At 54.1% G+C, this 57,574-nt stretch carries 52 protein-coding genes, 2 pseudogenes and 1 riboswitch; of the genes and pseudogenes, 21 read left to right on the forward strand and 33 right to left on the reverse strand.

From position 1 onward, the window contains the following. Positions 1–479 precede the first annotated feature (479 nt). The gene (locus RUE5091_RS20480; RefSeq protein ID WP_058283804.1) at positions 480–1,580 is read right to left on the reverse strand and encodes a class I SAM-dependent methyltransferase; all 1,101 of its coding nucleotides are present in this window, start codon (positions 1,578–1,580) and stop codon (positions 480–482) included. A 198-nt stretch (positions 1,581–1,778) separates the two neighbouring features. On the opposite strand from RUE5091_RS20480, the gene RUE5091_RS20485 reads away from it, so the two are divergent. After that, entirely contained in the window at positions 1,779–2,501 is a 723-nt protein-coding gene (locus RUE5091_RS20485) for a response regulator (protein WP_058283805.1), read from the forward strand. On the opposite strand, the gene RUE5091_RS20490 is transcribed toward RUE5091_RS20485, so the two are convergent. Continuing rightward, positions 2,498–3,856 carry a sensor histidine kinase gene (locus tag RUE5091_RS20490; protein WP_058283806.1) on the reverse strand — a complete coding sequence of 453 codons (1,359 nt, stop codon included), beginning with the start codon at positions 3,854–3,856 and terminating at the stop codon, positions 2,498–2,500. The two genes, RUE5091_RS20485 and RUE5091_RS20490, sit on opposite strands and share 4 nt — an antisense overlap. Before the next feature lie 299 nt (positions 3,857–4,155). Between RUE5091_RS20490 and RUE5091_RS20495 the strand changes: the two genes are divergently transcribed. From RUE5091_RS20495 to RUE5091_RS20520, 6 genes are all read left to right on the forward strand, one after another. Next, positions 4,156–5,940, forward strand: a complete 1,785-nt coding sequence (locus RUE5091_RS20495) for a type I secretion system permease/ATPase (RefSeq protein ID WP_058283807.1) — start codon at positions 4,156–4,158, stop codon at positions 5,938–5,940. Between the two features lie 38 nt (positions 5,941–5,978). Continuing rightward, a complete protein-coding gene (locus tag RUE5091_RS20500; protein WP_165590813.1) occupies positions 5,979–7,310 on the forward strand; it encodes an HlyD family type I secretion periplasmic adaptor subunit in 1,332 nt (443 codons plus the stop codon). A gap of 381 nt (positions 7,311–7,691) precedes the next feature. After that, entirely contained in the window at positions 7,692–8,345 is a 654-nt protein-coding gene (locus RUE5091_RS20505; protein WP_058283809.1) for a hypothetical protein, read from the forward strand. Between the two features lie 305 nt (positions 8,346–8,650). After that, complete coding sequence (locus tag RUE5091_RS23770) at positions 8,651–11,410, forward strand: calcium-binding protein (RefSeq protein ID WP_279385385.1); 2,760 nt, start codon at positions 8,651–8,653, stop codon at positions 11,408–11,410. Between the two features lie 353 nt (positions 11,411–11,763). Beyond that, positions 11,764–14,334, forward strand: coding sequence for a hypothetical protein (locus RUE5091_RS20515; RefSeq protein WP_131726349.1), 2,571 nt, complete (start codon positions 11,764–11,766; stop codon positions 14,332–14,334). Between the two features lie 431 nt (positions 14,335–14,765). Continuing rightward, positions 14,766–15,578, forward strand: a complete 813-nt coding sequence (locus RUE5091_RS20520) for a class I SAM-dependent methyltransferase (RefSeq protein ID WP_058283846.1) — start codon at positions 14,766–14,768, stop codon at positions 15,576–15,578. 195 nt (positions 15,579–15,773) lie between these two features. On the opposite strand, the gene RUE5091_RS20525 is transcribed toward RUE5091_RS20520, so the two are convergent. Next, positions 15,774–16,205, reverse strand: a complete 432-nt coding sequence (locus RUE5091_RS20525) for a RidA family protein (protein ID WP_058283847.1) — start codon at positions 16,203–16,205, stop codon at positions 15,774–15,776. Between the two features lie 85 nt (positions 16,206–16,290). Here RUE5091_RS20525 and RUE5091_RS20530 point away from each other — a divergent pair, with 85 nt between their 5' ends. After that, positions 16,291–17,010 (forward strand): helix-turn-helix transcriptional regulator, encoded by a 720-nt coding sequence (locus RUE5091_RS20530; RefSeq protein WP_058283812.1) that lies wholly within the window; start codon positions 16,291–16,293, stop codon positions 17,008–17,010. 87 nt (positions 17,011–17,097) lie between these two features. Here the strand turns inward: RUE5091_RS20530 and RUE5091_RS20535 are convergent, their stop codons facing one another. Beyond that, on the reverse strand, positions 17,098–17,538 hold the full coding sequence (locus RUE5091_RS20535; protein ID WP_058283813.1) for a MerR family DNA-binding protein: 441 nt from the start codon (positions 17,536–17,538) through the stop codon (positions 17,098–17,100). Between the two features lie 81 nt (positions 17,539–17,619). On the opposite strand from RUE5091_RS20535, the gene RUE5091_RS20540 reads away from it, so the two are divergent. From RUE5091_RS20540 to RUE5091_RS20545, 3 genes are all read left to right on the forward strand, one after another. Continuing rightward, positions 17,620–18,111 carry a DUF2938 domain-containing protein gene (locus RUE5091_RS20540; protein ID WP_058283848.1) on the forward strand — a complete coding sequence of 164 codons (492 nt, stop codon included), beginning with the start codon at positions 17,620–17,622 and terminating at the stop codon, positions 18,109–18,111. 385 nt (positions 18,112–18,496) lie between these two features. Beyond that, complete coding sequence (locus RUE5091_RS23340) at positions 18,497–18,643, forward strand: hypothetical protein (protein WP_165590811.1); 147 nt, start codon at positions 18,497–18,499, stop codon at positions 18,641–18,643. A gap of 6 nt (positions 18,644–18,649) precedes the next feature. Next, entirely contained in the window at positions 18,650–19,336 is a 687-nt protein-coding gene (locus tag RUE5091_RS20545; protein ID WP_082643756.1) for an SDR family NAD(P)-dependent oxidoreductase, read from the forward strand. A gap of 25 nt (positions 19,337–19,361) precedes the next feature. Here RUE5091_RS20545 and RUE5091_RS23885 read toward each other — a convergent pair. The 3 genes and pseudogenes from RUE5091_RS23885 to RUE5091_RS20560 all read right to left on the reverse strand — a co-directional run. Beyond that, positions 19,362–19,553: pseudogene (locus tag RUE5091_RS23885) on the reverse strand (DDE-type integrase/transposase/recombinase); the annotation flags it as partial. 718 nt (positions 19,554–20,271) lie between these two features. Beyond that, positions 20,272–21,705, reverse strand: coding sequence for an NCS1 family nucleobase:cation symporter-1 (locus RUE5091_RS20555; protein WP_058283816.1), 1,434 nt, complete (start codon positions 21,703–21,705; stop codon positions 20,272–20,274). Positions 21,706–21,921: 216 nt separating this feature from the next. Continuing rightward, positions 21,922–23,379 (reverse strand): NCS1 family nucleobase:cation symporter-1, encoded by a 1,458-nt coding sequence (locus RUE5091_RS20560; protein ID WP_082643757.1) that lies wholly within the window; start codon positions 23,377–23,379, stop codon positions 21,922–21,924. A gap of 111 nt (positions 23,380–23,490) precedes the next feature. Here RUE5091_RS20560 and RUE5091_RS20565 point away from each other — a divergent pair, with 111 nt between their 5' ends. Both RUE5091_RS20565 and RUE5091_RS20570 read left to right on the forward strand, forming a co-directional pair. Then, the gene (locus tag RUE5091_RS20565; protein ID WP_058283817.1) at positions 23,491–24,057 is read left to right on the forward strand and encodes a recombinase family protein; all 567 of its coding nucleotides are present in this window, start codon (positions 23,491–23,493) and stop codon (positions 24,055–24,057) included. A 567-nt stretch (positions 24,058–24,624) separates the two neighbouring features. Further along, the gene (locus RUE5091_RS20570; protein ID WP_082643761.1) at positions 24,625–25,233 is read left to right on the forward strand and encodes a transglutaminase-like cysteine peptidase; all 609 of its coding nucleotides are present in this window, start codon (positions 24,625–24,627) and stop codon (positions 25,231–25,233) included. 102 nt (positions 25,234–25,335) lie between these two features. On the opposite strand, the gene RUE5091_RS20575 is transcribed toward RUE5091_RS20570, so the two are convergent. Then, complete coding sequence (locus RUE5091_RS20575) at positions 25,336–26,019, reverse strand: energy-coupling factor ABC transporter permease (RefSeq protein WP_058283819.1); 684 nt, start codon at positions 26,017–26,019, stop codon at positions 25,336–25,338. 76 nt (positions 26,020–26,095) lie between these two features. Then, positions 26,096–26,308: riboswitch (cobalamin riboswitch) on the reverse strand. Between the two features lie 215 nt (positions 26,309–26,523). Here RUE5091_RS20575 and RUE5091_RS20580 point away from each other — a divergent pair. Then, positions 26,524–27,186, forward strand: a complete 663-nt coding sequence (locus RUE5091_RS20580; protein ID WP_058283820.1) for a L,D-transpeptidase — start codon at positions 26,524–26,526, stop codon at positions 27,184–27,186. A 41-nt stretch (positions 27,187–27,227) separates the two neighbouring features. Here the strand turns inward: RUE5091_RS20580 and RUE5091_RS20585 are convergent, their stop codons facing one another. Next, positions 27,228–27,500, reverse strand: coding sequence for a hypothetical protein (locus RUE5091_RS20585; RefSeq protein WP_058283821.1), 273 nt, complete (start codon positions 27,498–27,500; stop codon positions 27,228–27,230). A 189-nt stretch (positions 27,501–27,689) separates the two neighbouring features. Here RUE5091_RS20585 and RUE5091_RS20590 point away from each other — a divergent pair, with 189 nt between their 5' ends. Further along, complete coding sequence (locus tag RUE5091_RS20590) at positions 27,690–30,023, forward strand: heavy metal translocating P-type ATPase (RefSeq protein ID WP_082643758.1); 2,334 nt, start codon at positions 27,690–27,692, stop codon at positions 30,021–30,023. 52 nt (positions 30,024–30,075) lie between these two features. On the opposite strand, the gene RUE5091_RS23345 is transcribed toward RUE5091_RS20590, so the two are convergent. The 8 genes from RUE5091_RS23345 to RUE5091_RS20625 form a co-directional block, all read right to left on the reverse strand. Then, positions 30,076–30,237, reverse strand: coding sequence for a hypothetical protein (locus RUE5091_RS23345; protein ID WP_165590812.1), 162 nt, complete (start codon positions 30,235–30,237; stop codon positions 30,076–30,078). Positions 30,238–30,339: 102 nt separating this feature from the next. Continuing rightward, complete coding sequence (locus tag RUE5091_RS20600) at positions 30,340–31,707, reverse strand: M23 family metallopeptidase (RefSeq protein WP_058283823.1); 1,368 nt, start codon at positions 31,705–31,707, stop codon at positions 30,340–30,342. After that, on the reverse strand, positions 31,704–32,330 hold the full coding sequence (locus RUE5091_RS20605; protein ID WP_058283824.1) for an SCO family protein: 627 nt from the start codon (positions 32,328–32,330) through the stop codon (positions 31,704–31,706). Before RUE5091_RS20605 ends, RUE5091_RS20600 begins: the two co-directional genes overlap by 4 nt. Further along, a complete protein-coding gene (locus tag RUE5091_RS20610) occupies positions 32,330–32,647 on the reverse strand; it encodes a copper chaperone PCu(A)C (protein ID WP_243470836.1) in 318 nt (105 codons plus the stop codon). The genes RUE5091_RS20605 and RUE5091_RS20610 overlap by 1 nt, the downstream gene beginning before the upstream one ends. Then, on the reverse strand, positions 32,648–32,809 hold the full coding sequence (locus tag RUE5091_RS23890) for a hypothetical protein (protein WP_243470837.1): 162 nt from the start codon (positions 32,807–32,809) through the stop codon (positions 32,648–32,650). A gap of 18 nt (positions 32,810–32,827) precedes the next feature. Further along, positions 32,828–33,487, reverse strand: a complete 660-nt coding sequence (locus RUE5091_RS20615; RefSeq protein WP_058283825.1) for a DsbA family protein — start codon at positions 33,485–33,487, stop codon at positions 32,828–32,830. Next, the gene (locus RUE5091_RS20620) at positions 33,484–33,906 is read right to left on the reverse strand and encodes a disulfide bond formation protein B (RefSeq protein WP_058283826.1); all 423 of its coding nucleotides are present in this window, start codon (positions 33,904–33,906) and stop codon (positions 33,484–33,486) included. The genes RUE5091_RS20615 and RUE5091_RS20620 overlap by 4 nt, the downstream gene beginning before the upstream one ends. A gap of 5 nt (positions 33,907–33,911) precedes the next feature. Beyond that, entirely contained in the window at positions 33,912–34,475 is a 564-nt protein-coding gene (locus RUE5091_RS20625; RefSeq protein ID WP_058283850.1) for an SCO family protein, read from the reverse strand. A 213-nt stretch (positions 34,476–34,688) separates the two neighbouring features. On the opposite strand from RUE5091_RS20625, the gene RUE5091_RS20630 reads away from it, so the two are divergent. Further along, entirely contained in the window at positions 34,689–35,117 is a 429-nt protein-coding gene (locus RUE5091_RS20630) for a MerR family transcriptional regulator (RefSeq protein ID WP_058283827.1), read from the forward strand. Between the two features lie 68 nt (positions 35,118–35,185). Here the strand turns inward: RUE5091_RS20630 and RUE5091_RS20635 are convergent, their stop codons facing one another. The 9 genes from RUE5091_RS20635 to RUE5091_RS20675 form a co-directional block, all read right to left on the reverse strand. Then, complete coding sequence (locus RUE5091_RS20635; protein WP_243470838.1) at positions 35,186–35,596, reverse strand: PhnE/PtxC family ABC transporter permease; 411 nt, start codon at positions 35,594–35,596, stop codon at positions 35,186–35,188. 234 nt (positions 35,597–35,830) lie between these two features. Further along, positions 35,831–37,336 carry a M81 family metallopeptidase gene (locus RUE5091_RS20640; RefSeq protein ID WP_058283828.1) on the reverse strand — a complete coding sequence of 502 codons (1,506 nt, stop codon included), beginning with the start codon at positions 37,334–37,336 and terminating at the stop codon, positions 35,831–35,833. Next, complete coding sequence (locus tag RUE5091_RS20645) at positions 37,336–38,982, reverse strand: amidohydrolase (protein ID WP_058283829.1); 1,647 nt, start codon at positions 38,980–38,982, stop codon at positions 37,336–37,338. Before RUE5091_RS20645 ends, RUE5091_RS20640 begins: the two co-directional genes overlap by 1 nt. A gap of 11 nt (positions 38,983–38,993) precedes the next feature. After that, positions 38,994–39,917: an oligopeptide/dipeptide ABC transporter ATP-binding protein gene (locus RUE5091_RS20650; protein ID WP_058283830.1), complete on the reverse strand. Its 924-nt coding sequence runs from the start codon at positions 39,915–39,917 to the stop codon at positions 38,994–38,996. Then, positions 39,914–40,894 (reverse strand): ABC transporter ATP-binding protein, encoded by a 981-nt coding sequence (locus RUE5091_RS20655; RefSeq protein WP_058283831.1) that lies wholly within the window; start codon positions 40,892–40,894, stop codon positions 39,914–39,916. The genes RUE5091_RS20650 and RUE5091_RS20655 overlap by 4 nt, the downstream gene beginning before the upstream one ends. Continuing rightward, complete coding sequence (locus RUE5091_RS20660) at positions 40,891–41,748, reverse strand: ABC transporter permease (RefSeq protein ID WP_058283832.1); 858 nt, start codon at positions 41,746–41,748, stop codon at positions 40,891–40,893. The genes RUE5091_RS20655 and RUE5091_RS20660 overlap by 4 nt, the downstream gene beginning before the upstream one ends. Positions 41,749–41,760: 12 nt before the next feature. Then, positions 41,761–42,699, reverse strand: a complete 939-nt coding sequence (locus RUE5091_RS20665; protein WP_058283833.1) for an ABC transporter permease — start codon at positions 42,697–42,699, stop codon at positions 41,761–41,763. An 86-nt stretch (positions 42,700–42,785) separates the two neighbouring features. After that, entirely contained in the window at positions 42,786–44,351 is a 1,566-nt protein-coding gene (locus RUE5091_RS20670; RefSeq protein WP_058283834.1) for an ABC transporter substrate-binding protein, read from the reverse strand. Positions 44,352–44,372: 21 nt separating this feature from the next. Beyond that, positions 44,373–46,349, reverse strand: coding sequence for a CocE/NonD family hydrolase (locus RUE5091_RS20675; protein WP_058283835.1), 1,977 nt, complete (start codon positions 46,347–46,349; stop codon positions 44,373–44,375). A gap of 129 nt (positions 46,350–46,478) precedes the next feature. On the opposite strand from RUE5091_RS20675, the gene RUE5091_RS20680 reads away from it, so the two are divergent. Then, entirely contained in the window at positions 46,479–47,240 is a 762-nt protein-coding gene (locus RUE5091_RS20680) for a helix-turn-helix transcriptional regulator (RefSeq protein ID WP_058283836.1), read from the forward strand. A gap of 372 nt (positions 47,241–47,612) precedes the next feature. Here the strand turns inward: RUE5091_RS20680 and RUE5091_RS22770 are convergent, their stop codons facing one another. Further along, positions 47,613–47,753 carry a cupredoxin domain-containing protein gene (locus RUE5091_RS22770; protein ID WP_243470839.1) on the reverse strand — a complete coding sequence of 47 codons (141 nt, stop codon included), beginning with the start codon at positions 47,751–47,753 and terminating at the stop codon, positions 47,613–47,615. A gap of 64 nt (positions 47,754–47,817) precedes the next feature. Between RUE5091_RS22770 and RUE5091_RS20685 the strand changes: the two genes are divergently transcribed. Further along, the gene (locus RUE5091_RS20685; protein WP_058283837.1) at positions 47,818–48,105 is read left to right on the forward strand and encodes an Lrp/AsnC ligand binding domain-containing protein; all 288 of its coding nucleotides are present in this window, start codon (positions 47,818–47,820) and stop codon (positions 48,103–48,105) included. A 70-nt stretch (positions 48,106–48,175) separates the two neighbouring features. On the opposite strand, the gene RUE5091_RS20690 is transcribed toward RUE5091_RS20685, so the two are convergent. The 3 genes from RUE5091_RS20690 to RUE5091_RS20700 form a co-directional block, all read right to left on the reverse strand. Beyond that, positions 48,176–49,009 carry a 3-oxoadipate:acetyl-CoA acetyltransferase gene (locus RUE5091_RS20690; RefSeq protein ID WP_058283838.1) on the reverse strand — a complete coding sequence of 278 codons (834 nt, stop codon included), beginning with the start codon at positions 49,007–49,009 and terminating at the stop codon, positions 48,176–48,178. 492 nt (positions 49,010–49,501) lie between these two features. After that, on the reverse strand, positions 49,502–50,701 hold the full coding sequence (locus RUE5091_RS20695) for an MFS transporter (RefSeq protein WP_082643760.1): 1,200 nt from the start codon (positions 50,699–50,701) through the stop codon (positions 49,502–49,504). 253 nt (positions 50,702–50,954) lie between these two features. After that, positions 50,955–51,572 (reverse strand): TetR/AcrR family transcriptional regulator, encoded by a 618-nt coding sequence (locus tag RUE5091_RS20700; protein ID WP_058283840.1) that lies wholly within the window; start codon positions 51,570–51,572, stop codon positions 50,955–50,957. 383 nt (positions 51,573–51,955) lie between these two features. On the opposite strand from RUE5091_RS20700, the gene RUE5091_RS20705 reads away from it, so the two are divergent. The 3 genes from RUE5091_RS20705 to RUE5091_RS20715 all read left to right on the forward strand — a co-directional run bounded on the left by RUE5091_RS20705 (position 51,956) and on the right by RUE5091_RS20715 (position 55,134). Next, entirely contained in the window at positions 51,956–53,239 is a 1,284-nt protein-coding gene (locus RUE5091_RS20705; protein WP_058283841.1) for an NAD(P)/FAD-dependent oxidoreductase, read from the forward strand. Positions 53,240–53,259: 20 nt separating this feature from the next. Continuing rightward, positions 53,260–54,642, forward strand: coding sequence for an aldehyde dehydrogenase family protein (locus tag RUE5091_RS20710; RefSeq protein WP_058283842.1), 1,383 nt, complete (start codon positions 53,260–53,262; stop codon positions 54,640–54,642). Positions 54,643–54,777: 135 nt separating this feature from the next. Further along, entirely contained in the window at positions 54,778–55,134 is a 357-nt protein-coding gene (locus tag RUE5091_RS20715; RefSeq protein WP_058283843.1) for a cupin domain-containing protein, read from the forward strand. Positions 55,135–55,266: 132 nt separating this feature from the next. Here RUE5091_RS20715 and RUE5091_RS20720 read toward each other — a convergent pair whose 3' ends face one another. The 3 genes and pseudogenes from RUE5091_RS20720 to RUE5091_RS23685 all read right to left on the reverse strand — a co-directional run. Beyond that, positions 55,267–55,998: a type 1 glutamine amidotransferase gene (locus tag RUE5091_RS20720; protein WP_058283844.1), complete on the reverse strand. Its 732-nt coding sequence runs from the start codon at positions 55,996–55,998 to the stop codon at positions 55,267–55,269. Between the two features lie 135 nt (positions 55,999–56,133). Continuing rightward, positions 56,134–57,474, reverse strand: a complete 1,341-nt coding sequence (locus tag RUE5091_RS20725) for a glutamine synthetase family protein (RefSeq protein ID WP_058283845.1) — start codon at positions 57,472–57,474, stop codon at positions 56,134–56,136. Continuing rightward, positions 57,471–57,574, reverse strand: a pseudogene (locus RUE5091_RS23685) (putrescine ABC transporter permease PotI); the annotation flags it as partial. The pseudogene RUE5091_RS23685 and the gene RUE5091_RS20725, both read right to left, overlap by 4 nt.

Raw genomic sequence — 57,574 nt, forward strand, 5'->3', positions numbered from 1 at the left:
ACTCCGAAGCGATCACTGAAATAGCTCGTCGCCCTCTAAACTCTGCAACAGAACCCTGGCAGCGGTATCGCGACAACAGACATCGCCTCAGCATACCAAGCGCTGCCCCTAAGGCGAACTCACATTGTCGGAACAGTGGAAATCCCTGACTAAAACGGCTGCGCTTTTTTATCTGTACAGTTTCGAATGGTCTCGAACTTTGTCGGTCTTAAGTGGCTTTCGCGGCTTGGTTTCAATCCTTCCGGGATTACTTGCTGTGATGCAACGAACGGCCGCTTCATTCCGCGGAGTGTGAATTCGTTCTGCCGTCGATCATGCGGCCGCAGCGAATGCCAGCTTCGACGGGCTGCATCGCAGCATTCTAAGACCGTACTCAAGGTCTGCTGTGGGCCGTCTCCCGCCAAAATGCTGAGCGCCGCTGGAGAGTGTCTAAACTGAAAAACTTCACTGATGCTGGTAGTGCGAATGCCAGTCTCTTGTTATTTTCTGCGGAGAACGACAACGAGGTGCCAAACTTCGCATGCGTATTTGCTTGTCTCAGCCTCATAGAACCGCGCGAGGCGGCTGTAAAACTCGGCCATTAACTGGTCGAGCATTTCGGCGCTGTCGCAGTTGGGGCTGAACAGTTGCGTTCTCAAAGTGGAGTCAGCAAAGGCCTGGGTGTATCCAACATATTTCTCGGCATAGGTGTCGGGATCATCGATATGCTCCTTGAAGATGTCGTCAGCTTTGATCGGCGCAGGTTTCACATTGATCTGGCATATTTCGAACGCGTCTCTCAGGTCGTCGTTTTGCTCGAGAGCATATTTCGCTTCAGCTTCCGTCATAAACCAAAGTGAGAACAAAAATGAACCGAGACTTTCGTGGCTAATGAGGCCGTCGTCTATCATCGCCTTTGCCACAGCCTGAATCGCGCGATAGATACCGCGCCCTGATGCGGCGATGCCGTTTTTCTCGGATGGGTCGGGAACAGAGCCAAGTGTTCCGACGACAAGATACCCTCCTGAACGCAACTCTTGAGCCCGCTGAAGCAGGAAGAGAGTCCAGTCGTTCTGCGCGATCCCGTCGACAATTTGCCGGGCATCGCCTTGAAGATCTGCGAACCAGATGGTCCCGGGCGAGTTCAGTTGAATGCCCTGGCTCAGCCAATGGCTTGCGAAAATACATGTCCCGATGGACACCGACGCTGCGGATGTTACCGGATTATAAAATGATCCGATTGCTGCTGTGGTGCGGATATTCTTGGAAATATGTGTATATCCTGTCGGACCTTCGACCAATTCAAACAACGTGTTCCAATCGTTGCCAACCTGATCGGAATGGCAAACGACGATTGGTGAGTTGCTGAACTTTTCCAAACACGCCTCTATTGCTGGCTTGACCACCTCAATGGAGTTGACACCTGGTCCACACCCGTAGTCCACGATCTTGAACTCGGTCTCGGGCTCGTCCATTGAAGAAACCAAATCGCGAACAAGTGGACTCAGCAGACGAACCAATTGCAGTTGTGCAGAGGAGTTCTCGTTGTAATCCACCATGCCTTCAGTCGATTTTCCCGATTGAACTTGCTGATCACTCATGTGCTGGCCCTCAATGCGATACCGGCTATCAAGTGGCAAAATACTACGGGTCCGGAAGCCGCTTGTCAGGCCAAACCGACACCGAACCTCCAGTTAAAGCGTGTTTGGGACTTGCAACGCTCGTTGGCTGCATCGTTGACACTGTGCGATGCCCAATGCTGTTATCTCAGCAGAAACTTCTCCTGAGGAGCGTACAGAATGAACGAGGCCGCGGACGGGTCCACCGTTATCGATGAACGGATTCTAATCTGTGACGACGATATAGAATTTGCCGAGAACGTCTGTGTTTTCCTGCGACACAAAGGCTACCAGATTGATCACGTGCCAAATGTTCCAGCGGCCCGGGAAAAGATAGAAAGCGAGGATTATGATCTTTTTCTGTTGGACCTCGTTATGCCGGGCACAAGCGGGAAAGTGCTTTGTCGAGAGATAGCCGCGCGCCTCGATGCCGGAATCATCATGATCAGTTCAATTGACGACGATGCCGAACGCATTTCGTTGCTGGAATTGGGCGCGGATGACTACATAATCAAACCCTTCAACGACCTAGAACTTTTGGCGCGTATCCGGGCGCTCATGAGACGCCGGGATACGGGTCAGAAAAGTCAAAAACGCCTAACACGGTTTGGTCCTTGGGAACTGGTGGAGAACGAGCGGCACCTCAAACACGAGGATGGGCGCGTGATCACCCTGACTTCAAGTGAAGCCCGGGTCATGCGGTTTTTCGTCGAGAACTCGGATGTACTTTGCACGCGGGAAGACCTTTTGGCCGTCGCGCGCACTCGGCAGCACGGTGGGGCAGGGGACCGCAGCGTCGACGCCTTGATCAAGCGGCTAAGGTCCAAGATCGAGAGCGATCCTGCCAACCCAGAGCATATCCGTACGGTCTGGGGGCAGGGTTACATTTTCAGACCCGGCTAATTGTGCTTATCAATCGGTAGAAAGACGCTCGCCCTCAGTCCCCCGCCTGCGCGGTTTTCCAACGACACAGTACCACCCTGATCGACGACAATGGTCCGTACAATGGCCAAACCAAGCCCACTGCCGGGTCCCTCAGCGCCAAGCCTTTGGAATGGCTCGAATGCGGTCTCTAACTGCTCGGCCGGGATGCCCGGTCCCTCATCGTCGATATGAATTGCGGCCATGTTGTCTACTCTGGTCAGAGTAACATTTGTACGACCGCCATATTTGACCGCGTTCTCCAGAAGATTTCGCAGAACACGGGTGAGCGCATTGTGACGCCCCTTCACTATGGCAGATTGCTCGATGGTGTAGGTCACGTCGCGGCCCGCATCCACCTGCTCTTCGACCAAAGCTTCGATCAATGAGCGCAGATCCAATCGCGCAAGATCTCCATCGTGGTGTGTTTTGCGATTGAGGTCGGTGACAGAGTTGACAATCTCGCTCAGCGTATCCAACCGGTTGAGAAGCTGTTCTTTGGAGGCCGTTGGCTCCAGTTTCTCGATCGCGTCATGCATCCGGGCAATCGGCCCTTTCAGGTCATGCCCAAGGCTACGCAGCAAGGTGGTCTTGTATTCAAGCGCCAGAACAATCCGGGCTTCCATACGGTTGAACGCGATGATCGTATGGCGGATGTCGATGGCACCTGTCTCGATCAGCGGGCCGACCTCTTCACCTCGGCCGATCAACTCGGCATTGACGGCCATGGCGCTGAGCGGACGCATGACTTTCTGGATGAGAAACGCGAGAGTACAAAGCAGGACAAGCGCGACCAGACTGTCGATGGATCCAACAACGACCAAAGGCGCGATGCTCTTGTTTTGCATCAGCAAATAGCAGTTCAGCCACTCCTCGTCATCTTTAAGCCGGACCGAGAAAACGCTTACCAGAAACGCGTCAATGCTTTCTGCGTCTAGGGGTTCACCCGCGTGGCTCTTGAACAGGTGCAACAACGCGCTTTGGTCGTGTCTGGCGTCAATAACCGTCTCCGCCACGGACAGTTCCGCGACAGCGATCCCTCGGTGTTCTAGCCGCGCCGCCAGCCAATCCGCCATGTTCGGGCGTTGGCGGCCATTTACCAGCGCGGTTGCTGCATCCTGCGTGCCTACTCTGACGCTCCATTCTGCGGGAAAGAAGCCAAGCGCTGCTTCGGCGCGGCTTTCAGGCGGTATGTGGGCCAAGGTTGAAACGACTTGAGCAAGAAATGCGTCGCCCCGATTTTGGATCTCTTCAGCGCGAGAATTGCGGATCTGAACCAGGTCGGTGACAACCGAAAACACGCCGACAATCGCCCAGCTGATGAGCACTATGCTCATAACCTGTGTTCGAAGTGTCAGATCATTCCAGCGCATCGCGCGTAGGCTCCCTGTTCCATCCCCTTAGATTGGACGCTAGTTCAATTTCGGCTGCTTTCCCAAGCGGAAATTGCATCTTTAGTTCAGCGGCGGATGTGAGGGGTTCTGGCCTTGGCCAAAAACCCGACTGAGCGTGCGGTTCATCTATTTCGCCCCACTAAGAGCAGAAAAGCCAATTGAATCAAAGTGTGACAAAACCTTGGGGCTTTTACTGCGGGCTCCCACGTACCCCCCACAGACATATTTATTGGAGGCCCGTTATGAATTCGCATTCGTCCGTTCACCCGCAACTCGTCGGCGCGCGTCGCGCACTCCGCGGCAATCTGATCGCCACCGGCGTGTTCAGCGGTGCCGTGAACCTGCTGATGCTGACTGGCCCGATTTTCATGCTCCAGATCTATGACCGGGTCATGTCAAGCCAGAGCGTAAACACGCTCGTAGCCCTCAGTACACTTGTCGCGGGCCTTTATCTTTTCATGGCCCTGATCGACGGTGCACGCACCCGTGTTCTTGTCGCCATGGGGCATCGTTTTGAACAGAGGCTCTCAAAAACTGCGTTCGACTGTTCGCTCGCAGAGCCCTCGCTTCATCGCACATCCGGCAACCCGGCGGCGGCCATTCAGGACGTCGAAAAAATCCGAGGCTTCCTGTCCGGTCAAGGTGCTGGGGCGCTGTTTGATCTGCCCTGGATACCTGTTTATCTGGGTCTGGTTTTTGCCATGCATATCTGGCTCGGCCTGGTTGGCGTCATTGGCGCAATCGCACTGCTGGTGATCGCTTTCGTGACCGATATCAAGGTGCGCGCTGCGGCCTGCGTCCAGGCGCAACATTCTGGCAAACGCAGCCGCTTGGCTGAAGCAAGTCGCCGCAATTCCGAGATGGTTCGTGCGATGGGTATGCAGGCCAATCTTGGCAAGTCCTGGCAGGACATCAATGACCTGCATCTGGGTGCAAGCGCCAAGGCCGCCAATACTGTTGGTGTCTCAGGCAGCTTTACTAAGGTGTTCCGTCTGGCCCTTCAGTCCGGTGTGCTTGCGGTTGCGGCCTATCTGGCGATTCATCAGCAAATCTCAGCTGGTTCGATTGTAGCTGCATCGGTCATCATGTCCCGTGGCCTCCAGCCGATTGAAACGCTTGTCGGCAGTTGGCGCAGCCTGGTGGCCGCGCGTCAGGCCTGGGCACAGTTGAAGGACACTCTGTCCTGCGACCAAGACGACGCCAGAATCTCTATGCCCAAGGCCGAGAAGTCTCTGACCGTGAATGGCCTGATCGCCGCGCCGCCTATGGTGACATCGGCTGTTCTGAAAGGCGTAGGTTTTGACATGAAGGCCGGAGAAGCCCTCGCCGTGATCGGTTCGACCGGCAGTGGTAAATCGACCCTGGCCCGCACGTTGGTTGGCGCGTGGTCTGCGGCCAAAGGGAGCATCAGCCTCGACGGGGTACCGATTGATCAGTACTTGCCCGAAGAACTCGGCCCGCAGATTGGCTTTCTGCCGCAAGATGTTGAGCTGTTTGACGGCACAATTGCCCAGAACATCGCGCGTTTCGATCCTGAAGCAAAAGATGAGATGGTCGTTGCTGCTGCAAAAGCCGCCGGTGTGCACGAGCTGATTGCAAGCTTCAAAGACGGCTATGCAACAGCGGTAGGTGAGCGTGGGGCCGCTCTGTCAGGTGGTCAGCGTCAGCGCATTGCACTGGCCCGAGCACTTTATGGCAATCCGTTCCTGGTGGTTCTGGATGAACCCAATTCAAACCTGGACGCTCAGGGCGAAGCTGCCCTGAACCACGCGATCCAGGCTGCCAAAACGCGCGGTGCGATTGTGATCGTCATCGCCCACCGGGCCAGCGTGCTCGGATCCGTCGACAAAGCCCTGATTATGGACGACGGCCGTGCCAGTGATTTCGGCCCCAGTGCTGAAGTGATGGAGCGCCTGCGTCAACGCAATCAGGCGGCCGCTGCACAGCAACCGGCTCAGCTGGCAAAGAGCCAGCCTCAGCCGACGCAAGAGAACACTGACGAAACCCCTGTCGCTGCTGCGGGCTGATCCAGCCCGGCGCCGCAGCCAGTCAAATGGAGGAAGTTATGAATACCAATGCAAAACCCAACACCCAGACCGAAGCTTTCGTTGACCGGTCCTGGAAGTTCATCGGCTTTGGCCTTGCCGCAATTGCAGTACTGGCAATCGGCTTTGGCGGCTGGGCCGCAACCGCCCGCATGTCCGGTGCCGTTGTAACTGGCGGAAACGTTGTGGTCTCATCCGATCTTAGGGCCGTTCAACACCCCGATGGTGGCATTGTCGGAGAAATCCATATCAGCAACGGGGATCGGGTCGCCGCCGGGGACGTTGTTCTGACACTCGACGACAAGCTTTTGTCCGGCAGCCAGTTGCTGGTTGATGACCGCCTGATCGCAGTGGAAGCCCAGCTGTCGCGTCTGATTTCTGAACGTGACGGTTTGGACGAGATCGAATTGTCTGAGGAGCTTGCCGCGCGGAAGGATGATCCCAAAGTGCAACGCACCCTGACAACGCAGCGTGCCGTCATGCAGGCGCGGCGCCTGTCTCAGGAGGGTGAAGTCGCTGCATTCGAAGAACGGATCACGCAGACGGAACAGGAAATATCCGGTCTTGAGGCACAGTATGCGGCCTCTATCGAAGAAATCGAGCTGATTGACAGCGAGTTGGAGGGTTTGACCCAACTCTTTGAGAAAGGTCTGACACCTGCAACCCGAATTACCACGCTGAAACGCCAGCGCAGCGGTTTGCTAGGCAACAGCGGCGGGTTGACCTCAAGGATTGCGGTAGCGCGTGGGCGTATCAGCGAGACCAGGATCAACATCCTGCAGCTTGAGAAGACTTTCCGCGAGCAGGTGATGAACGAGATTTCTGCGCTGGAGGTCGAGCTTGATGGCTTGAAGGAACGCCGGGCCGCTGCGGAATTGCAGCTGGCGCGCGTTGAAATTCGGGCACCGGCAGATGGCATCATCCACGAACTGGGTGTGCACACCGAAGGTGGCGTTGTTTCGCCAGGCGAGATTTTGATGCAAATCGTGCCGGAAAACGACGGGCTCGTCGTAACGGCCAGCGTCATGCCGCAGGATATCAACAATGTCTCGGTTGGTCAGGCCGCCACGGTTGTGATTTCAGCATTCGACCAACACATCGCCCCGAGGCTTGAGGGCAATGTCCAGTTTGTCTCGGCCGACCTTAAAACTGATCCAATGACTGGAATGCCATTTTATGAAACACGTGTCGCATTGGATGAGAGCGCGGTTGAAACTCTGGCCGACCGTCAGCTGAAATTGCTGCCCGGCATGCCCGCAGAAGTGTACATAGAGACCGGAGAGCGGACTCTGTTTCAGTACCTTGTCGACCCGCTCAGTAAGCAGATCAGGACAACCTTCCGGGAGGTTTGATCGGCGGTTCGAAACGACAGAATGCTTGTACGTTTCAAGACGTGACATGACAACGAAACCAGCGTCAAATTTGGCGCTGGTCTTTCATTTTGCGTATCTCTGAAGACCCTCAATAGCACCGAACTAGGCGGTGAGAACCAACCTGAAATTACGCGGAAACATCCACCGAAATTGGTCAGCAAATTTGGTGCGTAACACAGAAGCTTATGAGCAGGAAAATCACCGCTTCTGAAGAGATTTTTGTCATACTTTGTAACAATTTACGGCGTGATTTCACGTTGTAAAAAACAGTTGGGACAACCACCTTGTTTGTATACCCGAGGAGGACGTTTCCAACAGATTTTTCGGTGCCAAGTACCAACTTTAATGAGGAGAATACCAATGACTATCAACACACATACAAACTTCGAAATTGTGGCCGATGACGTCATCGCTGTGACGCCGATCATGCCCGATCCCCGTTGCGGCACCGAGGTGCCCCAGGATGGTCAGGACCTGACCGCGGTAACCCCGCTGCCAGCCGATCCGATTGTACCGGATCAGGGCGACGACCTGGTCGCAGTGGCCCCTCTGCCGTATGGCGCAGTGCCTGCCGGTGAAGGTGAAGACCTGACCGCTGTTTCCCCGATCATGCCCGACCCACGTTGTGGCACTGAAGTGCCTCAGGACGGTGAGGACCTGGTTGCAGTGAACCCGCTGCCTTTTGGTGCGGTTCCTGCCGGTGAAGGCGACGAGAACACCGCTGTTTCCCCCATCATGCCTGATCCCCGTTGTGGTACTGAGGTACCTCAAGATGGTGAGGACCTGGTTGCAGTGAACCCGCTGCCCTTCGATCCGATCGTCCTGGATCAGGGCGACGACATCATCGCTGTGCCCCCGATCATGCCGCTGCCCAAATGCGGCACCGAGGTACCGGAGGACGAGATGGAAATGCCGACTCCGCCGTTGTGCGAAATCGTTCCAACCGAAAGCAGCGAAGAGATCTGCGGAACCCCCGTTCCGACTGACAGCTTCTTTGTCGATCTGGTCGCCTAAGTGGGGCGAAATTCTGCGATCATCTATCGCGGCTCAACCAAAATCCGAGCGTCTTTGTTCCTTTCGAAACAGGCGCCCGGGCAACCAAAGGAAAAATAACTCACCGGCTGGGGCTTGACACGGCGCCAGCCGGGTTCTCTGTTTTCCAATGCATTGATTTCCATTTTTGTCATACTTTGTAACAACTTAGACTGTATTCCCCTGTTGAGATCAATGGCCTGAAAAACCACATCTTTCCTATGATCTGCGATGCGTGTGGGCCCGAGCCTCGGGCACCGACAATCCAGGAAACAGGAGGAAAGAAAATGAAACATGTAAACAAATCCAACCACCAAGCTTTTTCGATGGGTTCGGTCAAAACAGAAGATATGACCGAAGAACAGAACGAAGAACTTCTCTCTGTGAGGACGAGCGGTGAATCGCTAGAGTCTTCCGGGCAGGCTTCGCTTGCTGGCCCCGAGGCATCAATCTTGCCAGAAATCATCGCGGACACGTCCTATGAGGTTCAGCTATCAGGCGCGGCCAATGAAATTGACACCGAGATTGGGATGACGCCCGACCAGATGCACTTCGACAGCTATGATCATCAGTATTGGTCCAGGAATTGGCAGGAATATACGACTTACAATAGCAGGACCGATGTAACCGAAAAGGTCATAGCCGGCTTTGTCAAAGTCATGGGTGAGAATGAGACCAATTTCACCAATAACATTTTCCATCACTTTGACCACAAGAAAGGCGCCAAAAAAGACATCGTTTATAGGGTCGAAGCAGGCGTGATCGGGAATGACAACGCTAATGTGATCTACGGCGCGGACACGCATCGCAACGGTTCATACAAGCACGACGACAAGATCTTTGGCATGGGTGGAGATGACACGATCTTTGGCCGCGCTGGCAACGACATACTCAGCGGTGGGTCAGGCAATGACTTTATCGATGGCGGTGCTGATGACGACACAATCTATGGTGGCACCGGCAACGATATTCTGTTGGGCGGAACCGGCGTAGATACGCTTTATGGCGGCGCCGATAATGACTGGCTTTATTCCGGTAACAAACAAGGTCAGGTCGGTCATGACCAGTTGTGGGGCGGCTCTGGCTTTGACACATTCGTGCTTGGCGATGCAAATGCGCCCACAAACGATGGCAAAGGCTTTATGGATTACATGGCCGATGGAATGTGGACAGGCATGGGTGCGGCCGCCAAGGCCATCTTGCCCGGGCCGCTGGGCGGCTTGATGAAGCTGTTCTTCGGAATGGGAGAAGTGCTCTCAAATATGGGTGGCCAAGTCGGCGGTGAGTTCCAAGATGGCAATGCCACGCATGTGCGTGATTTCGATCCGACACAGGATACGATCATCGTTCCGTTGACCGCGAACAACTTCGACGACATCACCTTCCAGCATGAAGGTTTGCCAGCGGCGCAGGCGTTCCGGATCTATGATGAATCGACAGACACGCCCAAACTGATCGCTGTCATCTTCTGGGACGACCTGAAAAGCTCTTTCCCCTCAAGTTTGAATTGGGATGATCTAAGTATCCGTCAAGCTTGGGCAAAGCAGGTCGTCGAAAGCGCGCTTTTCATCGACAAAGACGGTGTCGACATGCAATCGGGCCAGTCCTTTGATTTGCCGAACGGGTCGCTTGACGGGTTGGGCGGAAGCAAGTTCCTGATGCTGGGCGCTTATGGCGGAACCGAGATCTATGGGAAAGCCAATGCTGACTACCTCTTTGGTACGGACTACGGCGACATCCTTATGGGATATAACCGGTTCGGCCAAGACGGTGAGGAAAGTAAGGCCGGTGATGACAGCTTTTGGGGCTTTGGCGGCGACGATCTTTTCATCGCGGGGTCTGGTTTTAACCACATCTACGGCGGCGACGGCAACGATACCATCGCGTATCTCGATGCCAGCAGTGGTGTCACCGTGGACATGCGCAAAGAAGACGGTAAAAGCTACTTTGAGGTGAACGACGTTGAATATGACGGTCACAAGAACGCGCAATGGCGTGACTATGTCTACGAGATGGAAAATGTCATTGGCAGCCAATTCGATGACCGTCTGACCGGCGATAGCGGCGACAACATCCTAAACGGGATGGATGGAGACGACATCTTGGATGGTGGAGCAGGCAACGACACATTGGTTTCGGGTGAAGGTAACGACACTTTGACCGGTGGCACCGGAGCTGACACTTTCGTACTGGACGGAGGCGAGAACACAATCACCGATTTCAACGCCTATGATGGCGACCGGATCGAGATCGACCTCGACGCTTACGGGATGACCGGCTGGTTCGACCTGGACCACCGCATCGAGAATGGTCAGATCGTGCTGTTCAGCAAAATGACCGGTGAAGACATCGTGCGCTATGACGATGACGGAAACGGTTTTGACCCGTCTTACATTGATCTGCGCAGCCTTCAGGGCAATGAAATTGTCTACGAACCTGCCTTTGGCGCAAACACGCTGGAGTGGTTCGAGAAATACGGCAACCAGATCAATGTTGAAACTGGTGAAACTGGCCACGGTACCGACAGTTGGGACTATATGGTCGGCGGTGAAGGCAACGATCTGACCACCCTCTATGGAGGTGCCGGAGACGACTATCTCATTGGGGGAGGCGATTCAATCACCACACTTGATGGCGGTGATGGCAACGACATCCTCCTGATCCGCAAAGGGGCGTTGGTGACCAATGCGTATGGCGGTGATGGAGACGACGTGATCATCCTCGATGCGGACCAGTCGACCGAAGCAGGTTTTGCTGGTCTGTTCGGCGGTGAAGGTAGCGATACCTTTGTCATCACCGGTCCGGGCAGCCAGTATGGCGGTCAGGTGATCCGTGATTTCGAGGCTGATGACTCGATCGTCGTCGATCTGGAAGGGTTTGGAATCTCGTCTCTGGATCAACTTCAGATAACCTGGTTTGGAAGCACACACTGGATCAAGGCCAACGGCCAAAAGGTGATCAGTGTTCAGGGTGTTGATGAGCACTATGACGTCATGCAGCACATCAGTGAACTGACTGTTCAGCAGTCGCAGGACTGGGGTCTCTGATCATCCGCTGATTATCGAAAACGCCTCAGCCGGTCTGGATCGGCTGAGGCTTTCTTAACAATTCGATCTGGCAATGATGCAAAGTTATTTATTGTGTCATTCCAAATTTGGCGAAGACTCGCGCAATCGCACCGATCTCTTGCTCAAGTCCGGCTATAACCCACTGACCTATGGCGTTTTTTTGCGCAGCATGGGTGACGATCTGGGCCCGAATCCGCGCAGATTAATTCGTTAATGAACTCTTAACCTATCTTGAGCTTCTGGCTTGTTACCCAAGTTGGGTCCGACGTGATCGGGCTAAGAAAGCCGCAATTTGCCGGCTTGCACAAAGACAAGATGGGAGTTTGTTTCAGATGAATAATGGAACATATGAAGAATTTCGCGACGCCTTACGTGCTTTTGAATCTGGCTGGGATCGAGATCGCTATGACGCGGGGGTCATTCAGGACTGGCAATTGAACCAATGGGCCGGTGGCGAAGTTACCGATTTTTACCCCGGATACTCGAGCTGGTCTGATCTGAGTAGCGACGAATGGGATGCCATGTCCTATCGCTCAGTGAACTCACTGGGTTTCGTCGGCTATCAATTCGGTGAGCCTCTATTGATCGATCTCGGTTATTACACCGACGATGTCTACTACGGAAACGGTGCGGCTTCGAATACGTGGGACGGAAGCTGGACCGGTAAAAACGGCGTCAACTCATTGGAAGAATTTACCACCGAGGCCGCGCAGGAGCGAGCGATACAGGAAGCCTTTGGCTATAACCTTCAGGTAATCGAGACCGGTTTGGGCTATCAGGGCGAAAGCCTGAGCGACTATCTCGGCACAACCCGAACTTATATTGATAACGGGCAAGAAGTGACCGTAACCCTCACCATGACCGGGATCATGGCGGCGGCGCATTTGCGCGGCGCTTGGGGAACCCTGTCCCTTTTGCAGGGCGGCAATGTATCAACTGATGAATATGGCACATCCATTCTGCGCTATATCGATCAATTCGGCGGCTACGACGCGCCATCGGTAGAATACGCCATCAAGGTCTATACCGATGGTGTTTTGCCAACGGATACAGGCGGTGGAAGCGGTTCAGGAAATGTCTCTCTGCCCCCCGAGCCGCCGTTGCCGACCGGTCCGACAGGCAATGGAACCGCCAACGCCACAGAGGACACGGCGGATGTTGTTATAACCTGGGCTTGGGGCGCGGATGAAACAGTCCCGGATTTTGATCCAGCGACCGATACTATTTTAATCTCATGGGTGGGCGCAGATGCGCTGGACGTTCGTGAGGTTGATGGATCCGTTGTGATTGCGATCCCATCCAACAACCAATCCACCACGTTGAGCGGTGTGACTCTGGCGGATCTGAGCCCCGCCAACTTCACAATCCTAGACAGCACTGCAGCGACTGAGGTTCTTAGCATGGTGGGGTCGTATGGGACGAACCCCGGCGGTGGCGGCAATGGTCATAACCATCAGCACATGCATGTCACACTAAGCCTCGCATCAGACGCGCAATTGATAGACGGTTTCATGCCTGCGATGGGCGACGTCATTGAAATTGGTCCGGATATCTCTGCCGATGGTTTCGCGATCTTTGGAGAAAGCGGTGACGCTCTTGGTCAGACCGTCCGCATTGAGTTGACCGAAGGCAACGTGACGAAACAAATCATATTCACCGGCTTTGGACTGGCTGATCTGGATTTAGGCAATTTCTCGATCACGGATCAGGCAGTGCTCAACGAGATATCCTCTGCCTTGGGTCAAATCGTTGTCACTCCGGGTGTCGGCGAAGGTTATGAACTGAGCTACGATGCCGATGGGTCAAACCCACCCGCCGCAACTGGCACAACGGATTCAGGCGGCGTTAAATTCCGGGCAGATAGCAACGCCGACGACATAACCGGGTTCCGCCCCGGAGTGGATCAACTGGATTTCGGTGGCACATCTGTGCACGGCATGATCGTGACCAAGTCATCGACAGGAGAGATCGTGATAGACAGCCCCTGGTCGGATGCAGCCCAGATTGTACAGGGCATCACCTACCAGGATGTTACGATTAACGACTTCGGCTTGGTTGGTAACGAGCACTTCAGGCAGGATATGGGAGCTGTTGTCAGCTGGGAACAAGGCGTTGGTCCGCGCAACGCCGATACGATCTATGTGCGCAGCCATGAATATGGTGTGCATGAGGTGATTGACGGTTTCGACCCAGCCACCATGAAGGTCAGTTTCCTATATTTCGGAACACGTGAGCGTCTGAGCGTCGAGGATAGCAACGAGGGGTTGGTTATTTCATCGCTACCGACCGGGCAAAGCATAACATTGACAGGCGTCTCCAAGGCTGACCTCATCCCCGGATTGGTTGAGTTTCACCATGATCAGGTGATGGAAGACAATCTTGAGGCCCCGTTTGGGTTTGACCAAACCGATGTGACGCTGGTCGACCGCACAATTTTGCTGACACCAGAGGCACCAGTTGGAGCCACGACTGACGGCCATCAGACCAGAACCGGTGATCTCACCGGAAGCTCTTCTGGCACTGACAATGGTGGTGTCACAGATGGCGGGTCCACGGACATAGACGTTGACCAGACGGCAGGCGCTGTTTCATTCGGTATAGGAGCCGATGTTGCAGAGCTGAACTGGGACTGGGGTGTGAAGACAGAGATCACCGGTTTCAATGCAACCGAGGACGTGCTGGATTTCAACTCGCTCAGCGAGGGAGACGTTTCAGTCAGCGAGATCGGTGCTGATCTGGTGTTTGAAGTCGTCGGAAACGGCGGTCATACGGTGACGCTCCAGGATATTCAGGCGGAGGACCTGAACCTCGGTAACCTCACTGCAGATGACTGGAACTCTATCGACGAGGCGAATAGCGCGCTGGTGAGCCAGCTGGAAGCCTTGGGAATGTCCATAGCTTGAAGCACAATCGACACTCCACCCGGCCATTTCACAGGCCGGGTGCCGTTTAGCAGTTTTAGCGGAGTATTTCTTTGATTGCCAACGCGGCCCTGGTTTTTCCAGATTGAGCATTGAAAAGTTGGTCGACTAGTTCATCCGTTTTAAGAAACGCAGATTCCTACCACCTAATCCTCCGTCAAATTTGTAGGGTCGTTCTTGCATCCAGTGAGCTTGCTCAGGCAACGAATGGCGGCTTTGCCGAGCTGCACCGCAGCGAACGAATATGGCGGCCAAGGTCCTGAATGGACCGCGAGTGATGGCAATCCCGATGACCCGGCAAAAAAAATGCGGCACTGTCTTCGAGGTCAGTCGTGAGCTCAAAGTGACCAAACTATGAAACTGTGCTATGAATTTATCTTTTGGGTTCAAGATCTGGTCAAGGAGTGTTCGTATTGTCATCCAAAGACAAAAATTTTACCGGGTCGATCCCTGATGTTTATGACGAATATCTTGTTCCGCTGATTTTTGAACCATATGCCGTCGACATCGCGAAGAGGGTTGCAAAAACGAACCCCAAGGATGTTCTTGAAACTGCCGCCGGTAGCGGTGTGGTCACCCGAGCTTTGGCTCCGTTGCTGAATGAATCCACTCGCTATGTTGTCACTGATCTCAACCAACCGATGCTGGACCGGGCGGCGAGCCAGCAGCCTCCTTCAGATCAAATTGAGTGGCGTCAAGCTGATGCACTGCAACTACCTTTTGAGGCGAGATCATTCGACGTCGTTTGTTGCCAATTTGGTGTGATGTTTTTCCCTGATAAGATAGCAGGCTATCGGGAATCTCTACGCGTCTTGAAGGAAGATGGTCGCTTTATTTTCAACGTCTGGGATCGGATAGAGCAGAATGAATTTGCTCAAAGCGTAACGGCCACCGCGTCACGGTTTTTTCCTGATGATCCGCCTGAATTTTTGGCAAGAACACCTCACGGGCACGGGAACATTACCACCATTGTCAGCGACCTTGGCGAAGCTGGATTTAGTCATGTGGAAACATTCACTATTTCTGAACGAAGCCGTGCAAGTAACTCGATGGTTCCTGCGTTGGCCTATTGCCAAGGAACTCCGCTCAGGAACGAGCTGGAAGAACGTGCGGCAGAGTTGCTAAATGAAATCACTGAAGCGGCGGCGGCTGATATTGAGAAATCCTTTGGCGTTGGCTCGATATCTGGCCGTATTCAAGGACACGTTTTCGTCGCCAAGGCATAACAATATCAATGTAGCTTTGTCCGCGTTGTCACCATTTGTTTTGAGCAACGGCCGTGTTTCTGCCTGCCGCTTTGCCGCAGTTCCGTTTTGAGCCCTTAGTAACCGATGCTGCGCAGTTTGCGACCGTCAGCTTCCACTTCGCAAATCTGGTAGCGTTTGTAATTGCGTCGGCAAGTCGCCGCCGCAATCAGTCGCTCAATCCAAAAGCACGACGGCTTCGACCTCGAAAAGCATCGGGTCGATGGCAAGCTTTGGTACGGGGATCAGGGTTTGCGCGGGCAATGTATCGCCAAACATCCGCTTCACGTTTTCGGTCAGCACGCGCAGCTTCGACATATCGTGGTCGACCACGAACACGGTGAGCTTCACGACGTGACAGGGGAGAGCGCCGAGCGCGTCGAGGACGGCAGCCAGATTGGCGTAGGCCTGCTCAACCTGGTTGCCGAACTCCGGCGATAGGTTGCCGGTTTGATCCTGTCCGCCCTGACCTGAGACAAAAGCAAGCCGTCCCGCAGCAGGAGAGGCGACTGCTGTGCTATAGCCGTTTGGCGTGGGATCATGCAGATGCGGTGGATTGACGATGATCGGCAATGCGCCGTTGGATGTATTCGGGTCTCGGGATGTCATGTTCATTCTCCTTGCTGAGTAGTCCGGGATCGACTTAAATCCATACGGTGACAAAATTTGTCACCGATTGTGCTAAGGTGAGTAAATGAACATCCGTCTCCGACATGATGCCATCGTGCGCACCCTTCGCCGTAGCGGAACAGCAACGGTCGAAGAGCTGGCCAGTCAGGTCGGCGCATCCAGACGAACGGTATTGCGCGATATCGGGGCGTTGCGCGACCAGGGTTTTGTCATCCATTCCGAATGTGGGCGCGGTGGCGGCGTGCAGCTTGATCCGCAATCTGTGCAGACCACCGCCCGTCTCTCGGTCACAGAGGTGTTTGCGCTTCTTGTCAGTGTGGCGGCCATGCGTGCGGCGCGAAGCCTTCCCTTTTCCGGTCTCGCCGACGAGGGGCTTGCCAAGATCGAGAAGGCCTTGCCGTCTGACAAGGTGCGGGATCTGCGTAGGTTTCTTGACTGTCTGCACGTCGGACAGCTTTCGCCCAAACAGGATATCTCGGACATGGGCACGATTGACCCCGCGCTTTTGCCTGCCTTCGAGACCGCGTTTCTGCAGTTGCAGTTTCTGCGCTTCGGCTACCGGGACGCCAAGGGCGCGGAAACAAGCCGCGAAGTCGAACCGCAAGCCATGCTCATCCTGCCCCCGCTCTGGTATCTCGTAGCCTGGGATTCCAGCCGTGAGGAATTCCGGCATTTTCGCATGGATCGGATCAGCCGCCCCGAGATCGTCGAGGGAACCTCGTTCCGGAGACGGCATGTTCCGTTCGAGGACGATGTCTGTCCATTCAGCGAATTACCGCGCTGAACACCAGGAACGCGTGAAGTCCGGGCGGAAGTGATCCCATTATCTTGACCCGTCAACAGCCCAAAATTGGTGGATCAGGGTCCACGCTCAATTCCTTCGCCCTTTGTCGGGATTCTTTTTGGAACGTTTCCCGTCGACCTGCTTCTTCGTCAACGCAACACGGATGATGCGCTGAAAACGTGGGCAATCCAGATGGTTTTCGGCGGTGCAATTCATGACATGGCGAAGGCCGTCCCGTAAGGCCGTCAGTTCCTTGATTTTCGCGTCGATTGCATCGGCCTTTGCCGCCAGAACCGTGCCATCCAGATCGGGCCTGCCTTCTGAACCTATCGTTTCTTTGATCTCGCCGAGTGAAAACCCGGCGGTTTGCGCCAGAGAAATGAGGGAAATTCGCGTCTTCACCTCATCTTCATAGAGACGTTTCAATCCCCGTCGACCCACCGACCGGATCAGGCCAACCTCTTCATAATAGCGGAGTTTTGACGGTGAAAATCCGCTTTCGCGAGAGAGTTCGGAAATGTCGAGCATGGTCTTGACCTCAAGTGGGCTTGAAGTTGCATGTTGCCCCTCCACTGCAAAACATCAACAGAAATTGAGGCCGATACCACCATGACAACAGAAATATTCTTTAGCGCGGTTCTGATCGGCATCGGCGCGACAGCCTTCATGGATGTGGTCGCCCTTTTCCAGAAGCTGATCTTCTCTCAGCAATCGCTCAACTACGCGATGGTGGGCCGTTGGCTCGGCCATGTGGTACAGGGGCAGATTGTTCATAGGCACATCATGGCCAGCGACCCTGTTCCGGCGGAACGTTTACTGGGCTGGAGCGCACATTATCTGACGGGCGTCGTGTTCGCGCTGGGTTTCCTTGCCGTAGTTGGTCGGGGCTGGCTTGAAGCGCCGAGCCTGCTGCCTGCAATTGCGTTTGGAATACTAACAGTACTCGCGCCTTTTCTGATCCTGCAGCCGGGCATGGGAGTGGGGCTGGCGGCACGGTTGACGCCCGACCCACAAGCTGCGCGGCTCAAGAGCGTCTTTGCACATTTCAGCTTTGGAACTGGGCTTTGGGTCGCGGCAAACTGCGTATCCATTTCGTTCTAACATTTCGCGAAGAGCATACCGAAAGCAGACTGTGAGTTCGGAAGCCACCAAGTTTTACCACTGCAGCGAAAGTCTCCTCTTACGAGCCGCACGGCAGCGACCGCACTCATCGTCCAACGGCAGTTTAGGGTCGTCTCCGGTGCCGAGATCAGCAAGGTTTAAGTCAATCCTACAGCGCGCCTGAAGTCCGGTGTGAACTCGTATTGGACTTGGCAACCGTGACGCAAAATGGATGGCCGCGAACCAGGCGCTTGCTCACTGCAAACCCTCTTCGGGCATTTTGGCATATCGGTTTGGTTGCAAGTATAGGGTGTAGCTCCTTGGAATTCCGGCTCTGAAACCGAGGAAGTCTCCTGAACATCACCAAATCAGGCTATGATGTTCAATGAAGCAATATCTGCTCGGCGTCCACGCGGCACAAAAAATGACCTTAGCGAACAGCAATCTGAATACGAAGACAGTACTGATAACCGGTGCCAGTTCGGGTATCGGCCTCGAAGCAGCCGCGCAGTTGGCCATTGAGGGCTACTGACGTGTCATCGTCACCGCTCGTACCTCGGAAAAAGCCACCGACAGTCTCGCCAGCCTCGAACGCCGAACTGGCGCGAAGGTTTTTGTGCCAGAAGTTGCTGATCTGTCGGCACCGATTACTATCGAAGCTCTTGCCGACCGGCTGCGCGATGCTGCGAGTCCTATCGACCTGCTTATACTTAATGCCGGGATGGTGTCGGGCGCAAAGCCCAGACGCGACGCCCAGGGTATCGAGTTGACCTTCTCGTCGACCATTGTTGCTCACCACCGGCTCACTGTGCGCCTGTTGAACGATCAGAGTTTGGCGCCAAATGCGCGCATCATCATCGTGGGCTCGGAAGTCGCCAGGGGTGACGTGCCGATGACATCGGTGATCGATGTTGAGGCTTTCGCAACCAAGGCGACAGGTGGAAACCTCGTCGAAGCGATCAAGCGCATTGCCAAGGCCGAGGGGCCCGGAAAGTTTCGTGCAAACGACGCCTACGCTACCGCTAAGGCCTGCGTCGCGTGGTGGACGGCCGCCCTGGCGCAACGGCTTCCAGCGGGGATGACCGTCAACGCCATATCCCCCGGCCTCACCCCGAGCACCAACAACGGGCGCAATATGCCGTGGATCGCTCGGGTGATCATACCCCGGATGATGAAGTTACTAGGCATGTCTGGGGAGTTCTGTCGCAAACTTATTAGATGGTAGAGCATCAGTGGAATTGGTAAGCAGTTTATCCTGCCAGTTGGGCAAACTGCTGAAACGGACGGAATCGGGGCGTGAATTGACACCTGCGGATCATGTTGACCAGTTCGATACTAGCCAGAGCAGATGCAGCTGAATCGAAAGATTTGAGCCCCAGCATGGGCCTGATCCGACGTTTGATGAACCGGTGATTCTGTTCAACGATGTTATTAATATATTTCCGCCTGACCATCTCGATTGGGATTGGGCAACCTTAGCCCTTCAGCATCTTGTTGATCGCTCTAAGACTGGCTGTGTTCGCGCCGCTTTTGTCGATAAAGATTTTGCGTGGCAACCCGTTAACTTCGAGCGTACGGGCAAAAACTTCGTTGCTCCAGCTTTGTTCTGACGCCGGGACTGCCCCAATTATGATCTTTTTCGGAGTTGTCATGTAAAGCTAAAAACTCTGGACGGACCGATGTAAATGAGTTTCTGATTGGGCATGCACAACCTGATCTTCCGTTGAAAAGTGACGAATGCGAGTCGTTTGCGCTGTTCAAAATTGGTGAATGCGTATCTGCGGTATTCATGCAGCCATTCTTGATGCGAACCGTCTTTGCAAAGAAATCTAATGCCGTGGCTGAAACACAGGTTTCAACATTGTTGCCGTCGGCGTATTGCGATTTCTAGTCTCGGGTTCCAGAGAAAAAACTTCATACTGAAACGGTGCCGGAGCTCCAATCGCCTAGCAAGTTCGCACTCAATTCGAACCAGTTTCAAGGGTCAAATTCAATCTTCATTTATCCAAAGGTTTATGGCAGACCAATTCAGATTTCGGGGCTCAGGAATGGTCGCCATGTTTATTGGTTCCAAGTGTGATGAAAAAAGACATTTGCAGGCCACTCAGTTTACGTAATGCGACAGCGGGCGGGGTGCCGCCCGCTATCTTTTCCCATTTGTCAGGTTTTTTTCTTAGCCATCGCGTTATAGATAACGCCGCCAAGAATTGCGCCGATGATCCACGCATAGCCAGACAGGATGCCAAGGGCCGGGACCCAGACCGTGGAGACCGAGAATACCGAGGCGACGCCGAAGGCAATCAGAGCCGAGTCGTTCCAGCCGTTACCATAATGGTACTCGCCCCCTTGCATGTCGTAGAGGTCATCCCGGTTCAACTCTTCTTTGCGGATCAAATAATAGTCGACGATCATGATCCCGAAGATCGGAGCCAGTGTCGCACCCAGTGTATTGACGAATCCGGCGATACCGATGTTCGAGATTATCGCGGTCCACAGGCCACCGATGACCAGCGCAAAGACTGATGTGGCCAGACCCGCCTGACGGAAACTGATTTTTCCAGGTGCAAGGTTGGCGATGCCGTTTACCGCAGGAATGAAGTTCGCAACAAGGTTGATGCCAACTGTAGCGGCAAAGAACGTAATGGCGGCGATAATGCCCAGCAGAACGCTGTCGGTCTTTTCAACGATCTCGGTCGGGTTGATGATTTCCTCACCAAAGACGACCGCTGCACCGCCGGTTGTCAGCAACGCCAAGGCCGAGAACAGGATCATGTTCAACGGCAGGCCAGCCAGGTTCCCCGCCTTCATGGACGCCTTGTCCCGGGAATAGCGCGAGAAGTCCGAGAAGTTGATCATCACAGCCGAGAAATAGGCAACCATGGTGCCAAAGATGGCGATAAAGCCTTTGACCTCGGATCCAAACGTGCCTTCGGGGTTGGCGAAGATCGTTGCCGTTGCGCTCAAAAGCTGCCCGTCCGAGCGCTGCCAGAGAACTATCACAAGGCCGATCATCACCGCATAGACAAAAGGTCCGGCAAAGTTGAGGAACGTTTCGACCCAGCCCATACCGCGCCAGAAGATGACGATGTGGAACACCCAGACAATGAAGAATGCGAACCAGTCGATGCCCGTCAGGCCCAGCATCTCGGCCCCGCCTTCTGCGCCAGTGATCGAACGGATCAGAAGTGATAGTGCGGTTGATGCGAAATAGACCTGCACGCCGTACCAGAACACGGCGACCGTGGCCCGCAATACCGCCGGTAGTTTGGACCCCGCGGTCCCCATACTGGCACGCGCCAGTACCGGATAGGGAATTCCGTATTTCTCACCCGGTGCGCCGGACAGGTTTACCATCCACATGACGAACAACCCGGCCACTATAAGTGCCAGAAAGGCTGTCCAGCCGCCAACGCCGTATGAGATGAAGAGCGACGCGACAAGCGAGTAACCAAACAGTGACTGGACGTCGTTGGCCCAGATATTGAAGATCGCAAAAGATCCCCAAGTTTTTTCGTCGGGTGTCACCGGATTGAGCGTATCGCCTTCCGGATCTGTTGTACCTGCGACTTCGGCAGATGTCGTTTCGGATACCATTATAGTCCTCCCGTTTTAGACAGGGGGAAGCCCCCCGAAAATGCGGCAATAACCGCCTTTCGCTTCGAGCGCGCAGCCCGAACCGTTGCCGTCGCAGGGTTGCGACGTTCATTCACATTTCAGCTTTCGCTCGAGACAAACCTTCCTTGCCGATCACGCGATGCGGTAATCGGTTTCTCCGCCCCCTGGCATCGAATTGGCTAAGGCCTCAGCCGGTCAGCGCTTTGCAATTGCCCAGTAGAACACACCTCCAAATCCTGCTCCGATCACCCATGCAAAGCCCGAAAGCGTGCTCAGCATGGGGACCCAGACTGTGAGAACGGAAAATATGGCCGGTAGGATGAACGACACAATTGCCGCCATGTTCCAGCCGTTGCTGTAAAAGTAAGGGCCATCGCGTGCCGCTGAAAACAGCTGATCAACATCCAGTTTTCCTGATTTCACCAGATAGTAGTCAGCGATGATAATGCCGTAGACAGGTGCCAGAACGGCCCCCAACGTGTTCACAAAACCCAGAATGCCAATTTGGCTGATAGTTGAGACCCACAGCCCGCCAATCACCAGCGCATAGGCCGATGTAATGATGCCTGCGACCCGGAAATTGATCCGGCTGGGCATCAGGTTTGCCAGATCATAAGCGGGCGGGATGAAATTGGCCACGAGGTTGATCCCAACTGTGGCGGCAAAGAAGGTCACTGCGGCAAGGATCGTCAATGGCAATGAATCGACCCGCGCGATGATTGCTGTAGGATTGGTCAGCGCTTCGCCCCAGATCGCGACCGTGCCAGCGGTGACGATCAGGGCGATCAACGAAAAAAAAGCGATATTGATCGGGAGGCCCAACAGGTTGCCTTTGCGCATTTCATGTTCCGAGCGCACAAAGCGTGAAAAGTCTCCGAAGTTAATTACAACAGCTGCGAAATAGGCAATCATCGTGCCCACCACGGCAACGAACGCAGCCAAAGGATTGCCCTGATAGCTGCCTGTCCCGCGAAAAATCGTGCCAAGCTCTCGCCAGAGATCGTTGCCGACCTCGATCCAGACCATGATGGCGAGCATCACCATCACCACATACACAAACGGGCCCGCAAAATTGAGAAACCCAACGATAGGTTCTATCCCGTTCCAGAACAGCGCGATCTGAAAGGCCCAGACCCCCAGAAAGGCGATCCATTCGATAGCGCTCAGGCCTAGAAAGATCGGCGGACCATTCGATCCGATCAGTGCGACCATTGCCAGTGCGAGCGCGGTCGATGCAAAATAGGTCTGCACTCCGAACCAGAAGATGGCTACGACTGCACGGATCAAGGCCGGGAAGTTCGCGCCGCGAACGCCCATGCTGGCCCGCGCCATGACCGCGAACGGAATCCCATATTTGACGCTGGGTTTGCCGACCAGATTGACCAGCCCCATGACAATGAAACCCGCCAGCACAATGCCCGCAAACACTGCCCACCCGTTCAGCCCGTAGGTGAGAAAGAGAGATGCTGCCAATGTGTAACCAAAAAGCGATTGCACATCATTGGCCCAGACATTGAATAGCTCGAACCAGCCCCAATCGCGCTCGTTGACAGGAACCGGGGCCAGATCCTCGTTGTAAAGGCTGGCATCCCTGGGAGCTTCTGTAAAAGAATGCTGCATTTCGTCCGGGTAACCTGTCAAAGCGATTGTCATTGCGCAGGATCAGCGTTATGATCGTGCAGAATTGCGTGCAAATAAACGTGCATAATATCGTGCAAAAAGTCAAGAACTATGGCAAACCTAATTCTACGAGACTGATTTGGAATGGTAAAAATCGGATATGCACGGGTATCGTCGAAATGGTACCGAAGTGAGGTTCAGCTAAGCGAGCTCAAACGCCAGGGGTGCGATCGCATCTGGAGCGATACAGCTCAGGATACCACCAACCGGGCTAGAACGTTGGAGGAGTTTCTGGCGGATGTTTCTGCCGGGGATGTGATCGTGGTGTCGCGTTTGTCCGCGATAGCCGACTCCATCGCTGAACTATTCAATCTGTTAGAGCGGCTTCACGAAAAGGGGGCGGCTTTTCGGTCGATGTCGGAACCCTGGATCAATACCGAAGGCGGACGCGCCGGTATGGTTCTGGAAGTATTGGGTGGTGTCATTGACTACGAACTTGGGCTTGCTGACCTGGAAAGCCGCACTGTGGAAGATCGCCCCAAATCATTTGGCCTGAGCAAAGGCCGCCCCAAAAAGCTGAGCGCCAAGGAACGCGAAGAGGCGATCTCCCTGCTGTCCATGGGCAAGACTGCAGCCGAAATCGGACGTATGCTGGGCGTCAGCCGATCAACGATCTCACGTATAAAAACACTGCAAGCAAAGCCGGGATAAAGTTCGGGTCCAGACATCCTTGTTTCCGCAAAAATAGGCGGTGCCATCAATCCGGCGCCGCCTTGGCTTGAATTCAGGAGAATACTGCTTCCGTTTCGACATCTCTGATCACCTTCTCCTCGAAAATCAGCAGACAACAATTCGTAGCTTACCTCAGTGTCCAATTTTTGAGGGTAGCTCAAAGTACCGCGATCGACCCAAGGTTAAGTCGCAGACATTAAATCATTAATCTTCCCTTAGGTGGAGTTGATTTGTCATTTGTGATTTAGGAGTCTTCTATCCCATCAACGCATCTCGAAAGATGTTGCCGTCCCCTGGTACAACAAAAGATGGCCTTTAGAATGCAAAGTGGAAATCTCTGCTCTTTTTTCGCGATTTACGTTTGGAAAACCAGCGGCTCCGGCAGGTCTGTGCAGCCAGTAGGACGCGTTCGCGAATTAATGCCGCTCTGCACCTGAAAACTGATAAGTTGTTGCAAAGCATCGGCGAACATGAAGGCTTACAATAAAGTACTCTTGGCCCAGCAGCTGCAGATGTCCTCGAGAAACGATCATGGGGAAGGCAGACATGACAGAACCCACGTCCGCTCAGGAAAGATCTTCGGAAAAGTTGCCAGTTTATCTATCGATGGCCTGTATCATATGCAGTTACTTTGTCTCTGCGGCTACATTGCAAGCCTCTGAGCTTCCCTTGATCAAACTAGATAGAGAGATTCAAGCGCCGTCGGGTGCCAAATCACTATGCAAAGATTATTCGTGGGCCTGCGCGATCACTAGTAATTCTGGTCTACCCGAAGCGCGCGAGAAACAGATCGTTGAAACGATCAACACGCGTGTAAATCGGAAGATCCGCGCCGTTTCGGATCAAAGCCAATATGGGACAAATGAATACTGGACCCTGCCGACGCAGGGGTCAGGGGATTGCGAAGACTTCGCTTTGCAAAAGAAGTTTGAGCTTATGCAGAACGGCTTGGATCCCACGAAGCTGCTAATTGCAACTGTCTTGGACACCAATCGCAGTGGCCATGCTGTTCTAGTTTATCGCTCGAGTGAAGGCGATTTGGTTCTGGACAATGTTACCAACAGGATCAAATCGTGGAAGGAAACAAAGTATCTATTCCTTCGAATACAGGACCCGATACACCCTGACCGTTGGGTACAGGTTTCTAAAGGCTAAAAGCAAACGTGGCGCGCCCTCGAGACGCGCCAAGTAAACTTTGCTCCTGCGACTTCTGTTTGTTTCGCGGCAACCAATCTAGGTCACCGCTTCAATCTTTGGTCAAGCTTTCGCAGCGTTGTACAAGCGCGGAGTCACCAGACCTGTACTATTCAATCCGCGCATCGCCTTGGCTGCGGCAAGCACTGCCAGATCAGCAATCGGCTCGATGCCTATTACCAGCATATAGGCACCGCCAAAGGACAGAACCGACACCATAGTTTCAGCACCAAAACCTTGGCCGTAGAAAGCCCAGAATGCGACCCATGCGACTACTCCTCCCTGATACGTCGCACTCAGGGCAAGAGCATGGCCATATTTGAGGTCAACATATGCTGTGCCGGGTTCAATGATGCGGCTGGCCAGTGCTTGTAGCGCAAATAGCGGCACCAGAAGAGTGGTCAGGTTGATAAAGTACTGCGGAAGATCGAACGGTGCAAAGAACACTCCCTGAATCAGGAGCCCGGCTGCAAGTCCAAAAGCTGCGGGCGCAGCGCCAAGAAGCAGGAACAGCGTCGAGCCCAAGATGAAGTGGACTTCAGAGACACCGACCGGGAAGTGCGGTAGAACTTCGAAGAAAAGGAAAACGCCAACAGTGGCGAGCACCGAGCGCATGACAAAAGATGCAGGTCCGTTCGCTCGCAATGTGGAAAACGTTTCTTTCGCTGCGTAAGTAGCCGCACCTGCGGCGGTAACATAGGAAAGCGCGATTTTGGCACCATTCACGATGCCCGGTTCGATGTGCATTTTATTTCTCCCTACCGCCTCACCCGGCGGCTTGTCAGGTTGAGCTGGCCTTAAGACCAGCAGGTTCAGTCTGGGCACAGCCCGGCGCTTTACGGCAGGTCTCCTGACTCGCGGGTGTTCGCTCTGCCAACCTTCCCGGTTCCGTTACGAACCAGTGGTATCTTGGCTTCGCTCTCCGTTCACAGTTGCGGGGGCAGTTACGGAATTGGTGCCATTGAGCACACCGCACCGTATTCCCTTTTAATCCCATTGGCTTCCGCCAACAGGAACCGAAAACAAATCACCGCTACAATGGAGGCTTCGTTTCTGTCAATTGTCTTTGTGACCTAGCCCGAAGTAAACTCGACCGAAGCAGGATTCACGCAACCGGCAACCTGATCGACTGGATAAACCAAGCGTTACCTGAAACCTCTTGAAGCTCTAGCTGCTAGAGGCTTTAAGACTCGAATTTGATCGCAAAAATGCGATGCAAACACATTTTACTTGTGAACCAGGACGGGACCTATGCTGACAAGGCGCCATTTCATTCAATCAACCACAGCGCTGTTCTCGGCGTCTGCGGCCAGCCCATTGTTGGCCAAAACATGGCCAACCTCGTCGCAAAAGACCTATTGGGATAGCCAAGTCACGCCAGTTGGATACGATCCAGCGACCTCAAATCCGTGGGGCGTTCATGACCGTTTTTTACCACGACGTGTCGTAGCAAATGATGGTTTGGTGCCCGGTGACATCCATGTCGATGCCGTCGCGCGCTATCTTTACCATATCGAGGAAGGCGGGACCGCTATGCGCTATGGCGTTGCCATCGCGCGTGGGAATCTTTACGAGCCCGGCACCTATGTTATCCGGCGCAAAGTCGAGTGGCCGCATTGGACGCCAACCGCTTCAATGATCGAGCGCAACCCCGAATACGCGGAATTCAGGGATGGCATGGAACCCGGGCCCCGGAATGCTCTCGGATCTCGAGCTCTTTATCTATACGTTGGGGATCGGGATACATATCTCAGAATTCACGGCACACCTCAGCCCAAAAGCATCGGTGGTCGCGCAAGTTCTGGATGTGTTCGAATGATCATGGCACATATCAATGACCTCTACCCAAACGTAAAAATCGGCTCGACCGCTTTTCTATACTCGGCCGAAGATAGCGTCACAGCCCGCTCCTAAATTTTGGGCAGCGTAGGTGGACGTCGCTGCCCTCTTTTTTATCAGGCATCGCGCGCAGCGCAGATCGGAGCCCCATTCGTCGCACGTAATGGTACCAATGTCGTCTCGACAGGTCCGCTGTGCTCATACCAAAAGCAATTGTCTTCTGGCAAAAGGCGCGCCGTGGCCAGATCCTGCCCCGGCCCTGCCAGCGCAACAACAGTATCTGGCACGTTCCCTGGTTCGAATGCTTTGCTTTTGCCCCCTGTGAACTGGGCTGTGCAACCAGCAATAGTCGAGACTAACGTGATGGTAATTACGATCCGTATCTGCATTGACCTGTTCCAATGTTTTCTGCGTTCTCTACAACTAAATTGCACCCACACGGCCAGCCCGCAAGACGGAATGAAGCATCGACATGGCGGGCAAAGAAGTCAGACGTAATAAAATTGAAAAAGGTATTGAAGCTCTAGTTGCTATAGGGATTATCTGCAGAAGACCACAGTGATTCTTGAGGTCTAATCATGTCATCCGATACCTATAGCCACGGCCATGACGACGAAATTAAACATGGTCACAACGCATTCAGCAGTGGCGGGTGTGGCGACATCGTCCCCGCCGGGCCTATTCCCAACGGCGGCAGAAGCTTTCAGGTCTCTGGCCTCGATTGCGCCGAAGAGGTTGCGATCCTGAACCGGGTCGTCGGCCCGAAAGTTGGTGGTGAAGAGCATCTCGCATTTGATGTCATCAACGGCCGAATGACGCTTCTTGAAAATGCTGCCAAGCTTTCTGACGAAGATGTCATGCTGCTGGTTGCCAGCACCGGTATGACCGCCAAACCTTGGGATGACGGAAATGCCGCCCAGGATCAGGCGGCGCATACTGCACGTCAGCGGCGGTTCACCACACTCAGCGGAGGGTTTTGGGCAGCAGGTTTTGGCTGGCACATTTTCGAAACAGGCATGGGCGGTGCTCTCGGGCTGTTTTCGGGACATGGTGAGGTTCCGATGCCTTTGCCCGAGGCCGCTTTGTTTGTGGTCGCGATCCTGTTTGGTGTCTGGTTGGTGGCACCCAAGGCCTGGTCTTCGGCGCGTCGCCTTTCGCCGGATATGAACCTTTTGATGGTTGTTGCCGTCAGTGGCGCCATCGGTCTGGGTGAGTTTTTCGAAGCGGCAACCGTGGCATTCTTCTTTTCGCTCTCTCTTTATCTGGAAAGCTGGAGTGTCGGACGCGCTCGGAACGCGGTATCTGCGCTGCTTGATCTGGCCCCCCCGACGGTTCGGCTGGTTCGTGCTGACGGCTCAGAGGCAACGGTCCCGGCGGCTGATGTCTTTGTCGGTGACAGCTTCATCGTTCGGGGTGGGGATCGCATTCCACTTGACGGGGAAGTCATCGAAGGGGCCGGTGCCGTTGACCAGGCTCCAATCACAGGTGAAAGCGCGTTGGTTCCCAAAGAGCTGGGTGATGAGGTCTATGCTGGCACAATCAATGGTGAAGGCACCCTCAAAATACGAGCGACGAAAACAGCGTCCGATACCGTGCTTGCCAAGATCATCCGGATGGTCGGTGATGCTCATGCTCGCCGTGCGCCGGTTGAGCAGTGGGTTACAAAATTTGCGCGTATCTATACGCCCATCGTTATGATCGTCGCAGTGGTTATCGCCCTGATCCCGCCGCTTGCATTTGGCGCATCGTGGGGCTTCTGGTTTTACAATGCACTTGTTCTTCTGGTCATCGCCTGCCCCTGTGCACTCGTCATTTCCACACCGGTTTCCATCGTTGCCGCTTTGACCGCTTCGGCCCGGGCCGGGGTTCTGATTAAGGGCGGTACATATATCGAAGCCCCCGGGCGTACCACCGCACTGGCCCTGGACAAGACCGGCACGATCACCATGGGAGAGCCTGAAGTCGCCAATGTCTATCCGCTGGGCGACGCGTCCGAGCGGGAGTTGTTGGCGAGTGCAGCCAGCCTCGAGGTTCGATCTTCACACCCGCTGGCCCGCGCCATTTTGACCAAGATGGAACAGACGGACATTTCGATTTCGACGGCTGAAGATATCCGGACCGTTCCCGGTCGGGGTCTGGAGGGCCGCACCGAGCGCGGCGGCATCTGGCTTGGCTCTGACCGCTTCGCAGAAGAGAAGGGCTTTGGCGCGTCTATCCCTTCAGAGTTGCGCAACCAAATCGAGAGCGCGGGAAGCACACTTGTGGTTGTCGGGGATGAGAACGGAGTCACCGGTTTGCTTGAGCTGCGGGACCGCATTCGCCCCGAAGCCCGAAGCATCGTTGCCCGGCTTCACGCGCAGGGCGTGAAGTCGATCATCATGCTGACAGGTGACAACGAACAAACCGCGAGAGCGGTGGCAGCCGAAGTCGGTATCGACGAAGTCCGGGCTCAGCTTCTGCCGGAAGACAAGGTCGCTGCGATTGAGGAACTGTCAGAACAGCACGAGATGGTCGCGATGATCGGCGATGGCGTCAACGACGCGCCTGCGATGGCTCGGGCACATTATGCGGTTGCGATGGGCGCAGTTGGGTCAGATGCTGCAATCGAGACCGCAGACATTGCTCTGATGACTGATGACATCGCTAAAGTACCCTGGCTGATCGACCATTCACGTCGAACCATGTCGATCATCCATCAGAACATCGGCTTCTCACTTGCGACCAAAGCATTGTTTGTCACGCTGACGGGATTTGGTTTGGCATCCATGTGGGGTGCGATCGCCGCGGATGTCGGAGTGTCCTTGCTGGTCGTGGCAAATGCCCTACGGCTTCTGAAAGCTCCGGAAGATCACACCGCCCAGACTGCGGCAAATACCCTTGGCTCGCAGGGAATAGGCGCTGCGACCACATAAGAGTGGAAGCCGGACTTCAAGGTGTCCGGCTTCCACCTCTCTTACTGGCGCGTTACATCAGGCGCACAACTGCGATCGAAAGAAAAAACGCCATCAGGCCAAAAGCGATGGCATATCCTGCGGCGTACTGAAGAATATCAAGGCTGTTGCCATTCCGGCACCTTGCCAGGACCCCACCCCAAACGGCGCCAACCAAGGCGCCCGCGATTGCCATCATCTTACATCCTCTGATTTGGTTCTTCTGCAGTGCAGTTCGCTTCAGGCGCGCATACCGGCAAACTGATAGCCGCGCACCTGAAGCCGTTTTAAGAAACTCTCACGAATTAGATTCGCTTTTTTTGGCGACGGGACTGCCCAGCTGCTTCTCAAGCTGAGCCCGAGCATTTCTTAAGCGTTTTCGCGTTGCTTCGTTTTCAACCTCGTTATTTGCAGCGGCAGCAAGCCGGTCGTCAGAAAACGGGTCCGTTGGGCGCCCGTCGACCAATACTTCATAATGAAGATTGGGGCCGGTCGCGGTGCCGGTCGAACCGACACGCACAACCAGTTCACCGGCCTCCACACGCTGACCGTTGGATAGACCATCGGCGGTAGCGTTAAGATGCGTATATCGCGTGACCGTGTCCGATCCATGAGTGATTTCAACCACGCGCCCATACCCCCCGCGCCAACCTACATAAGACACGCGGCCCGGAGCTGTCGCATGTACCGGAGTGCCGCGTGCGGCAGCAAAATCAACACCTGTATGCATCCGCACATTTCCGTAGATCGGGTGTTTTCGCCGACCAAAGACTGAACTCAGGCGCGCGCCCTCAACTGGCTGTGAAAAGACGCGAAGAAGCTCACCATCGAGATAGATTGTGGCGCTACCATTTTCCGCGTCCGGCCATGCTATTTCGTAGAGTTGGTCATCAACTTCCAGCGCCGCAAAAATGAGTTGCGGCTGGCCTACCTTTTCGCCGTCGATACTTTCTTCGCGCCAGAGAAGACGGAGTGTTTCACCTCCTGTCAGATCCTTCCGAAAATCCACTGTGCCGCTCAACATCTGAGCGAGATCCATCGCAAAGCGAACCGGGATCTTAGCGCTACTCAGTGCATATGAGATCGAAGTTTCGATCTCCGTTTTGAGGGCCAGAATGACTGTGTCGGGTTCTGGTGAGACCACGCGTGTGGAAAACGTCTCGCTTAGTATCACTTCAATTCTTACGCCATCTTCCACGGCGAGTTCCACACTCCACGGTTGATCCATTGCCGTTTCAACGACTGTTATGGAGTGGCCCGGGCGTAATCGTCGCAAATCGTACTCAGCGCCTAGAGCAAGTGCGATTTCGGCGCGATCGGTTGCGTTGATCCCGGCTTCAGACAGCACGATGTCGAGTGTGTCACCCACCGCAAGCTTGCGCGTCCATGTTCGTGAAGGCGGTTCAACAGGTGGTAAAGATTCCTCTGCCTGAATGGGTTTCGGCTGAGCAGGTCGAAACGAAACGGGGCTTGGAGCGAGTTCTGCCGATGGTACATTCAACAACGAAACCGATGTGACCTGTGGTTCCGCAGGGAGTTTGGGCACCTGAAAGACCGTGGGTGCAGGCGCCTTCATTTCAGAACTGTTCGATGCAATGAACACGATCGAAGCAATCGAAACGCTGCTGATCGCGATTGCAGTGGTCGCTAAAATCTTTGCTCTCATGAGGTTTCGTCCGTTCTACTTTTCAAAGCGCGACGGATCTTGGGCACAGCGAATTCTCTCTGCTCATGATAGTCGATGGTGCTGACAAACTCGCCTGTGGGGCTAAACAGGAAAACACTTGCGGTGTGGTTCATGGTGTAGTCGCCATCGTCCATCGGAACTTTTTCATAAGTGGCGCGAAAATCGTCTGCGGCTTGAGCGATTTGGTCCGATATGCCGACCCATCCGCGAATAGCCGGATGAAAGTAGCTGACATAATCTGCCATCGCTTCGACTGTGTCCCTTTCAGCGTCTATGGTTATGAACGCGACGTTCAACTCATCCGCGTCCTTGCCCAGATCATCCAGCCAGAGGGAAATGTCTGAGAGTGTTGTCGGGCAAACATCCGGGCAGTAGGTGAACCCGAAGAACACCATTGTCGCTCGTCCGACCAGCGATTGCGGGGTCACGGGGACCCCTTCGTGATCGACCATGCGAAAGTTCATGTCCGATAACGCAAGGGGACGAAGGCGATCAGATTGAGCCGCTCCCGGCCCATCCACTTGCCACCATCCGGCAAAGAGTGTCAGGCCGATTGCACCAACTCCAGCAGCCCCAAATGTGAGCACGCGTCGCCGTCGCATCAGTTCTCGGGGCCTCGCGCAGCAATGCCAAATATCGGAACATTGACGGTCTTTTCTGCGCCATCGGCAAAGATAAGGATAAGCGTAAAGCTTTCACCTTCGGTCATAGGTCGTTGCAGTCGCATGAGCATTGCGTGGAGCCCGCCGGGCTCAAGCGCAACAAACCCGCCAGGCGAAATTTCAACCTCGCCAGCTGGTGCCATGGAACTGACGCCCACTGCATTGGTCGACGTCTCATGAATCTCAGGCATCATCGCAATATCTGTGCGGATAGACGTCAACGTGACGGCCTCATTGCCGGTGTTGCGGATCGTCATTTAAGCGACCCCCGGCCGGTTGTTGCCGATAGAAGCGCGCGACCAGACATCTTCAACGACAACATCTTCACCCCCTGCCAGTACCGGCGCCGAGAAAATGACCGTCAGACCGAATGCACTTAGCACACCTGCCAGAAGTGTATTTATTGCAGTGAGTCTCATTGTACCTCTCGCTACAGATCAGCTTTGCAGCGCTGCAATTTCTGCAGCGACCAGGTGTCTCAATTCGGCCTCACCAAACGGATCGAGCGATTTGCCGTTGACAAAAAATGTGGGAGTTTGCCGTACACCAACCGCTTCGACATCGGCGCGATCCTGATTGAGTACGCCAACCGTCTGGGGCGCGAGCATTTGCGCCTGCGCTGCCTCGGCATCCAGGCCCGCGACTGCGGCAATCCGAATAATAAGGCCAGGCTCAGGCGCGCCATGCGCGGCCCACTTGGGCTGCTCCCGCAGCACGGCCTCCAGCACTGGCTCAAAGACCCCCTGCATGCGTGCCGCCTCTAGCACGCGGATCGCCTCCTCTGAGCCTTCGCCATGGAAAGGGGTGTACCGGATCACGACGCGCACGAGGTTTCCATGCTGTGCCATGATGTCCTTCACGACCGGATGAAAGGCACGGCAGGCTTCACAAGCCGGATCGAAAAATTCGACGATTGTAACCGGTGCGTCCTTGGGGCCAAGAACAGGCGAGTAAGAACGGATGAGCGTTTCAGCGATCTCAGGTGCGACAGGCTCGGTATTGCTTGAAGCAGTCGGACGATTCACGTACCAGGTGGCGGCTCCGAAACCGGCACCACCGAATGCGAGAACGGACAAAATCATGCCACGTCTGTTCATACTTGTTTCTCCTTGAGTGAAAGGGCGCACAGAACGCCGATTAGCGCGAATGAAACGAGCGCCATCAGCGGAATCGGGATGCCCAAAACGGTTTGATTTGCGTCCGTGCAGGACGGACCGCTAGCTGAGCATGGTTGGATCTTTTCGGGGATCAGACCGGCATACAGGCCCATGTGCCACAAGGCGACAATGGCGCCTCCCAATGCCAGTACTATTCCATAGCGGCCCACGTTCTGGTCCTGCCACCAGAGACCAAGCCCCAGTACTATCGCCAATGGGAACATGAACGCACGCTGGAACCAGCAAAGCACGCAGGGCGTCTGCCCCTGGATCTCTCCAATGAACAGAACAGAAAGAGAGGCAACCAGGGCAAGCGCCCAGGCCAGGCCGAGAAGGGTATCTTTGGAAAATTGGGGCATAGCTATCAGAGTCTCTGTTCCAGATCCGCAAGAATTTCTTCTGCAGGCGTGCCATATGACCAGGACTGAACGAACCCACCTTCCTCATTGAACAGAAACAGATGAGAGGTATGCCCCATCGTATACCCGTCCGGTGCAGCGGCTTGTTCGATCCGTTCGTAGAATATCGGAAAGGTCCTAGACGTTTGCGCAATCTGTTCTGGCGTGCCTGTAAGCCCAATGATCCCCGCATCGAAAAGTGGTACATACTCGGCCAGGACGGCCGGAGTGTCGCGTTCGGGGTCAATTGAAATGAAGATGGGTTGCACTTGGTTTGATTGGTTTCCCAAGCCTTCCTGCACTGCTGCTACCTCAGATAGTGTTGTCGGGCATACGTCCGGGCAGTTGGTGAACCCAAAAAACACCAACATCCATTTGCCCGCAAAGTCGTTCTGCGTACGAACTACGCCAGAGTGATCTGTCAGTTCGAACCTGGCTTCGAACGGGACAGACCCCTCCTCAATCCGCGCAGGTCTATATTCTGACCACAGCATCAGATAGGCAAATGCCGCCGTTGCGACACCAGCCAGTACCCATAAGATTTTCTGAAATACGGTCAGTTTCAAAGTTAGCCGTCCACCTGTGATTCTTGTTTCAGAACGGCATGTACACCCTCTACCTGCTAGAGGTTCAAAGGGGATTTTGAGCCTGCGGCTGGGTGTCACAGGTCCACCGGCTGGAAGTTACTATTGTGCGGTACCGACGCGAACCTACATAAGCTGTAACTTTGCAAGGGGACCCAAATGCTGACGATCGGAACGCTCGGAAAAAAGACAGGAACCAAGGTTCAGACGATCCGCTACTACGAGCAGATCGGACTAATGCCGGAACCGGAACGCACTGAAGGTGGCCAGCGGCGTTACGGCCATGCCGAACTGGATCGCCTTGCATTCATCCGTCATTCCCGCCAATTGGGGTTTTCGCTTGAGGCGATACGTGAACTGCTTGATTTGTCCGACGATCCGGATCGCCCATGTCATGAAGCCGACAGTATCGCGCGCCGGCAACTCAAACAGATTGAGCAAAGAATGGAGCGGCTAGAAGCGTTGCGGACCGAGCTGGAGCGCATGGTGCATGAATGCAGTGGCGGCAACACCTCGGATTGTCGCGTTCTCGAAGTTCTACGCGATCATTCCGAATGTCTTACTGATCACGAAGACATCGGCGCCTGACTTTGAAAGGTGGTTTAATACAGGCCCTGAGATTGCCCCTCATGGGGGAAGGAATGCAAGCTAGAGATTTAGTTAAATCGTTTTTGTAACGCTGTATTCAGTGCCTCTGACAAAGAAACCACAACAATGATTGCCAACGTCACGGTCGCAGCCTTTTCATACTGAAACGACCGTACATAGGTTTGCACATACAACCCGATGCCACCGGCACTGACAATGCCCAGTATCAAGCTTTCACGCAGATTTAGCTCAAACCGAAATACGATATCGCGCATGATCACAGGCGCCATCTGCGGCCAGATCGCCCAACGCAACTGTTGAATTCTGTTGGCTCCCGCGCTTTCAAGCGCCGCCACAGGAGCGATAGCAACGTTGTCGATGGCTTCCGCATAGAACTTTGCCAGCATGCCGGTCGCGTGAAATGTAATTGCCAGAATATCGGGAAGTGGACCCAACCCAACAGCACCGACCATTAGCATAGGGGGCAAGCAGAAGTGCGCTGCACTTGCGTTAAAATTGAAATCCGACGCCGAAAGCTGACATTCAGATCAAAGGAATTGTGAGCAGCTTGCCGTAACGCCTCAACACGGCTTCGAGTAGCACTTTCCTTTCAAATTACCCTCTCAATCAAGCGACAGAATGGAAGCCTCCCGATCGCATGCCTGTTCTCATTGGTCAGCCGGAGAATGAGTAGTTCCGAATTAAATTGACCTTCATTTTTGTCGGCAGGTGGAAGCATTGCAAGTGTTAGGCAGTCGTCTGGCGACACATTTGTAAGAGATTCTTTCAAGGTCGCAGAGAAAAGCGCCTGGAGAAGAAACCGCAAATACATCTCTTGCTATAGGCTCAAAATCTGCCCGGAAATGTGCGGTACTTTTGACGCAAATCACTGAATAACTCTCAGGGGTTAGGCCGATATGAGTAAAATGCGCGCGATCCAGACATTGATTGCGTAGACTTGTGACAACAAGATCGATTTCGGCCTCTTGCCCAACCAAACGCAGCGCCGCCGTCTTGCCAAGCGTTGCGACACCACCCCCATACATTTCTCCGGTATAGCGGCAAGTGCCGTCACCCAAAGCCAGAACCTCAAACTCGGCTCTGACTGAAATCTGGCCAGCCAAACCGGACTTTGCGCCAATTGCCAATTCGACCAAAGCGCCTTCCCCAGCCTCATGGGCTTGCTTTGCACTTTCCGGATCATGGAACAAACCCATCAAGACATTCTTTGTCCCACCTTCAATCAGCGCGGCCAACAGTCCCGTGGTATCAGACGTTCCGCCTGCACCGGCGTTGTCCTGAACATCTGCGAGAACAACAGGTTTCTTCCGCTTTTGACGACAAGTCGAAACGGCTTCCACCAGAGACAGCATAGAACAATCGAGGTCGGTTTCCCGGGAAATAAACAAGGTGACGATTTCTTCAGCGACCGCGGCGGCTTTCTGGGCTGTGGATGCGTAGACAACGCAAGACGGGCCGGTGTCCGGGAAATCTGCTGCTGTGAAACCAAGAGCAATTTCGGCCAAGATTTCCTGCCGCTCAAATCTAACTGGCATTTGGTAGATTTCGTTGAACAACGCGGATCCGGTATGCTGCGCATGCAGGGGAATGAGATAAGGCACCGGTTGGAACGCCTTAGAAAGTGTTTCACCCGCTATCAAACGCTGCAGGATAGGTACACAGCGGGCGCCGGTTTCCGCCATATCCAAATGAGGATAGGTTCTAAAGATCGACAGGTAGTCCGCGTGTTCGACCATCTCGGAGGATACATTGGCGTGCAGATCCAAACTTGCGACAACTGGAACCTCGGGACCTACGGCTTCACGTACACGACGCAGAATTTCTCCTTCACCGTCAGCAAAGCTTTCGGTAACCATTGCCCCATGGAGATCTAGGTAGACGCCATCAATGTGCCCTGCGTCCCGAATTCCGTTCAACATCATCTCACAAATCGTTTCGAACGCATGATCCGTTACATGAGCGGATGGCTCAGCAGAGCACCACAGTACCGGAATGACCTCAAAACCCACCTCCTTTGCCGCTGCGGCAAAACCCGCGATGGGAAGGTTCATGCCCTCGGTATCCGAGATAACCTGTCCATCGTGCAACATACCGGGCCAGGAATCCGCCATTTCAAACTCGTGCAGACCGGCTTTTGTCACACCAAAACAATTGGTTTCATGCTGAAATCCTGCGATTGCAATACGCTTGGTCGTCATTAGGTGAGCTCGATTTTTTGTTTGGCATGCGAGGCAGCAAATACTCTTTGACCGTTGCGGATCGTTTCAAGCACCCGTGTCTCTGTCAGGCTGTCCGGATCATGAAGAGGGTTACGCGAAAGGACCGCAAAGTCGGCAACTTTACCAGGTTCAATAGATCCCCGCTGATCCTCTTTGAAGACCTGCCAGGCTGCGTCGATGGTCTGGGCACGCAAAGCTGACAGAACGCTGATCTTTTGATCCTCGCCAAGCACGCGGCCAGAGCCAGACTTTCGATTTACTGCACAATGGGCCAGGTGGATCGGGCGTGTCGGCGTGACTGAGGCATCATTGTGGATCGTATATCTCACGCCGTACCGTTCAGCTGACGCCGCTGGGGATATCCGCTCGGACCGCTCAGGCCCCAGGAAAGTGTCGTAATGACGATCTCCCCAATAATATACATGAGCGGGAAAGAAGCTGACGGTAAGCCCAAGCTGAGCCATACGCTCTAACTGATCATCCCGCAAAGCCTGACCATGAATAATTGTGTGACGATGATCTTCGCGTGGGTGCACGTGAAGCGTTTTTTCAACAGCATCGATGAACATCTCCGCGCCGGCATCCCCATTGCAGTGGCAATGAATCTGAAAGCCCTTGCTATGGAGTTTTCTAACGTCAGCATCCAGCTGACCTTGCGAAGTATAAACCATACCACAAGGATGATCCGGGTCCGTCAGTCTGAAATAGGGGGCAGACAGAAAGGCGGTCTGTAACTGAAAGGCTCCGTCCGTGAACAGTTTGCGCGGCCCCAGTGTGAAATGCGGGTTACCGGGCCAGTTCGCGTCGATCCAGTCAGCAGACAACTCAGGCTCCAGACTTCCCACTGGCAAGAGTTCTATGTCAATTCCCGGGTCCTTATCTGCAGGCAGACTGGCGAAGTGGTCCAGCATGGTTTGGGACGCCCAGGCATTTTGGGCATAGGTCACTCCGTGCGACAGGTATTCATCCCGACAGGCGTCAAAGCCCTTCCAAAACCTTTTGCGGTCGATCAGGAAATCCGTGTCGCCCATCTCACCCATTGCCGAAAGCCCTTCGATCAATCCGGTCAGGGCTCCGGTTCTTGTGTCACGGCCAAAGCGGCCGCCTTCCGGGTCGGGTGTTTGACGGCTAACACCGCGCCTCTCAAGCGCAAGAGAATTTGCTGCGCCGTTGTGGCCAGACGCATGAATAACCCAGATTGGATGGCGTTGGGACACGCCGTCCAACTCAGACCGCGTGGGCATTCGGCTTTCCAGAATAGACGTATTGTCGAACGACACCCCCATGACCCATTCACCGTCGGGCGTTGTGCTGGCCTTTTCCCGAAGCCTGTCCAGCGCCTGCTCCATATTCTTGCAATCGCCCAATGGGGGCGAGGATAAGTCAACACGAAACAGCCGGATGAACCCCGGATCCGGGAAATGCCCGTGCGGGTCGATAAAGGCTGGCATAAGAGTGCGACCGTTCAGGTCATACTCGTGCGCGTCCGCAGGCATGCGTGCGCGCAGGTCAGCCTCAGCACCCACTGCCTGAATTCTGTTGCCTTCGGTCAGAACTGCCTCTGGCGAAGAGTTCTGCGCATCCATGGTCAGGATTGTGCCATTAAAGTAGAGTGTGCTTGGCATTGTATTTCCTACTAAGACAGTGGTGCCAGACAACGCAGCCCGTGGCCGCTGTTCACTTCCCATTCCGGGGTCTGGGTGCATATGTCCTTGGCAAAAGGACAACGTTCGCGGAATTCACACCCCGAAGGACGCTTGAGCAAGCTGGGAGGTTCCCCTTTGAGGGCGATCCGTTCCAATCGCGCGTCCGGGTCCGGCTCTGGATTGGCACTCAGAAGACAGCGCGTATAGGGATGGCGCGGGTCGTTGAAGATCGTCTCGGTTGTGCCCTCTTCGACCAAACGGCCCAGATACATGATGCCCATTCTATCGGCCACGTGGCGCACAACGCTGAGGTTATGCGTGATGATGACCATCGCCAAACCCAGCCTTTCGCGCAGATCGTTGAGCAGGTTCAGCAACTCGCCCTGTACCGACACATCCAGACCAGCTGTTGGCTCATCCGCAAGGATCAGCTTGGGTTCCAACGCCAATGCGCGTGCTACGCCCACACGCCGCGCCTGGCCGCCTGACAGTTGATAAGGATACCGGTCTGCAAAATGTGTAGGCAGGTTCACCATTTCCAACAGACGCTTGGCCTCGGCATCCAGATCGCGGTCTTTCATGCCCTGAATGCGATAGGGTTCGGTGATCAGGCTGCGGATGGTCAGGCGTGGCGAGAGGCTGCCGACTGGGTCCTGAAACATCATTGTCATGTCTTTGCGCAACGGGCGCATGACACTTTCCGGCGCGCCCCGAATTTCCTGACCCTCAAAAGTAACCGAACCATCTTGCGCAGGCGCGAGACCCGCAATGGCGCGAATAACCGTGGTTTTGCCAGAACCACTTTCACCAACCAGCGCGTAGGTCTCGCCGGGTTCTACGGTAAAGCTTACACCCGCCAATACATTGACCGGGCCATAGCTGGTTTTTAGGCCCACGACGTTTAGCAAGCTCATGTTGTGACCTCCTCGTGGTTCAGCCAGCATGCTGCGTGATGGCCTTCTTTCAATTGATCCAGTGGCGGCACTTCGGTGGCACAGCGTGACATGGCTTGATCACAACGGTCCCGGAAAATGCAGCCCTCCGGAAGGTTGGCCAGATCGGGCACTTCACCGGGGATGGTTGGCAAAACACGGGCGCGCTCTTTGATGTGGCCAGGATCGCACTCGATCAGACGGCGGGTGTAGGGGTGTTTGGGATCGTGGAAAATCTCACGCACATCCCCGCTTTCGACAACCGCGCCCGCATACATCACCACCACCCGATCGCAGAGTTCTGCGATTACACCCAAATGGTGCGAGATGAACAGGATGGCGCAGTGAAACTCGCGCTGCAGCTCTTGCAGGCGCTCGATGATCTGCACCTCAAGCGTCGCATCCAGCGCCGTTGTCGGCTCATCCGCAATCAAAAGGTCGGGTTCTGACATCAACGCCATTGCGATGGCGATCCGTTGGCGCATGCCACCCGAGAATTCATGCGGATACTGCTTCAGCCGCGCTTCGGGATCGGGAATGCCAACAGCGCCCAGCATCTTGGCCGCGTGGGCCAGCTTGTCGGCTTTTGACTGTTTTGAACGGTGCTGAATGTCCAGCATCTGCTGCCCGATGGTCAAAACAGGATTATGGGTTTGCATAGGATCCTGAAAGACAATCGACATATCCGCCCCGCGCAGGTCGCGCATATGTCGTTCGGAGGCCTGCAACAGGTCCTGCCCCTTGAACCTGATTTCTCCCTCGCGGAACCGCGTATTGGGTGCGGTCAAACGCAGGATGGATGAGATCAGGGTGGATTTGCCACAGCCGGATTCCCCGACGATGCCGACGATTTCACCTTTGTTGACGTCGAAAGTTATGTCTCTCAGGGCTTTGAGGTCGCCGCGGCCAGTTTCATAATCGACGCTGAGGTGGTCGATTTCCAGAAGTGTTTCGGTCATCGTTGTTTCCTCAGTTTCGGGTCAACTACGTCGCGCAGACTTTCACCCAGGAACGTGAAGCCAAGCGTCGCCAGAATGATCGGAAGGCCTCCGCCTACCACCAGCCAAGGCGTCTGGCGGATCAGGGAATAGCCATCCTTAAGCAATGCCCCCCAGCTGGGAGTCGGAGGTTTCACACCCAGCCCCAAAAAGGACAGGCCAGCCTCCAGCGCGATGACAGTGGGGATATCCATCGCGGCTAGCACCGCTAACACGCCGATTATATTAGGCAGCATATGCACGCCCAGAATGCGCGCCATGCTGGCCCCCATCGACCGCTCGGCCAGAATGAACTCAGAGTTGCGCAGCGTCAGTGTCTGAGTTCGCGCAACGCGCCCATAAGTTGGGATTGAGGTTGCCATGACGACGAAGACCACCGTCTGCAGGCTGGGCCCGATTAGGGCGACAACGGCCAGCGCGAACATTACCGTCGGAAATGATCGGATGGTATCGAAAAACAACATCAGAAGGTTATCAAGCCATTTCGGCCCATACCCAGCAATCATGCCCAGCGTCAGGCCAATCGCCATTGCGCCGAACACGGCGGGCAACGCCACCTTGAGCGCAACTTGGCCCCCAGCGATTACCCGCGAAAACGTATCGCGCCCTAGTTGATCTGTGCCCAGTAGATGTGCCGCGGACGGTCCTTGCAAGCGGGATTTGATATCCATCGCAATCGGGTCATAGGGCACGATCCAATAGGCAAAGATGGCGCAGAATACGATAACACCGACGATGATTAAGCCCATAAGACCAAGCGGGTCGCGGGCGACGCCGACTACAATCTGGCCAAGTTCGGAACGAGATTTTTCCATAACGCTCCCTCCTCAATGAGCTGTGCGTGCACGTGGGTCGAGCAACGCATTGATCAGATCAGCCAATGCGGTCGACACCACGAACAACGCCGTAGATACAAGGACCGTGCCCATCACAATCGGGTAGTTACGGGTCGTAATGCTATCGATAACCAACTTGCCCAAGCCTGGACGGGCAAAGACGATTTCAGCAAAAACGGCCGAGCTGAGAAGAAAGCCCATCCCAACCCCGATCACTGTGACCACCGGCAGAATGGCGATACGCAATGCGTAAACCATGACCACACGTCGCTCAGCGATACCAAATGCTCGGGCCGTGCGCACATGGCTTTCGCCCATAACTTCCAGCATCGACGCCCGCACCAGCCGGGCAATATAGCCAACCCAGCTGAGGCCGATGGCGAACGCGGGCAGAACCAGATGGTCAAGGCGGTCCCAGAACCCTTCTCCGGCGCCGATTGCCGGGAACCATTGCAGATGCACGGCAAAAATCAAAAGCGCCAAGAGTGCAACAACAAAGGCTGGGGCAGCGACAAAGCTGACTGAAACGGCAGCAGCGATCCTGTCGATCAACGTGTTTGGATGCGCAGCTGCATATGCGCCAAGTGCAATCCCCAGTGTTGCAGACCACAGGATCGAGGCAAAAATCAGTTCCAGAGTGAATGGCAACTGCTGGAACACAATCTCGGTCACGGACCGGCCCGAGAAAACATCGGTTCCAAGGTCACCCTGCAGAAGATTCCCATAGAAGATCAAAAGCTGTTTCCAGATTGGTTGATCAAGCCCCAGCGCTGCGGTGAGTTGGGCCTGAAGCTCGGGCGTGGCGCGCGGACCCAGCATGATCTGGACCGGGTCGCCTGGCACGGCGCGGATCATCAGGAACATGGCGGTGACCGCCACGAACAGGATGAGCAGCGACAGCCCGAAGCGACGGGTTGCGAAATTCAACATAGCCAACTGGCTCCTTGTGGCTTGATGGCGTTGTTTTTGGTGCGGCGAACGTCACGCGCCCGCCGCACCCGGTCGACCTGGGGAGATCAGGTCGCCTTGCCGAAATACCGAAGCAGAGACAGGCCATCTGGCCGCAGTGCCGGAATGACGCGTGCGCTGTGAATAACCGGTGTGGCCTCGTGGGTGATGAAGCGATAAGCGCCGCTTTCTTCCATCAAATCCTGCGCGCGCTGATACATTTCTGCCCGTTTTGCGATATCCGTTTCCGCAGCCGCGGTTTCATGAATTTCATTGAATTCAGGGCTGTTGAAACGCTCCCAGTTCCATTTTCCGATCTGTTCGGGCGTGAACCACGACGTCGCATAATATGGGTCCGGGGTCATCGAATAGCGGTTCAGAACAAGCTGCAGGTTCTCATTGTCTCCAGATGCCCAGAACGCACCGGATTCCAGAACGTTCACCTCAACCGTGATCCCGATCTGTGCCAGCGTTGCCTGAATGATCTGGGCAGTTGTTGTAAAAGTCGTCTTGTTCAGCGTATCCAGAGTCAGTGTAACGTTGGTTTCACCGGATTCCGCGAGCAGTTGCGCCGCCTTTTCAAAATCCGCCGCCGGTGGCACCAGCGAAGAAGGCCTATGCCCGGCAAGGCCCGGTGCGATAATGCCAGTTGCTGGTTCCGCAGCACCAAAATATGCCGCCTCCAGAATGCTGGGTACATCCACCGCGTGTTGAATCGCCTGCCGCAGTTTTTGATTTTGCAGCTTCGGATGGTCTACGTTCATTCCCATCCAGACATAATACAGGGAGGGTTTCTCGACCAGCGATCCACCATTGGGAACCCCGGCACGATAACGCTCGACCGAGCCCAGCGATACGCGGGTTACATCCAGTTCACCCGCCTCGAACGCGATCTCGGCCGTGTTTTCATCGTCGATCGGATAGATTTCGACAGTATCCCAGGTAGGAGCATCCCCTTTCCAATCGGGGTTACGCTTGAGAACGGTCTTTTCCTTGGGCGACCAGCTGTCCCGCAGGTAAGGGCCAGACTCGGCAACCGGATCAGCGCCAATCCGGCCACCGGCAGCTTCGACCGCTGCTTTTGAGACGATGTTGCCGGTAATGTACGGAAGGGCGATCGACCAGATCGGTGCAAAAGGCTTATTCAGCACAATCGTGCCTTCGCGCTCACCGGTCACCTCCACATGGCTGAATGGCCCCAGATCGGGCTTGTTGGGACTGTCGGTCGCGTCGTCCACGATCCGTTCCATGCTGAATTTGACGTCCTCGGCGGTCATGGCGCCAAATCCGTTGGTGAATCCGATATCGTCACGCAATGCGAACTTGATATGGGTTGGATCAACCTGTTCGATCATCGTCGCCGCATCCAGCTGCCAGCCCCATTCCTCGCCTGGTTTGTACTGGATCAGTTTGTTGTAGATCGATGCATGTACTTCTTCTTCGACGACTCCAACGGAATGTGCCGGATCCATGTTCTGTGCATCGCCATAAGCCCGCACCCGCAGCACACCATCGTCCGCCGCAAACGCGCGGTTTGCCCACCCCATCGGAAGCGCCGTGGCCGCCCCAAGAGCGGTTGCACCTTTCAGGAACCCCCGGCGACCTACATTGGCCTTTGTCCATTCGATCTTCATAGTATCCTCCCTTGGATTAAATCACAGAAGCCCACGCGGAACGGTTTCGGACCATTCCTTTGTCAGAACTTCAATTTCGTCTGCGCCTTCAGTGGCGCGTAGTTGGCGGTAGAGATAGAAATTCTGCGTATCGCAACTCATGCGGCACCGGGTTGAGATGGCGACTTGCCAATCCTCTCGTTCAAAAGTGAAATTCCAAGCCGTCTCGAAACATGCGGTGGAGGGATCACCTGGGTGAATGCCGTAGTGCATGCGCACATCGCTACCGACAATCAGATCGTGGTAGGGATCGCGCGATTTACCGTAGTCATCAAACGTCTTCAGAACTATCTGGCCGTCTTCGGTCTCGATCTGCTCGGATTGCGACGCAGGTGACCGAAGTTGCTCGGCATCAAGAACCGGGTAATCCTGAGCCCGGCTAGGCTCAGAAGCTTGTATTTCATGCATGACTTCGCGCACCGGCAGATGCAGGGAGCAATCCTGCAAATGCAATGTCACCTCAACGGCATTCGGTGCCGGCCAGACGATCGGCCAGTAAGACGTCGACAAGGCCAGCCGCAAAACATGGCCCTCACGCAATCGGTGCGCGCATTCATTCAGGGCAATCTCGGCCTCGTAAATCTCTCCGGGCCGTAGGGTTTCGGGCGTTTCATGACTGCGGTAGTGGCACAGATTCAGCGACCGATAGCTGATACGTTGTGAAATACCCTCGGACGACACATCGCACAGTCGCGCAACAAGCTGGGCGACAGGCCTATCTACCGAAAACTGAAACTTCAATTTAACGCGCCCCAGTAACTCCAGCGGTGCTTGCAATGGCGCGCTGTCAAAACAGACCGACATGGCGTCATCGCTTGACTGATCTCCGGGCAGCTCATTGTCGATCCGCATGCCGGCACAGAAATACCCGCTTTGCAGACCAATATGGCAAGGCGACGCGATAGCTACGGAACCAGTGTTCGGGCCTTCGGAAAATCCACCGGGTGCCAAATGCAAAATCTGTTCCTGTACGTGCGGCGACGGCCAGTTTGCTTCTGCAATCCAACGACCTTGCCGAGGCCCATTTTGCGGCGTCGGATTAAAGTGTTCCTGCATGTATGTCCGATAGGCAGGCAAATCCTCAGCACCATTTTCCTGGCCCTTCAGCCAGCGATCAAACCACCCGATAACTTCAGAGTGGAAATCTGCGGGATCAAGTTTCGAAATATGCGCATATCGGTGTTCCCACGGTCCAATAACGGCCTTGGTTGGCACCGTCAGGTTCTCCACCAAAGCTGGAGGCGCATTCACATAGGCATCCGCCCACCCTGTGATTGCCAAAACCGGGACCTGAATGGCAGACCAATCCTCGCAAACAGAGCCATGCCTCCAATAAGAGTCACGGGTTTGGTGGCGCAGCCAATCCGCAGCAGAGAATGGCACGTTTTGCAGGCGTGCCAGCCAATCCTCTCGCCAATTTGCACGTATGTCCGGATCAGCAGGGCGCGTCAGATAAGCGAACATCTGACTGCCCCAGTTCATGTTGTCACTCAGCAGGCATCCACCCATAAAATGGATGTCATCCGCATAGCGATCCACGGTCGAGGCGACGCTGATCACAGCTTTCAAAGCTGGTGGTCGGCGAAAGGCCAATTGCAAGCCGTTGAATCCGCCCCACGATATTCCGATCATCCCGACATGACCGTCACACCAATCCTGCGCCGCGATCCAGGCTATTACTTTCTCGCCATCACGCAGTTCTTGCTCAGAGTATTCGTCGTCGAATTGCCCTTCGCTGTCCCCGGTGCCAGCTATGTCGACCCGGACGCATGCATAGTTTGCCTCGGCAAAAACTCTGTGGGTAGTTTCATCTCTAGGCGCTGTGCCATCGCGTTTGCGGTAAGGCAGGTATTCCAATATGGCCGGTGCTGGACCTGTGTCGGGTAACCAGATACGCGCAGCAAGCCTCCGCCCATCGGAGAGTGTGATCCATGTGTTTTCGATGGTTTGAACTGGCATCTAGAAGCTTGTCTGTTGCGAACTGATGCCCAAGAAGAAACTAATTTGCAGGGAAAACAAATTGTGCGAACTTATGCGAACTGACGCTATCTGTAGTGATATAGCGTCAAAACGCGAAAGGTTTTACCTATGACAGAAAATTTTTCCGCAAACCTAAAGTCTTTATGTGCAGAACACGGCAGCATTTCGCAGATCTGTCGCGACATCGGCGTCAACAGGCAGCAATTCAATCGTTATCTGAATGGTTCTAGCCTTCCTTCAGCCCACAACATGCGCCGAATTGCGCGTCACTTCGATCTAACAGAAGCGGACCTGTTCGCTGAAACAACAAGCTTTGAACGCATGCTAAAGGGTGTCCTACCGCAAGTTGGCAAAACACCTACAGACGCGTTTTTGGATCCCTTTCGGGGGCAACAGAAAAACCTTCGGCGTTACGCAGGTTTCTATCATTCATACTTCTGCACGCCATCTTGGGAAGGAAAGATCTTTTGTTCGTTGATCCGCATTCAGGAAGTGGATGGACTTATCACGAGCCGCTCCCGGGAGATTGCCACTTCACAGGATAAAAGCACGCACCAGATTTCGCGTTACGCTGGCTTAGTGACAATGCGTGGCAACAGGATATTTGTAACTGAACACGAACTCGCGCGCGAAGGTAGCGTTGCCAATACCATCTTGTACTCCGCTCATCGCCAGCAGCTGAAGTATCTGCGAGGAATGACCATGGGCGTCGCCTGGCGCCCGTACCCTCATCCCTATGCTGCCAAAACAATCTGGAAACGATTGCACGAGCGTGTCACTGCGCGCGAGGCAATTGCTGCTTGTGGTATTTACCCAATCCAAAGCAATAAGATCGACCCAACTGTCAGGAAGCACCTGACCGAGGCTTGAATCGTCGGATCGACATAAGCGGTGGTGCGGTTTCCTTGGTGCGATATACAGTTCAAAGGACGCATTTTCATCCAGGCATTGCGCAATCAACTTCGCAAACGTGCTGATGACGTACTCTTAATCTCTAACGTTTGACTGGTATATTTGAGGCCTGAGATCAAAAATCCCAACCGCTGCAAGACGGCTCTGTGGACGCATTCGGATCAATAGAGACCTGGAACGCACTGTTGTTGAGAATGTCCGGTCTAGTCTGATCAGCAGGAAGCCAAGCCAATCAGACGGGAGGGCTATTACCCTTTCTTCGTGGAAAACTGTGGAGCCGCTTCCATTCAACTACTCTTGCGCGAAAGACGCGCGACACTGCAGCACCGGTTAACTAAGTAAGCCTGACGCTTCCGCTTCGGTCCAAAGTTCATCAAAGACAACGTTGGCGCGACCGCGATGTTTCACGGATTTCGATGCTTCCAGGTTAGCCAGCTTGCCTTCGCCATTCACGATAACCAGGCCAACCATGCCCATGGCTTCGTGCGGTGCGCACACGTAGCCATAGATACCTGGTCTTTCGAACGTGACTTCGATGTCCTTGCTGAGTTTCTCACTAGTTGTCTACGTCAGCGTCATCCTGAACAATCAAGGGCGCGACGCCACTCAAGAATTTGAGAAAGCCATCCAGGGATACCCCAATGTTATTGAATGCAGTTTTATGACTGGCTCATACGACTATCTGATCAAGACCGTCGCGCGAGATATCACTGATTATGAGACGTTCCTGATGAACAGGCTCACAAAGTTGCCTTGCATTGCCAAGGTTGAGAGTTTCGTGAGTATGCGCACCGTCAAAAGCTCGGTCATCATCCCTGTTTAGCTCACACTGTTGGTCAGCTGGGCTTCAAGCCTGCTTTCCGCCAATAAAATGCAGATAGATTGGTTTGATGTTAAACCAGCTTCTTCAATCCTAAGATCTCCCGCGCCTGTTGGGCGGTCGCAACGGGCCGCTCGTATTTGTGGCAAATGTCGGTGGCCCGTTTCACAAGAGCTGCATTCGACGGCGCGAGATTTTCTTTGTCGAGGCGGACATTATCCTCAAGGCCCGTGCGAATATGACCGTCTGCTGCGATTGCCCATTCATTCAACTCAATTTGATGGCGTCCGATCCCGGCCGCGCACCATTCGGCTTCTGGCGAAAGCCGGTTGAGAGTACGAATGTAGTAGTTCAATGTGTCTCGATCTGCAGGCATTGCATTCTTAACACCCATGACGAACTGAACATATAGACGGCCGTGCAACGCTCCAGCATTGTGCATTTCTACGGCTTTGTGGATATGGCTTAAATCAAAGGCCTCAATTTCCGGAGTGATGTTGTATCTGATCATTTCAGATGCAAGCCAGGCCACCAGATCAGGCGGATTCTCATAAACTCTGGTCGGGAAATTGTTGGAGCCGACAGATAACGACGCCATGTCCGGCTGAAGTGAAAGCATGTCTCCGCGCGTTTTGCCAGCGCCCGAACGGCCACCCGTAGAAAACTGTATGATCATACCGGGGCAGTACTGCTCTATTCCTTCTTTCAGCCGGGCAAATCGTTCTGGATCTGAGCTGGGAGACTGGTCGTCATTTCTGACATGACAGTGCACGATTGATGCGCCAGCCTCAAAGGCTTCATGTGTCGAATTCACTTGCTCAGAGATCGTGACCGGTACCGCAGGATTGTCGGCTTTTGTGGGCAGCGAACCGGTGATGGCAACACAGATTATGCAGGGTTTTTTCATGGCGAGTTTTCTTCAATGGTGAGGCTGATGATTGAATTTCTTAAGTCAATTTATGAGCGGAAATGGGAACGCATCAACAACTCCGTCCAGATTGAGGGTTTTGTTCAACAGTCGAAACATGAGTTCGTATTCTGATCGTTTACGGATCTGTTTCCAGGATTGTTGGGGTATTGTCTCTGCTGCTTGAGTACGTTTCAATAGGCCTTTTCGACAGCTTATACGGATGTTTCAGCTTTTCGTAAGACGTTTCATAAAATCGTGAGTTTGACGCCCGGTGACTACCGAAAACGATTTTTGCAGGTTGAGACTTTGCTCAAACGATTTCGCAGCATGTTCCTTGGTTTCAGTTGCCGATTACCGGCCCAGCTGAGACTGCCCAATTGTTGATCGACTAAACAAACGTGACCCTTACCGAAAGTATCCCGGTAAGGGTCAGATTTTAGACCGTGATTTGGATCACTCTGCCATCTCAGGAGTTGGGCAGTGGTATTGTTACCAAGTGACCCTCTCAGAGTAGTTTTTCTTGTCCAGCATCTTTGCGGGTGCAAAGGCCAAGAGTACTGAAATCGAATAGAGGCCAGCGGTCAAATAGACGACTTTGCTAAAGTCATCGTCGCCAACAAGCAGCGAGCCAATAGCAGGACCGAAGGCAAGCCCAACGCTGCTGGAGAACGCTGAAAATGCGGCAGCTTTACCCGTGTTGTCCATCTCTGCGGCCACGCCCATGAGGTATGGAAGATACATCGAGAACCCGAGGGAGAGGGTCACGCAGGCAAACAGGAACGCCCAGATAAACGAAGAGAGGAGAAACAGCGACCCGAAACTGACCAGTATTCCAAGGAACAAAAGTGGCTTTGTCCGGCCTTTCTTTGTGGCCAACCAGATGACAAACAATGCACCGGCTGCACCAACCCAGTACGTCACACCGACGATGCCGCTCGCCATTGCGAAATCCATGCCGTGCGATATTCCGATTTCAATTGCGAAAATGAATGATGCCATTGTCCCAACTTGGAAAAGGAAGACTGCCAGCAGAATAGATGCGATGAACAAAGCAGGCGCACGGTGCGTCGAGGTGGCTTCGTCTTTGTCTGGAAGCGGTGGGTAACTATCCAGGAAGGGCAAGGTCAGCAGCGCAAGGGCGTAGAACACGATTAACGTGTACCAAAGAACGCTGATGCCTACTTCTTCAATATACACCGGCAGTATGACCAACAGGCTGCCGGACAAAAAGATCACGAGCAGGGTGAAGTACGCTATCATGCGCTCAGGGTGCGAGGTCTTCGAGTAAACCGAAAACACCATCGCGATCATTGCGCCGACGCCCAGCCCGCTCAAGAATCTAAGAACGAACAGGTTTGCGTTAATGCCCAGTACCGCCGTTGCAAAATCGACACCAATCATCAGTACAATGGTGACAGCAGCTGATTTTCGCCAATTGATCTTTTCAACGAGAGGAGAAAGGACCAAAGCCCCCAAGGACGTACCCAAAACATTGGCCGCAAAGACAAATCCAGCAGTGTCAGCATCTAGCCCATAGGCATCTGATACACCCGTTACAACAATTGGGGCGAGGTTCACAATCAAACTTGTGGCAGCAAGCAAAAAGCCCAGTACTAAACCTGCGGCAGCCCCGTTTCGTGGAAGTGTTCGTCTTCGGGTACTTCCAGGTTCTATGGTGTTATCACTCATTTCCAGCCTCCTCCCGGCTATTCCGGTTTCTTCTGTTCTGCAGTTGTAATGATGTTCTGCTGTTGAAAGCCGGACACCAAGACCGCCGCGATTCCCATGACGCAAGGCGCGTCACCCTAAGTTTGAGATTTCTCGCTTCTCTGCTTTCTGTTGCATCTACGGGCAGCGAAACAATTCGTTGTCCCTCCGGAAGAGGAATCTCTTGTCGCGGGGCTTGGCAATTCAGTTGTGCCCGAGATGCTGACCCACTTCGTTAGCGACATGCTACCAGCCCCAGTATGTGAGCGTTCATTGTGTTCAATTTGGAATGATGCGCTTCAATTGGCGTTTCACTGTTTCGAACAAACTCGAGGAAAAGCTGCGTCGCGCTGCTCTCAAGGACTTGGGCAAACATTTCGGAATCTAAGGATTGCGGCAGCAAATCGTTGGATTTCAATTTGTTGACTAGCCGCTCGAATTGATCACGTACTTTTCGCAGGCAATTCTCGTATTCAAAGGCGAAATGTGGATCCGGGTCGCAGACAAACGCGGCAATTCCAAAACGCCACATTTCTCGCGTAAGTCCTTGATGATCAATTGCGAAATGACAGACGGAGAGTGAGTTGATCGCGGCCAGCGCGCTTACAGTGTCTGAATCGATTACTTCTTGGCCGCGTTTGAAGGCCAAATCAAAATCGCGGACAATAACGGCCAGCAGCAACTCATTTTTTGTGCTGAAGTAGCTGTACAAAGTTCGCGGAGAAACTTCGGCAAGTTTCGCAATCTCTTCTAGCTTTACTTCACTGTAGCGCCTCTTCCCAAACAGAGATGCGGCAGACTTCAGTAAAGCCGATTTTCTTTTTTCTTTCTGTTGTTCACGCAGACCCGCCATTGGCTCGTCATAGTCTCTGGCCGAGCGTGAGGCAATAAAAAAGATATAGTTGACTATAAAATTGCAGTTAGCTACTGAAAAATTGAAAATACCCAAATTGGAGAAACGTAATCATAACCATTGCTTGGGACGTTTTGGCGCCTCTAAGAAGCGGATTGAGTTTTGACAGCCCCGTTGCCTGAGGTTGCTGCTGTAGGCGTCGGGGGCGCTGGTCAACATTTGATAAAAAACGTTTTGTTTGACGAAAATTTCGAATCGCTTTCAGGTGTGAGGATGGAAGAAAATTTTTGATAGCCGCCTAAATAGAATGCATTAGAGGGTTGCGGAAACAACAGTTGCGCTTAGAGTTGGCTCGATATAAATTTGATCAAAAAGGAACCTAAATGCACGCGAACTCTTACTACGCAGCGACAGCCCGCGATACGAAGGGCTTTGCTCAACTGGCAGAAAACACTGATGTGGATGTTGCAATTATCGGCGGCGGCTTCAGCGGAGTTGCAACCGCTGTTGAACTTGCAGAGCGAGGTAAGAAGGTCGTGTTGCTGGAGGCCAACAAAGTCGGTTGGGGTGCAACCGGGCGAAATGGTGGGCAGGTTACAGGCAGTTTGTCAGGCGATAAGGCCATGGCGCGTGAGTTTCGCCGCTCCGTCGGGAGCGAAGCAGACGATGTGGTCTGGAAAACACGCTGGCGTGGTCACGACATCATTCGGAACAGAATCGAAAAATACGGTATCGAATGCGATCTGAGTTTTGGTCACCTTCAAACTGCGATGAAGGCTTCTCATCTAGATGAGCTCAAGGCGATCTATGATGAGGCGCTGAAAAGAGGAATGGGCGACGACCTTGAGCTGGTCGATGGCGAAAGCATCCCAAATTATCTGGAAACAGATATCTACTGCGGCGGCTTGCTGAACCGGCGCAATATGCATGTGCACTCAATGGACTTGTGTGTCGGAGAGGCGCGCGCTGCAGAGTCCCTGGGCGCGATGGTGTATGAGAATTCACAGGTCTTGAAGATCGAGCATGGCTCGGGCCGACCGGTGTTGATCACCGAGCACGGTCGGGTTGTGGCTGACAGGGTTCTGATTGCAGGCAACGCCTATCATCACCTGGAACAAAAAGAGCTTAAGGGCAAAATGTTCCCAGCTTCGTTGGCGAACATGGCCACCGTCGAACTAGGCGAAGAGGTCGCGCGCCAAATCAACCCGCACAATCTGGCGGTCTACGACTGTCGGTTTGTTCTGGATTATTACCGTTGCACGGCTGATCACCGTTTGATGTTTGGTGGTGGTACCAACTATTCCGGCCGCGACAGCCAAGACATCGGTGCTGAATTGCGGCCAGCACTAGAACGAACTTTCCCGCGCCTCAAAGGCATCGATATCGAGTTCAGCTGGGCAGGTATCGATGGGATCGTCCTGAATCGCATTCCGCAGGTTGGGAAAATCGGCGAGAATGTATTCTATATGCAAGGCTACTCGGGGCATGGAATTGCGTTGACCCATATTCTGGGTGAGATCATGGCCGATGCCATCTGCGGAGATCTGACCGAGTACCTGATCTACGAGAACGTACACCACACGAAGTTACCATTTACCCGCACGCTTGGCAGCCAGGCCATAGCGGTGGGCATGATGTACTACAAGCTCAAGGAAAAGCTGCGCTGATCGCAGAGGAGAACAAAGTAATGACGGAAATTAAATGCGTCTCGCCTATCAACGATGAAGTCTATGTGACCCGCCAGGCAATGACGAAAGATGAAGCGTTGTCACGCATTGAACGCAGCAAAGCTGCGGGCAAGGCTTGGGCTGCACGACCGGTGGCGGAACGTCGTGATCTGGTTGTCAAAGCGATCAAACAGCTTGCCACGCATCGTGACGAATCTGCGTTGGCGGTGGCCAACATGATGGGTCGTCCGAAGGACTTGTTCTTTGAATTCAACGGCTGCATCGAGCGTGCCGAGTACATGGCCAAGATCGCCGAAGACACCTTGAAACCCATCGTGACAGAAGACAGCGACAGGTTCGAACGCCGCATTGAGAAAGAACCGGTGGGCGTCGTCTTTATCGTCGCGCCGTGGAATTACCCGTTCCTGACAACCATCAATTCTCTGGTTCCAGCGTTGATTGCGGGTAATTCGGTCATCATGAAGCACGCTGCACAAACTCTGATCGCCGGCGAATTCATCGTGAAAGCCTTTGAAGAAGTGGGCTTCCCAGTTGATGTCCTGCAGAACGTGTTCTTTGACCACAGCACCACGTCCGAGTTGATTGGTGAAGGCCATTTTGGTTTTGTGAACTTCACAGGGTCGGTTGGCGGTGGCCAGGCGATGGAACGTGCTGCGGCTGGAACCTTTACCGCCGTCGGAACTGAACTCGGTGGCAAAGACCCGGCCTATGTGATGGACGACGCCAATCTGGACGCGGCCGTTGCTACATTGATGGATGGCGCCTTCTTCAACGCTGGCCAGTGCTGCTGTGGGATCGAACGCGTTTACGTTCATGAAAGCAAATTCGATGAATTCGTCGAAAAAGCAGTTGCTGAGGTGAACAAGCTGAAGTTGGGAAATCCCTTGGAAGAGGGCACGACCCTTGGGCCGATGGCCAATGTCCGGTTTGCGCAAGAAGTTCGGGATCAGGTCAAAGAGGCCATCGCCGACGGTGCGACAGCTCTGATTGATCCGGCCAATTTTCCTGCGGATGACGGTGGCGCCTATCTGGCACCGCAGATCTTGGTGGATGTCACGCATGACATGCGCGTGATGCGGGATGAAAGCTTTGGCCCGGTTGTTGGTATCATGAAGGTTTCCTCAGATGAGGAGGCGATTGAGCTGATGAATGACAGTGAATTTGGTTTGACTGTCAGCCTTTGGACCGAAGATGCAGACCGCGCATCCAAAATTGGCACCCAGGTGGAAACCGGAACTGTCTTTATGAACCGGTGTGACTATCTGGATCCGGCCGTCTGTTGGACAGGTTGTAAGAATACAGGACGCGGCGCCACTCTGTCGGTGCTTGGGTATAACTCGCTCACTCGACCGAAATCGTACCACTTGAAAAAGGTGCTCTGAACGCCAGTAGCCAAGAAAGACGTTACCTCAAAGGTTAACATCTGTGTGCCCTGCGCTGTCACGTGCGGTGGTCAATGGAATTTCCCTCAACTAGGTCCGGCGTAATGCTGGACCGATTTTTTGGAGTCACAAAAGATGAGCAACCAAACAATCACACGCATTGATCAGAACGTGCCTGTAATCGAAAGCGACATTTCCTCAGAGAAACTTGTATCAGGCAACGCTGCAACGAAGTTGTGGAATGCTTTTTCGGACAGCACGGAACAGTTCCATGTGGGGCAATGGTCCAGCGAACCCTGCAAGTTGAATGTTAGCTATTCCGAAAATGAGCTTTGCGTTCTGGTCGAAGGAACGGCGACCATCGAAAATCAGGATGGGGAAAGCTGGACCTATTCCGAAGGTGATGCATTTATCATCCCCGCCGGGTTCATAGGAACATGGGAATCTGTCACTGCAGTGCGCAAAATTTACGCCGCTTTTGAGTTGGCATAACCTGCGTTGGAAAGTTGCGGTTCCAAGCGGCCTTGGTCCTGGCGAGTGTCGATGGCAGCCTGAGCTGCAGTAGAAAAAAGTGAGCCCCCGATAAATCGGGGGCTCTGAAACCACAAGGTTGAAGGCGATTAGTTAGGATTTAGATGTCTTCGCCAATAGATGCTGTTTGATAAGATTGGCTAACATCGAACGGTTATCCTCAATCGCCATATTGAGTTGGCCCTGATCGACGTCCTCGTCCTTAAGTACGCTACCCCGCCGATTTTCCAGAAGGGCGCTCGCGTAGGGTTTGGAGAACTCCGGATGACCCTGAACCGTGATCGCGAAACCGGGATACCACAGGGCACCATGTTCGCAAAATTCTGTTGAGGCGATTGTCACGGCTCCCTCAGGGGCTTCTTCGACCTGATCCTGATGATAGGCTTGGATCGCTATCGTTTCAGGCACGCCGCCTAATTCTTCCGGCCAATTGATTGTCGAAGGGTATTGATGCACACCCAATCCCCAGCCTTTGTCGGATTTGCGTACCACACCACCCAAAGCTTGCGCGATGATCTGGTGACCGAAGCAAATGCCGAACATCAATTGGTTGGAGTCCCGCGCGTCGCGAATGAACTCCTCTAGCGGCGCGATCCAGGCATGGTCTTCGTAGGCTCCGAATTTGGAGCCAGTAATTATCCAAAGGTCCGCTTCCTTTGCACTTGATGGAAATTCATTGTCCAGCACGGCGTAAGAGGTGAAATCGGCATCAATCTCGCCCATCCACTGACGCACCATACCCGGGTAGTCGCCATATTCCTGCGCCAACTCCACCGGCGGCCGACCTGTTTCAAGAATTCCAATGCGGATTTTCTTGTCGCTCATATTGTTTCCTGTTCTGTTTCTAAAGTGATGCCAATGTTGTAGCCAAAGCGAGTTTCCTTCAGCTTTGAATCCCAACGAAAGTGCTGTTGCCCAGCAAATTAACTTTCCTTGTTACGGCATCACTGGATTTTCTTTTCACATCCGGCTGAGATAATATGTGTATTCTGCGGGTGAGATCGGATCCAATATGGTCGCAATTTCGTCGCGTTTTACTGCCGAGTACACTTCGCGGTAATCTCCGAAGCAATCGGCGGCGACATCCGAGCCGGAAAACCGTTCCACGGCAAGTGACCAGTCATGCCCAAGCGGCGCTGCGGGTACACATTCGGGATCATCCAGAGGAAGTGATAAGGACGGAGCTGTTGTCAGCCCATGAAGCATTCCGCCGAGAATTGCAGTTAGGACCAGATATGGATTGGTATCTGCCCCACTAATACGGTGTTCAAGTCGCGCACCCGGGCCCTTGATCTCGGGCAGTCGGACCGACGCCGCCCGGTTGTCGAGACCCCAATCGGGTGTCGCCGGCGCGAAACTGTTAGGTTTAAATCGACGATAAGAGTTTGCGTGGGGGGCAAAGATCGCTTGCAGGTCGCGCATACTGTCAATCACCCCCGCCACCGCGTTCCGCAAGTTCTGCGCAATATCTCCATCTTTGGCGGGCGAAAAGATGTTTTGGCCGTCCCGATCTATCACCGATGCATGAACATGCATGCCATTGCCTGGTTGATCGGCATATGGCTTGGCCATGAAGGTTGCCTCATATCCATGGCTGTCAACGATGCCGCGCACCAAACGTCGAAACAGGATGGCCGTTTCTGCTGCCGCCAATGCGTCATCCGTGTGGTGAAAGTTGATCTCGAATTGGCCCTGGCCATACTCTGCGATCAAAGTGTCAGTTGCCAGTCCTTGCGCTATACTAGCCGCCATAATGTCATTGAGGATCACTTCGCGTTTGGCAAGAAGCTCCATATCGTAGTTCTGCGCGTCAGGGCTAAACGACGGCGGTGTCGGCGCTTCTGCCCGCTCCGAGCGTGCACGCAAGATGTAGAATTCTAGCTCTGTGGCTACAACTGGCCGCCAACCGTGGTCTTTGAAACGCGTTAGCATCCGTTGCAGCAGGGCCCTCGGAGAGTTGGTGCTAATCGCGCCACTTTTGTCGGTCATCTCAACCAACACCTGCGCCACGTTTCCTCGCAGCCAAGGCGCTGGTTTCAGCGTTCCTTCAATTGGAACAAGAACGCCGTCAGGGTCACCAACCTCAATGCCCAGGCCGGTTTCCGCAACTTCATTGCCCATTATGGCCGGTGCGTAGGTGGACAGGGGAAGGCGCACCGCCCCCTTTTCTAGCTTGTCGGCCCCATCGCCTGGTAACCATTTGCCTCGGAGCACGGCATTGAGATCGCAGAGCAACAGCTCAACCCGGTCAGGTGTTCCGCTCTCGGCGCAAAAGGCTTTGTAGTCATTAGTAAAACTCATGCACGATGATCCGCTTTTTGTTCTTCCTGTTGCTTTTTTAGTGATGCCCGTTTTGTGACCAGCGACGCGGTGATGACACCGACCGTGACGATCGCGATCA

Origin of the sequence: Ruegeria denitrificans (assembly GCF_001458295.1) — a bacterium.
In the GTDB taxonomy this organism is placed as follows: Bacteria; Pseudomonadota; Alphaproteobacteria; order Rhodobacterales; family Rhodobacteraceae; genus Ruegeria; species Ruegeria denitrificans.

Coding starts and splice junctions, on each gene's coding strand:
- RUE5091_RS20480 (WP_058283804.1), bottom strand. CDS start 1,580: ATGAGTGATCAGCAAGTTCAATCGGGAAAATCGACTGAAGGCATGGTG.
- RUE5091_RS20485 (WP_058283805.1), top strand. CDS start 1,779: ATGAACGAGGCCGCGGACGGGTCCACCGTTATCGATGAACGGATTCTA.
- RUE5091_RS20490 (WP_058283806.1), bottom strand. CDS start 3,856: ATGAGCATAGTGCTCATCAGCTGGGCGATTGTCGGCGTGTTTTCGGTT.
- RUE5091_RS20495 (WP_058283807.1), top strand. CDS start 4,156: ATGAATTCGCATTCGTCCGTTCACCCGCAACTCGTCGGCGCGCGTCGC.
- RUE5091_RS20500 (WP_165590813.1), top strand. CDS start 5,979: ATGAATACCAATGCAAAACCCAACACCCAGACCGAAGCTTTCGTTGAC.
- RUE5091_RS20505 (WP_058283809.1), top strand. CDS start 7,692: ATGACTATCAACACACATACAAACTTCGAAATTGTGGCCGATGACGTC.
- RUE5091_RS23770 (WP_279385385.1), top strand. CDS start 8,651: ATGAAACATGTAAACAAATCCAACCACCAAGCTTTTTCGATGGGTTCG.
- RUE5091_RS20515 (WP_131726349.1), top strand. CDS start 11,764: ATGAATAATGGAACATATGAAGAATTTCGCGACGCCTTACGTGCTTTT.
- RUE5091_RS20525 (WP_058283847.1), bottom strand. CDS start 16,205: ATGACATCCCGAGACCCGAATACATCCAACGGCGCATTGCCGATCATC.
- RUE5091_RS20530 (WP_058283812.1), top strand. CDS start 16,291: ATGAACATCCGTCTCCGACATGATGCCATCGTGCGCACCCTTCGCCGT.
- RUE5091_RS20535 (WP_058283813.1), bottom strand. CDS start 17,538: ATGCTCGACATTTCCGAACTCTCTCGCGAAAGCGGATTTTCACCGTCA.
- RUE5091_RS20540 (WP_058283848.1), top strand. CDS start 17,620: ATGACAACAGAAATATTCTTTAGCGCGGTTCTGATCGGCATCGGCGCG.
- RUE5091_RS23340 (WP_165590811.1), top strand. CDS start 18,497: ATGAAGCAATATCTGCTCGGCGTCCACGCGGCACAAAAAATGACCTTA.
- RUE5091_RS20555 (WP_058283816.1), bottom strand. CDS start 21,705: ATGGTATCCGAAACGACATCTGCCGAAGTCGCAGGTACAACAGATCCG.
- RUE5091_RS20560 (WP_082643757.1), bottom strand. CDS start 23,379: ATGACAATCGCTTTGACAGGTTACCCGGACGAAATGCAGCATTCTTTT.
- RUE5091_RS20565 (WP_058283817.1), top strand. CDS start 23,491: ATGGTAAAAATCGGATATGCACGGGTATCGTCGAAATGGTACCGAAGT.
- RUE5091_RS20570 (WP_082643761.1), top strand. CDS start 24,625: ATGACAGAACCCACGTCCGCTCAGGAAAGATCTTCGGAAAAGTTGCCA.
- RUE5091_RS20575 (WP_058283819.1), bottom strand. CDS start 26,019: ATGCACATCGAACCGGGCATCGTGAATGGTGCCAAAATCGCGCTTTCC.
- RUE5091_RS20580 (WP_058283820.1), top strand. CDS start 26,524: ATGCTGACAAGGCGCCATTTCATTCAATCAACCACAGCGCTGTTCTCG.
- RUE5091_RS20585 (WP_058283821.1), bottom strand. CDS start 27,500: ATGCAGATACGGATCGTAATTACCATCACGTTAGTCTCGACTATTGCT.
- RUE5091_RS20590 (WP_082643758.1), top strand. CDS start 27,690: ATGTCATCCGATACCTATAGCCACGGCCATGACGACGAAATTAAACAT.
- RUE5091_RS23345 (WP_165590812.1), bottom strand. CDS start 30,237: ATGGCAATCGCGGGCGCCTTGGTTGGCGCCGTTTGGGGTGGGGTCCTG.
- RUE5091_RS20600 (WP_058283823.1), bottom strand. CDS start 31,707: ATGAGAGCAAAGATTTTAGCGACCACTGCAATCGCGATCAGCAGCGTT.
- RUE5091_RS20605 (WP_058283824.1), bottom strand. CDS start 32,330: ATGCGACGGCGACGCGTGCTCACATTTGGGGCTGCTGGAGTTGGTGCA.
- RUE5091_RS20610 (WP_243470836.1), bottom strand. CDS start 32,647: ATGACGATCCGCAACACCGGCAATGAGGCCGTCACGTTGACGTCTATC.
- RUE5091_RS23890 (WP_243470837.1), bottom strand. CDS start 32,809: ATGAGACTCACTGCAATAAATACACTTCTGGCAGGTGTGCTAAGTGCA.
- RUE5091_RS20615 (WP_058283825.1), bottom strand. CDS start 33,487: ATGAACAGACGTGGCATGATTTTGTCCGTTCTCGCATTCGGTGGTGCC.
- RUE5091_RS20620 (WP_058283826.1), bottom strand. CDS start 33,906: ATGCCCCAATTTTCCAAAGATACCCTTCTCGGCCTGGCCTGGGCGCTT.
- RUE5091_RS20630 (WP_058283827.1), top strand. CDS start 34,689: ATGCTGACGATCGGAACGCTCGGAAAAAAGACAGGAACCAAGGTTCAG.
- RUE5091_RS20635 (WP_243470838.1), bottom strand. CDS start 35,596: ATGCTAATGGTCGGTGCTGTTGGGTTGGGTCCACTTCCCGATATTCTG.
- RUE5091_RS20640 (WP_058283828.1), bottom strand. CDS start 37,336: ATGACGACCAAGCGTATTGCAATCGCAGGATTTCAGCATGAAACCAAT.
- RUE5091_RS20645 (WP_058283829.1), bottom strand. CDS start 38,982: ATGCCAAGCACACTCTACTTTAATGGCACAATCCTGACCATGGATGCG.
- RUE5091_RS20650 (WP_058283830.1), bottom strand. CDS start 39,917: ATGAGCTTGCTAAACGTCGTGGGCCTAAAAACCAGCTATGGCCCGGTC.
- RUE5091_RS20655 (WP_058283831.1), bottom strand. CDS start 40,894: ATGACCGAAACACTTCTGGAAATCGACCACCTCAGCGTCGATTATGAA.
- RUE5091_RS20660 (WP_058283832.1), bottom strand. CDS start 41,748: ATGGAAAAATCTCGTTCCGAACTTGGCCAGATTGTAGTCGGCGTCGCC.
- RUE5091_RS20665 (WP_058283833.1), bottom strand. CDS start 42,699: ATGTTGAATTTCGCAACCCGTCGCTTCGGGCTGTCGCTGCTCATCCTG.
- RUE5091_RS20670 (WP_058283834.1), bottom strand. CDS start 44,351: ATGAAGATCGAATGGACAAAGGCCAATGTAGGTCGCCGGGGGTTCCTG.
- RUE5091_RS20675 (WP_058283835.1), bottom strand. CDS start 46,349: ATGCCAGTTCAAACCATCGAAAACACATGGATCACACTCTCCGATGGG.
- RUE5091_RS20680 (WP_058283836.1), top strand. CDS start 46,479: ATGACAGAAAATTTTTCCGCAAACCTAAAGTCTTTATGTGCAGAACAC.
- RUE5091_RS22770 (WP_243470839.1), bottom strand. CDS start 47,753: ATGGTTGGCCTGGTTATCGTGAATGGCGAAGGCAAGCTGGCTAACCTG.
- RUE5091_RS20685 (WP_058283837.1), top strand. CDS start 47,818: ATGTCCTTGCTGAGTTTCTCACTAGTTGTCTACGTCAGCGTCATCCTG.
- RUE5091_RS20690 (WP_058283838.1), bottom strand. CDS start 49,009: ATGAAAAAACCCTGCATAATCTGTGTTGCCATCACCGGTTCGCTGCCC.
- RUE5091_RS20695 (WP_082643760.1), bottom strand. CDS start 50,701: ATGAGTGATAACACCATAGAACCTGGAAGTACCCGAAGACGAACACTT.
- RUE5091_RS20700 (WP_058283840.1), bottom strand. CDS start 51,572: ATGGCGGGTCTGCGTGAACAACAGAAAGAAAAAAGAAAATCGGCTTTA.
- RUE5091_RS20705 (WP_058283841.1), top strand. CDS start 51,956: ATGCACGCGAACTCTTACTACGCAGCGACAGCCCGCGATACGAAGGGC.
- RUE5091_RS20710 (WP_058283842.1), top strand. CDS start 53,260: ATGACGGAAATTAAATGCGTCTCGCCTATCAACGATGAAGTCTATGTG.
- RUE5091_RS20715 (WP_058283843.1), top strand. CDS start 54,778: ATGAGCAACCAAACAATCACACGCATTGATCAGAACGTGCCTGTAATC.
- RUE5091_RS20720 (WP_058283844.1), bottom strand. CDS start 55,998: ATGAGCGACAAGAAAATCCGCATTGGAATTCTTGAAACAGGTCGGCCG.
- RUE5091_RS20725 (WP_058283845.1), bottom strand. CDS start 57,474: ATGAGTTTTACTAATGACTACAAAGCCTTTTGCGCCGAGAGCGGAACA.